Origin of the sequence: Microcoleus sp. LAD1_D5 (assembly GCF_036702115.1) — a bacterium.
GTDB lineage: Bacteria > Cyanobacteriota > Cyanobacteriia > Cyanobacteriales > Microcoleaceae > Microcoleus.
In genome coordinates, this window is sequence record NZ_JAUBSA010000020.1 from 1 (window position 1) to 57671 (window position 57671).

The 57671-nt window shown below is 46.3% G+C and carries 42 protein-coding genes and 1 pseudogene (1 of these 43 running past the window's edge); 18 read left to right on the forward strand and 25 right to left on the reverse strand.

Annotated features, from left to right (window positions below; genetic code table 11):
* Both QUA70_RS11095 and QUA70_RS11100 read right to left on the reverse strand, forming a co-directional pair.
* On the reverse strand, nucleotides 1-2501 hold a 2501-nt coding region (locus tag QUA70_RS11095), incomplete at its 3' end, for an nSTAND1 domain-containing NTPase (RefSeq protein WP_333410410.1).
* Between the two features lie 144 nt (nucleotides 2502-2645).
* Nucleotides 2646-3118 (reverse strand): annotated as a pseudogene (locus tag QUA70_RS11100) (DNA-methyltransferase).
* Nucleotides 3119-3287: 169 nt separating this feature from the next.
* Here QUA70_RS11100 and ribBA point away from each other — a divergent pair.
* The 5 genes from ribBA to QUA70_RS11125 all read left to right on the forward strand — a co-directional run bounded on the left by ribBA (nucleotide 3288) and on the right by QUA70_RS11125 (nucleotide 9040).
* Complete coding sequence (ribBA, locus tag QUA70_RS11105) at nucleotides 3288-5003, forward strand: bifunctional 3,4-dihydroxy-2-butanone-4-phosphate synthase/GTP cyclohydrolase II (protein ID WP_333349721.1); 1716 nt, start codon at nucleotides 3288-3290, stop codon at nucleotides 5001-5003.
* 264 nt (nucleotides 5004-5267) lie between these two features.
* A complete protein-coding gene (locus tag QUA70_RS11110; RefSeq protein WP_333349723.1) occupies nucleotides 5268-5438 on the forward strand; it encodes an HAD domain-containing protein in 171 nt (56 codons plus the stop codon).
* Nucleotides 5383-5724: an HAD domain-containing protein gene (locus QUA70_RS11115; RefSeq protein ID WP_333349725.1), complete on the forward strand. Its 342-nt coding sequence runs from the start codon at nucleotides 5383-5385 to the stop codon at nucleotides 5722-5724. The genes QUA70_RS11110 and QUA70_RS11115 overlap by 56 nt, the downstream gene beginning before the upstream one ends.
* Before the next feature lie 47 nt (nucleotides 5725-5771).
* A complete protein-coding gene (locus tag QUA70_RS11120) occupies nucleotides 5772-7211 on the forward strand; it encodes a pentapeptide repeat-containing protein (RefSeq protein WP_333349727.1) in 1440 nt (479 codons plus the stop codon).
* 98 nt (nucleotides 7212-7309) lie between these two features.
* On the forward strand, nucleotides 7310-9040 hold the full coding sequence (locus QUA70_RS11125; RefSeq protein WP_333349729.1) for an ATP-binding protein: 1731 nt from the start codon (nucleotides 7310-7312) through the stop codon (nucleotides 9038-9040).
* Between the two features lie 76 nt (nucleotides 9041-9116).
* Here the strand turns inward: QUA70_RS11125 and QUA70_RS11130 are convergent, their stop codons facing one another.
* Nucleotides 9117-9797: an OmpA family protein gene (locus tag QUA70_RS11130; RefSeq protein WP_333323959.1), complete on the reverse strand. Its 681-nt coding sequence runs from the start codon at nucleotides 9795-9797 to the stop codon at nucleotides 9117-9119.
* Nucleotides 9798-9804: 7 nt separating this feature from the next.
* The gene (locus QUA70_RS11135) at nucleotides 9805-10500 is read right to left on the reverse strand and encodes a hypothetical protein (RefSeq protein WP_333323957.1); all 696 of its coding nucleotides are present in this window, start codon (nucleotides 10498-10500) and stop codon (nucleotides 9805-9807) included.
* 881 nt (nucleotides 10501-11381) lie between these two features.
* Between QUA70_RS11135 and QUA70_RS11140 the strand changes: the two genes are divergently transcribed.
* Nucleotides 11382-12386, forward strand: a complete 1005-nt coding sequence (locus QUA70_RS11140) for an RNA polymerase sigma factor, RpoD/SigA family (RefSeq protein ID WP_333323955.1) — start codon at nucleotides 11382-11384, stop codon at nucleotides 12384-12386.
* On the opposite strand, the gene QUA70_RS11145 is transcribed toward QUA70_RS11140, so the two are convergent.
* Nucleotides 12383-12571, reverse strand: a complete 189-nt coding sequence (locus QUA70_RS11145; protein ID WP_333410412.1) for a hypothetical protein — start codon at nucleotides 12569-12571, stop codon at nucleotides 12383-12385. The genes QUA70_RS11140 and QUA70_RS11145 overlap by 4 nt on opposite strands.
* An 88-nt stretch (nucleotides 12572-12659) precedes the next feature.
* Here QUA70_RS11145 and QUA70_RS11150 point away from each other — a divergent pair, with 88 nt between their 5' ends.
* Together QUA70_RS11150 and QUA70_RS11155 are read left to right on the forward strand one after the other, a co-directional pair.
* Entirely contained in the window at nucleotides 12660-13157 is a 498-nt protein-coding gene (locus tag QUA70_RS11150) for a hypothetical protein (protein ID WP_333323953.1), read from the forward strand.
* A gap of 45 nt (nucleotides 13158-13202) precedes the next feature.
* On the forward strand, nucleotides 13203-15869 hold the full coding sequence (locus tag QUA70_RS11155) for a CHASE4 domain-containing protein (RefSeq protein ID WP_333349731.1): 2667 nt from the start codon (nucleotides 13203-13205) through the stop codon (nucleotides 15867-15869).
* Nucleotides 15870-15918: 49 nt separating this feature from the next.
* Here the strand turns inward: QUA70_RS11155 and cobO are convergent, their stop codons facing one another.
* The 3 genes from cobO to QUA70_RS11170 all read right to left on the reverse strand — a co-directional run bounded on the left by cobO (nucleotide 15919) and on the right by QUA70_RS11170 (nucleotide 17978).
* Nucleotides 15919-16554: a cob(I)yrinic acid a,c-diamide adenosyltransferase gene (gene cobO / locus QUA70_RS11160; RefSeq protein ID WP_333349733.1), complete on the reverse strand. Its 636-nt coding sequence runs from the start codon at nucleotides 16552-16554 to the stop codon at nucleotides 15919-15921.
* A 59-nt stretch (nucleotides 16555-16613) separates the two neighbouring features.
* Nucleotides 16614-17192 (reverse strand): Uma2 family endonuclease, encoded by a 579-nt coding sequence (locus tag QUA70_RS11165; protein WP_333349735.1) that lies wholly within the window; start codon nucleotides 17190-17192, stop codon nucleotides 16614-16616.
* A 159-nt stretch (nucleotides 17193-17351) separates the two neighbouring features.
* Entirely contained in the window at nucleotides 17352-17978 is a 627-nt protein-coding gene (locus QUA70_RS11170; RefSeq protein ID WP_333323945.1) for a hypothetical protein, read from the reverse strand.
* A gap of 117 nt (nucleotides 17979-18095) precedes the next feature.
* Between QUA70_RS11170 and QUA70_RS11175 the strand changes: the two genes are divergently transcribed.
* The 3 genes from QUA70_RS11175 to rimM all read left to right on the forward strand — a co-directional run bounded on the left by QUA70_RS11175 (nucleotide 18096) and on the right by rimM (nucleotide 21028).
* Nucleotides 18096-19370, forward strand: a complete 1275-nt coding sequence (locus QUA70_RS11175) for a molybdopterin-binding protein (RefSeq protein WP_333323943.1) — start codon at nucleotides 18096-18098, stop codon at nucleotides 19368-19370.
* Nucleotides 19371-19515: 145 nt separating this feature from the next.
* Entirely contained in the window at nucleotides 19516-20148 is a 633-nt protein-coding gene (locus QUA70_RS11180) for a response regulator (RefSeq protein ID WP_006632834.1), read from the forward strand.
* Nucleotides 20149-20386: 238 nt separating this feature from the next.
* Complete coding sequence (gene rimM, locus QUA70_RS11185; RefSeq protein ID WP_333323941.1) at nucleotides 20387-21028, forward strand: ribosome maturation factor RimM; 642 nt, start codon at nucleotides 20387-20389, stop codon at nucleotides 21026-21028.
* A gap of 69 nt (nucleotides 21029-21097) precedes the next feature.
* Here the strand turns inward: rimM and QUA70_RS11190 are convergent, their stop codons facing one another.
* The 9 genes from QUA70_RS11190 to QUA70_RS11235 all read right to left on the reverse strand — a co-directional run bounded on the left by QUA70_RS11190 (nucleotide 21098) and on the right by QUA70_RS11235 (nucleotide 33639).
* On the reverse strand, nucleotides 21098-21556 hold the full coding sequence (locus QUA70_RS11190; RefSeq protein WP_333323939.1) for a phosphate-starvation-inducible PsiE family protein: 459 nt from the start codon (nucleotides 21554-21556) through the stop codon (nucleotides 21098-21100).
* Nucleotides 21557-21916: 360 nt separating this feature from the next.
* Nucleotides 21917-22228, reverse strand: a complete 312-nt coding sequence (locus QUA70_RS11195) for an RNA recognition motif domain-containing protein (protein WP_332948676.1) — start codon at nucleotides 22226-22228, stop codon at nucleotides 21917-21919.
* Between the two features lie 16 nt (nucleotides 22229-22244).
* Nucleotides 22245-22520, reverse strand: a complete 276-nt coding sequence (locus QUA70_RS11200; protein WP_333323937.1) for a hypothetical protein — start codon at nucleotides 22518-22520, stop codon at nucleotides 22245-22247.
* A gap of 322 nt (nucleotides 22521-22842) precedes the next feature.
* Complete coding sequence (locus QUA70_RS11205) at nucleotides 22843-25050, reverse strand: nitrate reductase (RefSeq protein ID WP_333323935.1); 2208 nt, start codon at nucleotides 25048-25050, stop codon at nucleotides 22843-22845.
* A gap of 374 nt (nucleotides 25051-25424) precedes the next feature.
* Nucleotides 25425-27029, reverse strand: a complete 1605-nt coding sequence (locus QUA70_RS11210) for a nitrate ABC transporter ATP-binding protein (protein ID WP_333323933.1) — start codon at nucleotides 27027-27029, stop codon at nucleotides 25425-25427.
* 104 nt (nucleotides 27030-27133) lie between these two features.
* Nucleotides 27134-29158, reverse strand: a complete 2025-nt coding sequence (locus QUA70_RS11215) for a nitrate ABC transporter ATP-binding protein (protein WP_333323931.1) — start codon at nucleotides 29156-29158, stop codon at nucleotides 27134-27136.
* Nucleotides 29159-29306: 148 nt separating this feature from the next.
* Nucleotides 29307-30176: a nitrate ABC transporter permease gene (gene ntrB, locus QUA70_RS11220; protein WP_006632842.1), complete on the reverse strand. Its 870-nt coding sequence runs from the start codon at nucleotides 30174-30176 to the stop codon at nucleotides 29307-29309.
* Between the two features lie 153 nt (nucleotides 30177-30329).
* On the reverse strand, nucleotides 30330-31664 hold the full coding sequence (locus tag QUA70_RS11225; protein ID WP_333349737.1) for a CmpA/NrtA family ABC transporter substrate-binding protein: 1335 nt from the start codon (nucleotides 31662-31664) through the stop codon (nucleotides 30330-30332).
* Between the two features lie 91 nt (nucleotides 31665-31755).
* On the reverse strand, nucleotides 31756-33639 hold the full coding sequence (locus QUA70_RS11235; RefSeq protein ID WP_445251664.1) for a ferredoxin--nitrite reductase: 1884 nt from the start codon (nucleotides 33637-33639) through the stop codon (nucleotides 31756-31758).
* A 611-nt stretch (nucleotides 33640-34250) separates the two neighbouring features.
* On the opposite strand from QUA70_RS11235, the gene QUA70_RS11240 reads away from it, so the two are divergent.
* Nucleotides 34251-34466 (forward strand): hypothetical protein, encoded by a 216-nt coding sequence (locus QUA70_RS11240; protein ID WP_333323927.1) that lies wholly within the window; start codon nucleotides 34251-34253, stop codon nucleotides 34464-34466.
* A gap of 205 nt (nucleotides 34467-34671) precedes the next feature.
* On the opposite strand, the gene QUA70_RS11245 is transcribed toward QUA70_RS11240, so the two are convergent.
* On the reverse strand, nucleotides 34672-34794 hold the full coding sequence (locus QUA70_RS11245; protein ID WP_333323925.1) for a hypothetical protein: 123 nt from the start codon (nucleotides 34792-34794) through the stop codon (nucleotides 34672-34674).
* Between the two features lie 336 nt (nucleotides 34795-35130).
* Between QUA70_RS11245 and QUA70_RS11250 the strand changes: the two genes are divergently transcribed.
* Complete coding sequence (locus tag QUA70_RS11250; protein WP_333349739.1) at nucleotides 35131-36033, forward strand: XDD3 family exosortase-dependent surface protein; 903 nt, start codon at nucleotides 35131-35133, stop codon at nucleotides 36031-36033.
* A gap of 64 nt (nucleotides 36034-36097) precedes the next feature.
* Here the strand turns inward: QUA70_RS11250 and QUA70_RS11255 are convergent, their stop codons facing one another.
* The 4 genes from QUA70_RS11255 to QUA70_RS11270 form a co-directional block, all read right to left on the reverse strand.
* Nucleotides 36098-40654, reverse strand: coding sequence for a DUF4347 domain-containing protein (locus QUA70_RS11255; protein ID WP_333410414.1), 4557 nt, complete (start codon nucleotides 40652-40654; stop codon nucleotides 36098-36100).
* Nucleotides 40655-41237: 583 nt separating this feature from the next.
* The gene (locus QUA70_RS11260) at nucleotides 41238-43892 is read right to left on the reverse strand and encodes a C39 family peptidase (RefSeq protein WP_333323918.1); all 2655 of its coding nucleotides are present in this window, start codon (nucleotides 43890-43892) and stop codon (nucleotides 41238-41240) included.
* Between the two features lie 452 nt (nucleotides 43893-44344).
* A complete protein-coding gene (locus tag QUA70_RS11265; protein WP_333323916.1) occupies nucleotides 44345-44785 on the reverse strand; it encodes a peroxiredoxin in 441 nt (146 codons plus the stop codon).
* A gap of 230 nt (nucleotides 44786-45015) precedes the next feature.
* Nucleotides 45016-46506, reverse strand: coding sequence for a catalase (locus QUA70_RS11270; RefSeq protein WP_333349356.1), 1491 nt, complete (start codon nucleotides 46504-46506; stop codon nucleotides 45016-45018).
* Nucleotides 46507-46660: 154 nt separating this feature from the next.
* Here QUA70_RS11270 and QUA70_RS11275 point away from each other — a divergent pair, with 154 nt between their 5' ends.
* From QUA70_RS11275 to ileS, 4 genes are all read left to right on the forward strand, one after another.
* A complete protein-coding gene (locus tag QUA70_RS11275; protein ID WP_333349358.1) occupies nucleotides 46661-47860 on the forward strand; it encodes an AAA family ATPase in 1200 nt (399 codons plus the stop codon).
* A gap of 3 nt (nucleotides 47861-47863) precedes the next feature.
* On the forward strand, nucleotides 47864-48574 hold the full coding sequence (locus QUA70_RS11280) for a hypothetical protein (protein WP_333323910.1): 711 nt from the start codon (nucleotides 47864-47866) through the stop codon (nucleotides 48572-48574).
* A 72-nt stretch (nucleotides 48575-48646) separates the two neighbouring features.
* Complete coding sequence (locus tag QUA70_RS11285) at nucleotides 48647-49057, forward strand: Npun_F0494 family protein (protein ID WP_333349360.1); 411 nt, start codon at nucleotides 48647-48649, stop codon at nucleotides 49055-49057.
* 458 nt (nucleotides 49058-49515) lie between these two features.
* The gene (gene ileS, locus QUA70_RS11290) at nucleotides 49516-53106 is read left to right on the forward strand and encodes an isoleucine--tRNA ligase (RefSeq protein ID WP_333349362.1); all 3591 of its coding nucleotides are present in this window, start codon (nucleotides 49516-49518) and stop codon (nucleotides 53104-53106) included.
* 83 nt (nucleotides 53107-53189) lie between these two features.
* Here ileS and QUA70_RS11295 read toward each other — a convergent pair whose 3' ends face one another.
* The 3 genes from QUA70_RS11295 to QUA70_RS11305 form a co-directional block, all read right to left on the reverse strand.
* Nucleotides 53190-53486 (reverse strand): hypothetical protein, encoded by a 297-nt coding sequence (locus QUA70_RS11295; RefSeq protein WP_333349364.1) that lies wholly within the window; start codon nucleotides 53484-53486, stop codon nucleotides 53190-53192.
* 84 nt (nucleotides 53487-53570) lie between these two features.
* Nucleotides 53571-54083, reverse strand: a complete 513-nt coding sequence (locus tag QUA70_RS11300) for a dihydrofolate reductase family protein (protein ID WP_333349365.1) — start codon at nucleotides 54081-54083, stop codon at nucleotides 53571-53573.
* A gap of 66 nt (nucleotides 54084-54149) precedes the next feature.
* Entirely contained in the window at nucleotides 54150-57233 is a 3084-nt protein-coding gene (locus tag QUA70_RS11305; RefSeq protein WP_333349366.1) for a leucine-rich repeat domain-containing protein, read from the reverse strand.
* A gap of 193 nt (nucleotides 57234-57426) precedes the next feature.
* Here QUA70_RS11305 and QUA70_RS11310 point away from each other — a divergent pair, with 193 nt between their 5' ends.
* Nucleotides 57427-57671 carry the 5' portion of a type II toxin-antitoxin system VapB family antitoxin gene (locus tag QUA70_RS11310; RefSeq protein WP_333349368.1) on the forward strand. 25 nt of this gene lie beyond the right edge of the window, so only the first 245 of its 270 coding nucleotides appear in the window; it begins with the start codon at nucleotides 57427-57429; its stop codon lies off the right edge, out of view.

Consider the following 57671-nt stretch of genomic DNA (forward strand, 5'->3'; position numbering starts at 1 on the left):
ACGCTAATGACCCCTTCGCTATGGCCGGCAAGGGTGGCAATCGGTTTTTGGCTTTGCAAATTCCACAGTTTGATGGTGCCGTCATAGCTGGCGGAAGCCAAAGTCTTGCCATCTGGACTAAATGCGACGCTAATGACCCAATCGCTATGGCCGGGAAGGGTGGCAATCGGTTTTTGGCTTTGCAAGTTCCACACTTTGATGGTCTTGTCACGGCTGGCGGAAGCCAAAGTCTTGCCATCTGGACTAAATGCGACGCTAAAGACCGAATTGCTATGGCCTTCTAAACGGTGTTCGTTCACTCCATAAACTGCTTGTCGCAAAGCAGTCAAAACTTGCATTGAAGGTTGAGCTTTTGTGCGTTTAATTGGTATGGCTGCTCCTAAACTTGCTATAAGTGCATCGAACTTTTGATTTTTATTAAAAAGTTCGATTGAATACTGACTGAGAGCATCACTTTGACCTAACTGAACTCTTTGTACTTGCCACCACTGCCAATTAGCAAAAATAGCCAAACTAGAAACAACGATAAAAGCACCAGACACTCCAAAAGTAGTTAATTGCCGCCTACGTTTTTGCATCCGAACGCTAACCTGAATAAAATCTCGTTCTTCCTGCGTCATTTCACCGGCGCGTTTACGCAACCACTCTGCTGCCACATTTAACGGTACACCTCGCAACAACGCCCCAGAGTCATGATTGTTATTTTTCCACTCCCGCAGGGCCACTTTCAGCCGTTCTTGCCAAGTCCGAAAATCACGGTTGGCATTGATCCACTCACGCAGTGTTCCCCATTCCCGAATCAGTGCTTCATGCACCACTTCTACCGTATCTTGCGGTTCTTGCCGGCCTGTGACTACCAAACGCGCTCGATATCCCGCTAAATAACTAACCAAATTCCAGTTATCTTCCCCCACTTCCGCACGAGTAGCAATGCGCCTGGTATCCTCCGTTCCTTCCCCCGGACGCACTAATTGCACAAATATTCGCTGTGCCTGCTTTTTCTCTGTTTCGCTTAGTTTTTGATAAATTTGCTCGGCATGATTAGCAATTGCTTTTTTTACCCCACCAATTTCTTCATAAGCTTGGTGAGTTAACTCTCGGTTGATTTGCTTTTCCCACAAACGAGTCAGGGCAAATTCTAATAAAGGTAAGTTCCCCGGTTCTTCCCCCACATCATCAAGAATGCGTTGAGTTAATTGAGCCTCTAACTGTACTGCCAATTTTTGAGCCGGCAATTCAATGGCTTGTTGTAATTCCTCCCGTTTCATGGAACTAAGCAATTGTGGTGTAAATTCCTGCAAAGCATCCCGAAACGGACGATAGGAAAGCACATAACCGTAAAAGTCAGCACGTAACGTCAAAACTAATGTAATATTTTGTTGAGTAATCGCCGTTAGCAACTCATTAACAAAACGTTCCTGTTCTTCCTTCACCTGACAAAGGGTGTACAGTTCCTCAAATTGGTCGGCAACTAACAACAACCTTTTACCTGGGTTACGATCTAAAATGCGAGATACAACTTGCTGTAAAGTGATTCTCCCATTTTGTAAATCGCCGGCTAATCCTACCGCTTCCCGCAATTTTTGAGTTTCACCCGCTTCTGGTTCTAATTGCCGCACTAAGGCAGAAGCCAAAGGCAAAAACGGTTCTTTTCCGGGACGAAATGATTCAATTAACCAATGTCCTTCTTTTCGCAATTTGGGAATTAACCCCGCATACACCACAGAAGATTTACCACTTCCACTTGGCCCAACGACAGCTACTAAGGGTTGTGTCTGAGTGACTTCTACTAACTTATTTACAAAATTTTCTTGTCCAAAAAAGAAATTTGCATCTTCTTCACTAAATGCAGACAATCCTTGGTAAGGGTTAGGCGGGATAACATCTTCAAAATTAATTAAAATCTCATCAAGCCCAGCATCAGTTAACTTTTTTCTTTTAAAAAAAACCGGAGTTTCATGCTCTAGGAAACTCCTCATCTGCGAACGAGCTAAATCATAGGCTTCTTCAACTTCACATCCTGCAAAAATCCCATCATAAAAGGCCAGCGCAAAGGCAACTGCTGCTCTATCTCCCACGGCTCTATTCATGCCAACTACATACTTAACGTATTGGCTAATTGCATCAGCTTGTACTTCCGAATAACAAGCATTGAGGATTACGCACTCTACCCCTTTTTTGGCAAATATTTTAAACATACTAGCGAGGGCATTTGTCGGCACCAGCGCCATTTTTCCAGTATCATCTTCTAGAACAATTCCATCTTCTCCCGCACCATGCCCGCAAAAGTGAACAATGTGCGGTTGATAATCTAAGATAGCCCGGTAAAAGTCACGGGAACGCACCGCCCATTTTTGTTCTAATTTATACTGTTCTCGTTTGTTTGCCCTTCGCAATCCTTCGTCAATCTCCCGGATTTCTTGATCCAACCGCAAGTGAGCAGTGTTTTTGGGATTAGCTGCCAGAATCAGAATTGTTTGGACGCGGGCGGTATTACTCATAAGACAAACGAATGATAGGATTATTTTTTAATAGCCTATACGGTTATCCCGAGTTTTAGGTGATCATAAAAACAAAGCTTCCCGTGATACAGGCCGGAAAGCCTGCGTGAGCGAGACGCTCACACTACCGTTTCCACCACAAATCTAGAATAGCCCTTCATCCAAATTAAATGTATACTTGTATTGATTTTTTACATACCAGAGAAACTTTTCATTGCGGGGTGAAAAGAACTTGCTGCCCGCAACTCCCGCGCCGTAGTTCCAGACAACTTCTTGAATCAGATAAAAAGGCACTTTGTTCCAAAGCAGATAGGAAATCGGAATTGCTTTTGCCCGATCGCGAATTGACAAATAACCTAAATTCAGCCAAAACGCTCCTCGATCGTTACTCGGTAAACCTCCGCTATCCACTGCTCGCACCAGTTTAAATACTCATCTAACACCAAGGATTTTTCGTACTCTTTGCCAATGTTATAAGGCGGGCTGGTAACGGTTAAATCTACAAATTGATCGGGCAGCAACTTCATTGCCTCCAAACAATCCAGGTTATAAATTAGGCAATTAGGAGCTTGGAAGTACGGTTTACCTAAAATATTCGCGATCTCAGTCAAGCTCATGAAATATTGGGGAGAAATTTTGTTGACAAGATGCAATAATTATAGTAAGTGAGTTGAGAAAGAGTGTCAAACTCATCTGGACTGGGAATCGCCCTGTCGGAAACAAAAGGTTACAATCACAAATACATTCTATTTCCATAACATTACTGTTTATAGCTTGAACTCCTCAGTGACAAATAACAACACCTCAACTCAATCCTTTCAATTTGACTCGATCGACAGCGCCCTCGCAGACCTCAAAGCAGGTCGCATGGTGGTAGTAGTCGATGACGAAAATCGCGAAAACGAAGGCGATGTGATTTGTGCCGCCCAATTCGCCACCCCCGACAACATCAATTTTATGGCCGTGAACGCGCGGGGTTTGATTTGTCTGGCATTGAGTGGCGAAAGGCTCGATCGCCTGGAATTGCCCCTGATGGTCAGCAAAAACACTGACAACAACCAAACTGCCTTCACTGTCAGCATCGATGCAGTCAACGGCGTCAGTACCGGTATCTCGGCCGAAGACCGCGCCCGCACCATCCAAGTAGCCATCCACCCGGACACCAAACCTCAAGACTTGCGCCGTCCCGGTCATATTTTCCCCCTGCGGGCGATCGACGGTGGCGTCCTCAAACGCGCCGGTCACACCGAGGCCTCGGTTGACCTCGCCAGACTCGCCGGCCTGTATCCCAGCGGCGTGATCTGCGAAATTCAAAACCCCGACGGTTCGATGGCGAGGTTGCCGGAATTAATCGAGTACGCCAAAACCCACAACCTTAAAATAATCAGTATTGCTGACTTAATTAGCTACCGACTCAAGCACGATCGATTCGTCCGCCGCGAAACCGTCGCCCAATTGCCCACTCAATTCGGCGAGTTTATGATTTACGCCTACCGGGACACCCAAGACAATTCAGAACACGTTGCTATTGTCAAGGGCGACCCGGCAGAATTTAAAGACAAACCCGTGATGGTGCGGGTGCATTCCGAATGCCTGACCGGCGATGCTTTGGGTTCCCTGCGCTGCGACTGCCGGATGCAACTGCAAGCGGCACTGAAAATGATCGATAATGTCGGTTCTGGCGTCATAGTTTACTTGCGCCAAGAAGGTCGGGGCATTGGATTGGTAAATAAACTAAAAGCTTACTCGCTGCAAGATATGGGATTCGATACCGTAGAAGCCAACGAGCGGTTGGGATTTCCCGCCGACTTGCGGAACTACGGCGTCGGAGCGCAAATGCTCAACGATTTGGGAGTTAAAAAAATTCGGTTGATTACCAACAACCCCCGCAAAATTGCAGGTTTGAAAGGTTATGGAATTGAAGTAGCCGATCGCGTCCCCTTACTGATTGAAGCCACAGATTACAACTCGATCTATCTGGCAACAAAAGCCGAAAAACTCGGTCATATGCTGCTGCAAACTTATTTAGTAACCGTGGCGATGCAGTGGAACGAAACGAAGGAAGAAGCCAGAAGCCAGAAAGCAGAAGGAAAAGAGGAAGATTCTGCAATCCAAAATCGCTACCAACACCTGGAGAAACTGCGGCATTTGGCGGCTAGCCAGCACTTGCTGCTGCAAGAAGAAGCGCGGCCGGTGGGAATAGCCCTTTTCGGAGAAGGCTCCCTCATCGTTCACCTTGGCTTCGATCAAGTCGGACTCTGTGCCCCCGACTGGTACTCTGAGGTAAACCATCCTTACGTCAAGGCGATCCGCCACATTCTGGGCGACCTCAGCACCGAGCCGAATTTGCAAACATTAGAATTGATGGTTTCCTCCGGTGCAGATCCGCTCAAAACCCTGCAAGTCCAGCTCGATCGCGAGACATTCCCTTTGTCGGAATTAGTCGGAATTTGCGATCGGCTCGAACCTCAAAAAATCTACAGTTTTGCCCCTATTCCCTGAAGGCAGAATGTAGAAGCCTTCCCCCCTATCCCAGCAGGGGGGAAGGCCGGGGCCCAGAAAAACAGTGAATTTCAGAACAATACTTGTTGATACCAACATCTTCCTTTCGTCAGAAAGCAGCAGCCAAGAAAAACAGTGAATAACAATGTTGATTGCAGTCTAACCAGTCGAGGCAGCGAACACTTGAGAGAGTATCGTAGATGCACATTTATCTTCTTAACAAGTATTAATACTCATTAAATCATTCAAGAGGAATTTTACTTAATGTTAATTTTCTTAGATATTGATGGTGTACTTATTCCTGACAGAAGAAATGAAAGAGATAGCTCCCTAGCAGATATAATGAAATTTAATTCAGCTTGCCTCAATCACTTTGAAAATGTCCTTCGTTCCTATCTATCATGCGCGAGTAGTAATTTCATCCTCTTGGCGTGAAATATTTCCCTTCGAGGTAATCCCTCCATTGTTTTCACCAGATATCGCTAGCCGTATTATCGGATTCACCCCTTTCCTCAATCCCAAAAATATTCACCAACACAAATATCTACGACACCAGGAAGTTCTTGAGTATCTTCGACAAAATCAAGCAGAAAATTCACCGTGGGTAGCCATTGACGATATTCCCGAACACTATCCGCCAGATTCGCCAGTTGTGGCTATTGATGATTACAATGGTTTTGACCAGAACTCAGCAAAGGTACTTTCAGAATATCTAACTTGATTTCAAATGTTAGGAAAAAAGTATCGGAATAGAGAGGGCGAATTGATATGGAAATGAACGCTGGTGACTTACTGCAGCGGCTCGACCTCAGGGGACAAGCGCTTAAAGGCGCCAACCTCGGAGGTGCGGAACTCCGGGGAGCCAACCTCAGAGGCACAGACCTCCGAGAAACCAACCTCAGCAACGCTCTTCTCAGGTATGCAGACCTGATAGACGCCGACCTCACCGGCGCCAATCTCAGCGGGGCGGATTTAGCTGAATCATTTCTCAATTTAGCTAACCTCACTAGAGCCGATTTGACCAGTGCTGTCCTCCGAGAAGCTACTCTCGTAGGAGCCGAACTCGTGGGCGCCAACCTCAAAGGCGCAAGTTTGATCAAGGCTAATTTAGTTGGAGCAAATCTCCACGAAGCCAACTTAACCAGAGCCAACCTCAGCGGAGCCGATTTCCGCGGTTCTCAGTTGAGCAGCGCCATTTTAGACAAGGCCGTATACAACAACCGGACTATCTTTCCCGAGGATATTGACCCGGGTGCAATGGGAGCATTTTTGCTAGCTCCCAATGCTTCGCTCGTCGGCTTAAATCTGGCTATGGTAGATTTGACCGAAGCCGATTTAAAAGGAGCCGATTTGCGGCGGACAAATTTATACAAAGCTATTTTATTTGGCGCCAAACTCGATCGGGCAAACTTAGCAGGAGCCAACCTCAGCGGAGCGGACTTGAGGGAAGCCAGTTTGAACGCCACGATTTTAGAAAAATCTGTTTATAGCAACAAGACTTTGTTTTCAGCAGGTATCGACCCCAGTCTGGGCGGAGCTTATTTGATTGCTCCCAATGTATCGCTGCAAGGGGTAAACTTAACCGGAGCCGACTTAAACGGGTCAGATTTAAGTGGAGCTAATTTGAGCGGTTCTAAATTAAGTTCGGTCAATCTCAAAAATGTAGACCTCAGCAGAGCTAGCTTAAAAAAAGCTGACCTCAAAGGTGCAAACTTGGAGGGAACAGATTTGAGAGGAGCCGATTTAAGCGGCGCAATTTTAAACGAAGTAAACTTGAGTTCGGCTGACCTCCGGGGTGTAGACTTAACAAGGGCAGACCTCAGTGGCGCTAATTTAAGCGATGCCGATTTGAGGGAGACAGATTTCACCGGAGCTACTTTGCTGTTCGCTAACTTGAGCGGGGCAGACTTAAGAGGTGTAGACTTGACAAAAGCTGACCTCAGCGGCGCGAAGTTAAACGAAGCTGACCTTAGAAAAGCAGATTTGATGAGAGTAAATTTGGAGGGAGCAGATTTAACTGAGGTAGACTTGAGCGATGCTAATTTATTCCGGGTTAATCTCAGAGGTGCTAACCTCAAAGGTGCTAACCTCAAAGGCGCAAGTTTAAAAGGGATATTTTTGACCGACGCTTATTTGAGCGAAACGGATTTGACCGATATAGAGCTGAGCCCGAGTTTTTTTGAAGAGTCAGTTGAATCGGAATGGTAATTCGTTGACTGTTAACAATCGAAAATCACCAATCAAAAGTCGCCCAGCGACAATTGCTCGATTATTAACAATCGAAAATCACAAATCACAAATCACAAATGGATCGACCGTTAGGCTCTGTTATTCAAGGTTCCCTCAGCAAGGGATTAGAAGTGCGACTGCACGCCGATGTTTCGGTGGAAGATATGAGGGTGGGGAAATTTCTAGTAGTGCGAGGGGTGCGATCGCACTTTTTCTGTATGCTCACCGACGTGTCTCTCGGAACTTCTAGCGCTCGCATTTTATCGAATCCTCCCAATCCCAACGACGATTTTCTTCTAGCAGTGCTAGCCGGTAGCAGCACCTACGGCACGATAGAACTCTCGCCGATGTTGATGTTGAGTGCAGAACGAGAAAAACAGCAGGCAATTTTTGACCCCCTAGGCGGCCCAGTCCGCGAGAACAAGTTGGCGTTAGGAAATTTGGCTTCTTTTGAGTCACAAACGGGTGCGGATATTGAGTTGCTGCCGGTCAAAACTATTCCCAGCCACTTTTCCCAGGTGTTTGATGCCAAAGAAACCGATTTTCGGGCAGTTTTTGGCTGGGAAGATGACCCGTACCGCCGCAATTTTGCGATCGGCAAACCGATTGACATGGACGTTGCTGTGTGCTTGGATTTAGACAGGTTTGTGGAACGCAGCAACGGAGTTTTTGGCAAGTCGGGAACGGGAAAATCTTTTCTGACTCGCTTGCTTCTATCGGGAATTATTCGCAAGCAAGCTGCTGTTAATTTAATTTTCGATATGCACTCGGAGTACGGGTGGGAAGCTGTTTCGGAAGGGAAACAGTTCAGCACTGTTAAAGGTTTGCGGCAGTTGTTTCCCGATAAAATTCAGATTTATACCCTCGATCCAGAATCGACCAAACGCCGGGGAGTCCGCGACGCTCAAGAGTTGTTTTTGAGTTTCGATCAAATTGAAGTGGAAGACATCGCCCTAGTGCAGCGCGAGTTGAATTTGTCGGAAGCTAGTATCGAAAATGCGATTATTTTGCGAAATGAGTTGGGAAGTGGTTGGATCAACAAGTTGCTGGAAATGACCAACGAAGATATCCAAATGTTTTGCGAAGAAAAGCGGGGAAATAAGTCTTCGATTATGGCTTTGCAGCGCAAATTAGAGCGACTGAATGATTTGAAATACATTCGGAAACGCTGTCCGAAAAATTATGTAACTGAAGTTTTGCAGTGTTTAGATGGTGGAAAAAATGTAGTAATTGAGTTCGGTTCGCACTCGGATTTGCTGTCCTATATGTTGGCGGCAAACGTGATTACTCGCCGCATTCACCAAGCTTACGTGCGGAAAGCAGAGAAGTTTTTGCAGAGTAAAAATCCGTGCGATCGCCCGCAGCCGTTGGTGATTACCATAGAGGAAGCTCACCGCTTTCTCGATCCGGCGATCGTCCGATCGACTATTTTCGGTACAATTGCCAGAGAAATGCGAAAATACTTTGTCACCCTGCTGATTGTAGACCAGCGCCCCTCCGGCATCGATGCTGAAGTCATGTCGCAAGTAGGCACCCGGATCACAGCTTTGCTAAACGATGATAAAGACATCGATGCTATTTTTACCGGCGTTTCGGGAGGGCAGAGTTTGCGTTCAGTTTTGGCAAAACTCGACTCCAAACAGCAAGCATTAGTTTTGGGGCACGCCGTACCGATGCCCGTAGTCGTGCAAACTCGCCCCTATGACGAGCAATTCTACAGAGAAATTGGGGATATTGACTGGCAAGAAATGCCGGATGAACAAGTATTTGCCGAGGCAGAATCTGCTAAAATGGATTTGGGGTTTTAACAACAGATTAAACCCTTATAAAATCCCTTTTTATCAGCGTTCATCTGCGTGCATCTGCCGTCAAATAATCTAATTCCTATGTTTTAATAATTAATTCAACGCGGCGGTTTTTCTCTCTCCCCACCGGGTTGTCTGAGCCGTCTAAATTATTATTAGGAGAAATCGGTTTAGTTTTGCCGTACCCTTTGGTTTGCATTCGGGTATTCTGCACCTTGAAAACGTTGATAAAATAATATTTTACCGCTGCGGCTCGCTTCTGGGAAAGTTCTAGATTATAGGCATTTTCTCCTTTGTTGTCGGTGTGTCCGTTGATGAATATTTGGGCGTTTTTGTAATGTCTCAGCAGCAGATTTATCTTGGTGAGAGTGGGTTTAGCTTGGGCGCGGACGTTATATTTATCAAAATCAAATAAAATAGTTTCTGGCACATTAATTCTGATGCCTTCAGGTACTTTTTCGGCGTTCAACTCTGTTTCAATGTTTTTGACAGTCTCGGTTGTTATTTGAGTTGGTAGCTGCTCCTCTGTCGCAGTTTGATTAGCGGTGATATTCTCAATTTTTACTGTAGTCTGAGCAATAATTTCAACTTTTACTGTAGTAGGAGTAATTGGTATTACTTCTAAGGTTGTAACTGCTGTTGATTCTGATTCAACAGTATCGACTTTTGCGGATTTACTGGCAGCCAACTGAGAGGATGAGGTCGCGAAAAGCAATAATGAGATTATGGTAGTATTAATCAGTCTAAGTAGCTTTGTCATTTCTCAATTACCTCTTAATTGGAATATTGTTGAATAGGGTAATAGAGCTACCCTCATATATAGTGGAATATAGATCCAAAGAATCGGCTTTCGGTTGTAACCAACCTACGAATACAAACTGCCCTTTGAGCGTAGTGCCTGGTTTAATCATAATTTGGGTATTATTGGAGGGAGGTAATAAATTATATCGTTGCCCATAGTTGTCGTAGAGATACATACCATCTTTACCATTAAGCATTACAACTTCCTTGCTACCATTTGTAATCGCCATAGTCACTATAATGCTATCTTCACCAAAGGTAATTTTTGTCAGCCGTCTCCATAGTTGTTGATTGATAACGCGCAGGTCGTAAGTTTGTGCAGGTGGCAGAGAGTTTGTAGGTTTTTGGGCAACCTCTAAACTCGTTTGAGTCGGAATTGGTGGGGAAATTTGAGTTTTTTGTCCTATTGGTGTTTGAGTAGGCGGTGAAATAGGTGGAGTCTGAATTGGCGTAGGAGTTAGGGTATTGGGTGCGGGCGATGCGGCGGGTTCTTGTGCTATTGGTGTTTGAGAAGGAGGTGAAATGGATGGAGTTTGAATTGGCGTAGGAGTTGAGGTATTGGGTGCGGGCGACGCGGCGGGTGCTTGTGCCAATGGGTTCTGCACACAGGCGACACACACCAGCGATAGTAATGCTAATTGTGGGAAATTTTTAGCTTTCATTGCAGCACCCGATCGAGCTTTTGTGCTAATCTTAATATAGAGTGGTAGCTTTTGTTGCGGCTTTAATCTAGCCTTGAGAATTAGATGAGCTACAAAGTGCGATCGCCCTTAAAATCTCTTTAACTAGAAATTGCGATCGAACGTCCAAAAAATTAGGCCCCAACTTTCAGTCAGAAGCTTTTCCCCTTTCACCCCCTCACCCCTCATCCCTAACTGCCCAAAATTTGCATAAGCTTAAAGATGATGGAGATGATGGAGCCTAGTGACACAATGAAAGTCAAACAGGGCAACAGCCAGCCTTTATACACCTTGTCGTTACTCGCAGCAGAATTGGCTTAGCATATTTAAATAAAAATGTCAATAAATATTTTAAACAGTTACTCGCATCTAATACGGCGATCGAGTTCGGTTATCTCGCATCCCACCATCTAGGCAGCGAGAAAATTTCAAGCGATGATAGAACAGAGAGCAAAACAAAGCCCTCGAATTGCATGAGTCTGTTTGCATGAGTATTGTGAAGTTGAGTTGCAGTTAAAACTAACAGGGAATTCAAAACCTTAAGGAAAAATGTAGAATCTTGACCTTAAGACAGAGGTTTTTAGCCTTTACGATCCTCAAAATTGGGAATAGTATTGAGAAAACTAAACTCTTGCTTCACTTCGCCTTAAACTAGCCGTTAAAGCTAGCGAGCTACCGAAAATCGACGGCGATTACTGGAAATCAAGCACAAAAGTAATCCCAAACAAAAAGCTTCTACCGATCGTCACCGATAAACAATAGGGGAAACATCCCCTTTGTCGCAGTCTTTATCCCACTTGCAAAAGTGGGACAGGGTATCACCAACTTTTTATCTGTTGTTACAAGGAGTGCAATACTCACCCATGTCCACCACAACCCCCAAAAACAAAACAGTGAAAGCCGATCGCATGGGCAGCCGGCCATACTCCTCAACGGATACGGTTCGTACCTATCTGCACGAGATCGGTCGCGTACCCCTGCTAACCCGAGAAGAAGAAATTGTTTTCGGGAAGCAGGTGCAGCAAATGATGAAATTAATCGAAGCAAAACAAGCACTTGCTAAAGAATGGCAGCGGGATCTGACGGATCAAGAGTGGGCTGCCGAAATGGAGTTGACCGAACCTGAACTTAGCCGCATCTTACACATAGGGCGGCGGGCAAAGCAAAAAATGATTGAAGCCAATTTGCGGCTAGTAGTGGCGATCGCCAAAAAATACCAGAAACGCAATATGGAATTCTTGGATTTAATTCAAGAAGGCACCCTCGGTTTAGAACGAGGAGTCGAAAAATTTGACCCGATGCGGGGATACAAATTTTCCACATACGCCTACTGGTGGATTCGGCAAGCAATTACCCGCGCGATCGCCCAACACGCCCGCACAATTCGATTGCCAATTCACATCACCGAAAAACTCAACAAAATCAAAAAAGTGCAGCGGGAACTCACGCAGCAGTTGGGCCGGTCTCCCTCCCCCGGAGAAATTGCCGCCGCTTTGGAACTGCACCCTTCCCAAATTCGGGAATACCTGCTGATGGCAAGACATCCAGTTTCTTTGGACTTGCGGGTAGGAGACAACCAAGATACCGAACTGCAAGAACTCTTAGAAGACGAAACGGCATCTCCAGACAACTACATTACCTCGGAATTACTGCGGCAAGACCTCAATACTTTGATATCAGAACTTACCCCCCAGCAGCGAGATGTAATAATTCTGCGCTTCGGTTTGGAAGACGGCACAGAAATGTCTCTGGCGAAAGTCGGAGAACGGTTAAATCTCAGCCGGGAACGGGTGCGGCAGCTAGAACATCAAGCCCTGGCCCACCTGCGGCGCCGTCAATCTCAAGTCCGAGAATACTTGGCTAGTTAGTCACTAAAAAAGTTGAGATTTCCCAAAATCTCAACTTTTTTTTGTGTTGCCGCTGCTGGGAAGGATACTTTTATTTGAGTGGTCGATCGCGCGATCGGAGGCGACGCAAAATTTGTCAAAACTAATCTTATATTTAAGTTCAGGAACCAGGCGGGCGATCGTTCATTCAAGTTAATAGCCAACATTAAGCCAAATACCCGGTTTCTCTGCGATCTTTTTGAAACTGGTACAAGAGGCGCTGGGAAACAGCTATTTTAAATTTTGGGGTCTGGAGTGGTTTTGACTTATTTGATATTGACAGGAAGTTTAGAAGCGATCGCGATCGTGCTTGCTCTGTGGCCCGGTAACTTCAGCATCGCATTCCCCGCACACCGATCACACGACTCGGACATCAAATCCGGCGTTTTAAGCTCGCAATCCCCGCCAAATCCTGGGCCAGATACAGCTAGCACAGGTTTAGGAGATGGCATTTATCTCTACGGTCAGTCGAGCCAGCCAGACGAACTTAAACAAGAATATTTTGTATTTGAAATGCGACAGAGTAAGGTAGTAGGCGCTTTTTACCTGCCTCGGTCTGCTTTTTACTGTTTTTACGGCACAAGCGATCGAACTCAGTTAAATTTAACAGTAGTGGACAGTTACGACGGCAGTCGCTCTCCCTACTCGGTAAACCTGGAACAGTATTACCCAATTCCCACCATCAGCGAGAACGATCGGCGCATCTTGGGTATTTGCAAAGAATCTCACAAACAGCAGGTGTGGGAAAAGTAGGAAACACGCGCTGCGCCACCAGTCAATCGATTTTAGATTTTAGAATTGAACAAAGCAACCCCACTGATACATCGGGGACCCCCAGATCAAATTGCTTTCGGTCAGGGTTCAGGAAACAGTAGTAAAATTGCTCCTGAGTTGAGAATTTTGGACGGACACTACACACATGGCAAGATGAAACTGCGTCGGAAAACACTATCGATCATTGGCATTACCATCGCTGGATTGACTGGCATTCTGTATGTCGCCTCCTCAAGCATCCTCTTGGGCAGCCTGATCAAAGCAGAGGAACAAGAAGCCACACAGGTTGTCAAGGGAGTGCTCAGTGTGTTTGGGCAAACCGCAGATGACTTCAACTCGCGCTTTGCCGACTGGTCGTCCTGGGACGACACCTACACTTTCATCCAAAACCGCAACTCAGAATTCATTGCCTCCAATTTAATTCCAGAAGGACTCGCTAATATAAGAGTTAATATAGCCATTTTTGTCAATACTTCTGGCAAAATAGTTTACGGTACGGGTTTAGACAGCGAAAAGCTGAAACTAACGCCTGTTCCAGAAGCATTAAAAGGGCGCATTTCTCTCAGCGACCCGCTGTTGCAGCACCCCAACGCCAAAAGCAGCCTCGCTGGTATCCTGCTGCTACCGTCAGGGCCAATACTGATTACTTCCCGGCCAATTCTCACGACTAAAAGCACCGGCCCGATCCGGGGTACGCTGGTATTCGGGCGCAATTTGGATGCTGCGAGCATTGCGAAGGTTTCTAAAATTACTCGCTTGCCATTAATAGTACACAGCGTTAATGAGGCTCAGTTGCCTGCAGACTTCGAGAAAGCGCGGGAGAAACTGTCGGAAAAAAAACCGATTTTTGTGCGTCCTTTAAGCGAAGAGTCGATCGCGGGTTACACTTTGATCCGGGATATTTACAACAAACCTGCGCTGCTATTGCGGGTGGATATCCCCAGAGAAATATACCGGCAAGGTCAAATTAGTTTGCTGTACCTGCTGGGGTCTGTAGCGTTAGCGGGAGTTGGGTTGGTCGGCTGCACTCTGCTGCTACTAGAGCATCTGGTGCTATCTCGGTTGAGCGGTTTGGCGAAAGCAGTGAACCACGTCAGCAGCAGCCAAGACCTCTCGGTGCGACTACCGGTGACGGGCGAAGATGAGTTGTCCGACCTTGCCCATACTATCAACGGAATGTTGAGTGCGATCGCGATCGCCGAAAGCGAACAACTTGAGGAAAAAGCCCGCTACCGAGCCGTAGTCGAGCAAGCTACAGATTGTATTTTCCTGTGGGACGCTCAAACCAAACGCCTTTTGGAAGCCAATACAGCGTTTAGAGACCTGCTCGATTACAGTCTTGATGCGATTTCGCAACTGACTATTTACGATATCATCGCTTACTCTAAAGACCTAATTGACAACAATATCGAGTTGCTGCTGACGGACAAACAATTCAGAATTGGCGAAGTTCTCTACCGCCGCCGAAACGGTTCTTGCGTGGATGTAGAAGTGAGCGGGAGCGTGATTTCCTACGGCGGCCGCGAGATTATTTGCACTGTTGTCCGCGACATTACTGAGCGCAAGCAAGCCGAAGCCGAACTGCGAGCCTCGGAAGAACGCTACAGACTTTTGTTCAAAAATAACCCCCATCCGATGTGGGTTTACGATTTAGAAACTCTGGAATTTATAGCCGTCAATCATGCTGCTGTCCAACACTACGGCTACACTCGTGACGAATTTCTCAACATGACCATTACGGACATTCGTCCCCCTCAAGAGCTGCCGAGATTGTTAGAAAATAAATCCCAAGTAGATGTCGGGATTGAGTTTGCAGGTGTGTGGCAGCACCAGAAAAAAGACGGAACAATTATTGATGTAGAAATTACTTCTTATGCCCTGCTATTTGATAGCAGAAATGCTGAATTAGTGCTAGCTCACGACGTGACCGACCGCTTGCAAGCCGAGGCAGAACTCTACAAGGCAAAGGAAGCCGCAGAAGCAGCTAGTTTGGCTAAAAGTCAGTTTTTGGCTAACATGAGCCACGAACTGCGAACCCCTCTGAATGCGATTATCGGTTACAGCGAGATTCTGCAAGAAGAAGCTTTAGACTTGGGCGAAGAAAATTTTGTGTCGGATTTGGAGAGAATTCACCATTCAGGCCAGCTTTTACTTTCCTTAATTAATGATATTCTGGACTTGTCAAAGATTGAAGCCGGTCACGCGGAACTTGAATTAGAAACTTTTGACGTGTCGGAGGCAGTTCAAGATGTAGCCAGAACTGTTGAACCGCTATTTTTGCGAAACACAAATCGCCTGAATGTGGAGTGTCCTAATAATATTGGCGAATTGTATTCCGATCAAATTAAGCTTACTCAAATTTTGTTTAATTTGCTCAGCAATGCAGCTAAGTTTACTCATCAAGGGACAATTACACTCAGCGTTGAAAGAATTAAACATGAGGAGAATAGTGGGGATTCTGAACAGTTAATTTTTAATTGTACTGATACGGGCATTGGGATGACTCCTGAACAGCTACAAAAGTTATTTCAACCTTTTACGCAAGCTGATGCTTCGACTACCCGCAAGTACGGAGGTACGGGTTTGGGTTTGGCAATAGCGCAGAAATACTCTCAGATGCTGGGGGGAGAAATTAGTGTGAGTAGCGAGTTTGGCAAGGGGTCAACTTTTACTCTGATGTTACCAGCATAGCTCTCTTTTAAATTTTATATCGGGGAAAAAGTCTTGACGACAAACAACATTAATACTCAATACCTGGTTGAGCTTTAATGCCTTGTTCTCGGAATGGATGCTTAACTAAAGTCATTTCTGTCACCAAGTCTGCGCGTTCGATTAGCGCTGGCGGGGCCCCTCTGCCTGTTAAAATAATGTGGGTTTGTTCTGGCTTTTGGTCTAACCCGGAAAGAACTTGCTCTACTTGCAAATAACCAAGTTTTAATGCTATATTGACTTCATCTAGAAGAACTAATTTAAATTCGGGATTGTAGATAAAAGTTAGGGATTTTTCCCAGGCTTTTTGAGCTGTTTCGATATCTCGATCGCGGTCTTGTGTGTCCCAGGTAAAGCCTTCTCCCATTGCATGAAATTCTAGCTGTTTTTCCCACAGTTGAAAAACGGCTTTCTCTGCGGGTTCCCACGCGCCCTTGATAAATTGTACTATAGCGACGCGGTAGCCGTGACCGAGCGATCGCACAACCATTCCCAAGGCAGCCGTGGTTTTGCCTTTACCGTTACCCGTATTGACTATAATTAAACCTTTTTCTTTGGAGGAGTTAGCGATTCGTTGTGATTGCACTTCTTGGCGGCGCTGCATTTTCTGCTGGTGTTGTTCCGCTGTTAAGCCAGTGGTTACAGTGGTTTCTGTATTGCTTTCCATAATTTTTTTTTTAACCGCCGATAAACGCAAATAAACGCTGATAGATGGAAGATGTCTAGTTATTGCCACAGTGTTTTCAAGTTTAGCACGAAACCGGGCAAAACATCTTCTCCTGACAGTTCTGTTGGACCTTCCAAAACTTCTATTTCCTGTCCTTGACGATAGATTTCGACTCGGCGGGTTTTGCGGTTGATTAACCACCCTAGTTTTACTTGGTTATTCATGTATTCTTGCATTTTGTCTTGAGTGTCTTTTAAACTATCGGTTGGCGACATTAACTCTAAGACAAAATCCGGGGCAATGGGAGGAAATTTTTGTTTTTGTTCGGGAGTAAGTCCATCCCATCTTGATTTTTCAATCCAAGAGACATCGGGAGAACGATTGGCACCGCTGGGCAGTTTAAAGCAAGTTGAAGAATCGAAACAAACTCCTAGTTTACTTTGTCTGTTCCAAATCACAAAATCCGCATTAATTTCTGAATTGTAATTTCCGGTTTCTCCTCCTGTGGGTGACATAACGATTATTTCTCCTTGGGCGTTGCGTTCAAATTTGACATCGGGGTTTTCGCGGCACAGTTGATAAAATTGGTCGTCGGTTATTTTGGCGATCGAGTTGAAGTTGATGGTAACTGCTATCATGGTATTTTATCAGGATGCGTTGGAATTTTTAAACCACATAATGTATATGAATGCGGATAAATGCCGCTCGATGCAGATGCTGTAAATATTATTGATGGAGGAAGGACGATTTGAATTGTATTTTTTGGGCGTAACTTGTGATATCATTATATCACCTACTTATAATAACGAGCTATCAATAGTTTTATAAAAAGCTTTGTGCAGTAAACACTTACAGACATACCAATAATAAAATGCAATGTTGATTTCGCTAAACAGTTTAGGTACTCCCTCTAGTAAACTGGAGAATATCTTGTTTTTTAAATGCAGGGAATCCACGCCGATAGCCAAAAACAACAAGCCCAAACCAGTTAACAATATTTGGTAGGGAGTTAACTGTAGTTCTCGCCTAAAAAACCATCCGTAGGAGAACAAAACAATGGCGTACAAAAGACTTACTCCTAGCTTGGGAATTCCTACTGCTATCATATATATATGAATTCTGTAAATTTGATTCAGCAGAAATCCCCCTGTTAAAAGAGCGGAAAATAAAATAAATCTATTTTCTACATGGCGCGGTTGAAGAGTTTTAGCTAATCCATAGGTGAAAGTACAAACAATGACGGGTACAGAACATAAAATTTGGAAAGTTCGAGTTAACAAGGCGACATTGGGATTGGGGGAAAAATAAGGTTGAAAGAATAAATCGCTGACTTTTAAGCCGGAAAGTTGAGTTGAAATTATCAGCAGCGCCACCAAGAAGAAAGATAAACAATTGAGTCGAACAACAGAGCGACAAATAGTCATAAGCAATTAATACCAAAAAGTAGGTTTACTGCCCCAATACAAAAAAATTATATCACCAATATCTCTGGATACTTTGCTAAACTTAATCAGGAGTGTTATCAAAACAAGGAGACAGTGATGCTGTCAGTGAAAGAAGCAGAATCGATCGTTCTAAATTTGGCGCAACCCCTCGACAGTCAGTGGGATGTAGAAACTGTAGACTTGCTGGCAGCATCGGGGCGCATTTTGGCTGCACCCGTCATTGGTTCCCTGGATTTTCCTTATTGGGACAATTCGGCAATGGATGGGTACGCGGTGCGGTTTGCGGATGTCGAAAACTGTAACGCCGAAAAACCGATCGCACTTGATATCGTTGAAGAAATTCCAGCCGGATATCAGCCTCAAAATACCGTCCAATCCGGGCAAGCAGCGCGAATTTTTACGGGTGGGGTGATGCCTGCCGGTGCTGATACGGTGGTAATGCAGGAAGAAACGAGGCGAGAGGGCGATCGTATTTTTATCTTAGTTTCTCCTGAAAAACCGCAAGCATTTGTCAGGCACAAAGGCGCTTTTTATCAAGCAGGAACAACTTTGCTAACTCCCGGTACAGTTATCAATGCCGCAGAAATGGCGGTGTTAGCAACAGCCCAGTGCATTCAAGTTCCCGTTTATCGGCGGCTGCGGGTGGCAATTTTTTCTACTGGTGACGAATTGGTATCGCCAAACGAACCTTTGGCGCCGGGGAAACTGGTAGACTCGAATCAGTATGCTTTGACAGTTTTGTTGTCCCAAATGGGATTTGAACCGATTCGATTGGGGATTGTTCCTGATAATGAAGATGCCTTAAATAAGGCGATATCCGGGGCTGTTGCGACTGCGGATGTGGTGCTTTCTACGGGGGGCGTCTCGGTAGGAGACTACGATTATGTAGAGAAAATTGTGGCAGATTTAGGAGGAAAAATTCACATTAGTTCTGTGGCGATTAAGCCGGGGAAACCTTTAACGGTTGCTGCGTTTAAACGAGGTGAAAAAAATCAGGATTCGCCGAGTTTGAGTTCGGATTGTCTCTATTTTGGTTTGCCGGGGAATCCGGTTTCGGCTTTAGTCTGCTGTTGGCGGTTTGTTGTGCCTGCTTTGAGAAAAATTTCTGGGCTTGGCGCGGATGCTTGGGGGCCGGAGTTTGTCAAAGCTAGGTGTAATGATGAATTGCGATCGCCTGGTCGGCGCGAAACTTATGTTTGGGGTAAACTACATTTAGTGGCGGGAGTGTGGGAATTTGAACCTGCTAGCGGCAGCCAAAATTCAGCGAATTTAATTAACCTCGCCAATACGACTGGTTTAGCAGTTTTGCCCGCATCGGAAACCTGGATTGGGCCGGGCGAATTCGTGGAAGTTTTAAAAGTTAGTCATTAGTTACTTGTTATGGGTTATTTGTTATTGGTTCGGTATAACTTCATGTAAAATATTAACAACAAAGGAATCTTCCTTCTTCCGACTTCCATCGGACTGACATCCGTTACATCCGTTACACAATCCGTTGCCGAACTTCCTTCGTATTATGAGAATTTTAATTGTTGAAGATGACCCGATGATGCAACTGGGATTAGAGCAAGTTTTAGCCGATTCCCCAGAAATAGAAATAGTAGGACAAGCAGAAGACGGCTATTTAGGCGTAGCAGCCGCACTGAAACTAAAACCTGATATTATTGTGATGGATATCGGTTTGCCACGGCTGGACGGCATAGCAGCGACGCAGCAAATTAAAGCACAACTGCCAGAAGTTCGAGTAGTAATGTTAACTTCTCACACTGCAGAAACTGAAATTATTGCTGCCCTTTCTAGTGGTGCTGATGCTTATTGTATTAAAGGTGCTTCCGTAGACAGGCTGTTAGCAGCGATTGCAGCCGCAGCAGAGGGGGCTACATATCTTGACCCTCAAATTGCCCGGACTGTTATCGAACACCTCAAACCCCCGATACCTGCCTCTACAACTACTTTTGGTCAGTTGTCGCAGCGGGAATTGGAGGTGTTAAAATTAATGGTGGAAGGTAACAGCAATCCCGAAATTGCAGCGGCGCTTTACTTGAGTCCAAATACTATTAAAACTCATGTTCGCGGTATTATGAATAAGTTGGCAGTGGATGACCGCGTGCAAGCAGCAGTTGTAGCGCTGAGAACTGGATTGGTGTAAAGAAGGAAGTTCGGCAACGGATTGTTTAACGGATTTAACGGATGTACCGGATGGATGTTTATTTAAGAGGGAGGTTTGGTAACGGATTGTTTAATTTTTTAAGGGATTTAACGGAGGTTAAGAAGAGGTTCCAGGGAATAATTCTTAGTTACCAATTCCTAGTTACCAATTACCAATTAGCAATTCCCACTTGCCAATTACCAATTATCAATTACTAGCAATTAGAGTGATATAATCTATGTCTGAGTGGATAGAAATCGGTAAAATTGTAGCAGCTCAAGGTTTGGACGGGGAAGTGCGAGTCTATCCCGATTCGGATTTCCCAGAAAGATTTATCGAACCGGGGAAGCGGTGGATTTTGCGCCCTAACAAAAGTGAACCGGAACCGATCGAGTTTTTGGGCGGTCGCTACATTCCGGGCAAAGGACTGTATGCTGTAGAGGTAGAGGGTGTGGAAGACCGCGATAGTGCTGAGGCGCTGCGGGGCTGTAAGTTGTTTGTTGAAAAGACCGATCGACCTTACCTTGAATCGGATGAGTTTTACGTCCAAGATTTGATCGGTATGGAAGTTTTTAACCAGTTAACCGGGGAAATTTTAGGCAAGGTAAGTGATATTATTCCCGCAGGTAACGACCTTTTAGAGGTAGAAACGAACTGGGATCAGCCGGAAACAGTCGTCGCAGAATTAGAAAAGCCAAAACAGCCTGAAACTCCCCAAGCCAACGCTGACCCTAGAAATACCCGCAAACCACGGAAAATTCGTGTTAAAGAGCCTAAATCAACAAAAATATTGATTCCTTTTGTGGAAGAGATTGTACCAGTTGTTGACTTAGAACAAGGCAGAATTGAAATTGTGCCTCCTCCTGGTTTATTGGAATAATATCATTTCGGGTCGCTCGACCGGATATGATATTAGTTATTAACAATTCGCCATCCCCAATTCCCAATATTAATCCTTTCCTCTATTTGTGACTCGCACTATCAAGTAACTGATGGAAAGCGCGAAAATTGCAGTCGCCAAACCAATCAAGTCGGCTGCGGTTTTTTTTTCCAGGTCAAGAATGATGATTTTTCGAGATACTGCTATCAAAGAAGTTACAATAACTAGCTCTACTTGAATTACGTGCTTTTTCAGATAAGCTGTAATATTTTCCAAGATTTCCAGAGCAATTAAAACATTTAAAAATAACCCAAATATGACAAACAACGTGTCTTTTAACAAATTATCACTGTGGTTTACCAATTCTTTTGCTAAAAAAATCAGCAAATCGCAAACGCTGAGGAGAATTACCCAAATCATCGCCAGTGATAAAATTTTCGATATTATTACCTCTACACTTTCTGTAAAATGCAGAAAATTTTCCTCATTCCCTAACTTAGAAATTTGCCTAAATATTTTTTTCAGCATACCAGTGATTTAGTCATCTTTCTTGATGATTCTGTCATTGTTCGGTACACTTTGCAAGCGCCCAACTCTGGGATTTCCTGGTTTCGCGGCGCCACCCTGGCGCTGGACAAGGGTCTTTTCTCTACCTGTTATATTTTATAGTTTTTCGTGTCAACTAGGAATCGATCGCACGCGATCGAACTCCTGATTAATAATTTTTGCCATAAAAAAGCCTCAAACTATTGCCTAGCAATATTTTGAGGATTTTAAGGCGCGGTACAACCACTGAACTAACTATCTATTCTCAACAAAGAATGATTGTTGACTCCCAGCTTGCTCCGACGCAATATACAAGATAGCTAAAAATTTAGCTTGGGTGGTTTAGTAGCGACGAGAATTGCCACCGCGATCGTTGTTGCCCCAGTTACCGCTGTTAGAAGAACCACGTTCTTCACGGGGTTTTGCCTTATTGACCTTGAGGTCGCGACCCATCCACTCAGCACCGTCAAGAGCCTCAATGGCTGCGGCTTCTTCGGCTTCAGTAGACATTTCTACAAAAGCGAAGCCCCGCATCCGACCTGTTTCCCGGTCAGCAGGCAACTGAACGCGCTTTACTGTTCCGTACTCTCCAAAAGTTTGGTTGAGGTGCTCCTGCGTTACTTCGTAGGATAAATTGCCGACATAGATTGACATTGAACATTCTCCAGAATCAGAGGGTGTAGAGATTTAAATCCGGAGGAACGCCGATCGAACGAACTGCACTGCCGAAAATAAAGCCTTGTAAAACGATTATAGCACCTTGAGGTGCAAACGGCAATTGTCTGACTCGATTAATTAAAAAGAAAGCAGAAGCCTTTTGCCATAAGGCATTCAGCCGAAGCAAAAACCCCCAATCAAGAAGGAAAAACTCAGAATAAATAAATTTAATTTTCCTTGTTTCCGGGCTCTGCCGGGGAAACGCAGCTTGTAGGGTGCGTAAGGGCATAACGATTTTAGGTTTTAGATTTGGGCTGGGGGAGTTGAGATTTATGTGTAGGCTGCGTCTGGACTCAAAATTGCTTGATCGAAAAAGGTTGTTACCCGAAAAACGGATACAAGCCCCCGACACTCGTCGTGGAGAGATCAAAATTTTAGACTCTTGTTCAAAATCCCAGATTCATCTGTGGAGTAAATCTCAAATCCTTCGACTGCTGGCGCTCGCCGAGCGTCTTGAGCCGAACGTCAACCGCGTTCATCCTGATGTCGATCGCCCGGGGCTTCCCGCTCGTTCTTCGGCGAGTTGTAACATCCCATAGTTGGACGGCAGTTCAAGAAGTGACGGCGAGGGTGGATTTTACCCAATTAAATTCCCCAACTTCTGCGGCAACTTCTGCTGCAACTTCTGCGACAACTTCCGCCGCAGTTTCTGCCCCAACCAGCACCAACTGCACCGCACAAGCTTTTAACTCAGGCTGTTTGGAATCTGGACAGCGTGCAGCATGAGTCATGGCATTGGCTTCAGCACCTTCGGCCCACAGAGCACCCCAGTGCATGGGTACAAATAGCGTACCTGGGGCGATCGCCTTTGTGACTTTTGCTGGAAACTGCCCCTTGCCGCGGCGCGATCGAACTTCCAGCAAATCACCCTCCTTAATCTGCAATTTGGCAGCATCGCGGGGGTGAATTTCCAAAAACGGATCGGGGTGCAATTGATTAATTTTTTCTGTTCTACCCGTCCGCGTCATCGTGTGCCAGTGTCCGTAAACTCTCCCTGTCGTCAACACAAACGGATAATTCGGATCGGGAGGTTCTGCCAGTCCCCGGGAGTGATAGGCCGAAAATCTCGCCCGCCCATCAGGAGTGTGAAAACGCCTGTCAGTATACAGCCGTTTCGCTTCGTTCGCTGGATGCACAGGCTCGTTTTCCCGGCAAGGCCACTGCTGCGGCCCTTCTTGGCGGATGTATTCGTGGCTGAGGCCGGTCATGTCGCAAGGCTGGCCCCGCGTCAACTGCGCGTACTCTGTAAAAACCTCCGCACTGTTCTCGAAAGCAAAGTGTTCGGCAAAACCCAACCGCCGTCCCACCTCGGCGAAAATGCTCCAGTCGTCGCGGGCTTCCCCGGAGGGAGTGTCGAAACCGGGACAAAAGGTAACGCGGCGTTCGGAATTCGTCATTACTCCGGTTTTTTCGCTCCACTGCGTTGCCGGCAGCAGGATGTGAGCGTAGGCGGAGGTTTCAGTTGGATAGTAAGCTTCTTGATAAATAGTAAAGGGCGATCGCAGCAAAGCGGCTTTAGTGCGTTCCAAGTCCGGCATACTCACCACCGGATTAGTAGCTGCAATCCACAGCAACTCGACATCGCCAGTTTCCAAACCGGTGATCATATCCCAAGCTGTGCGGCCCGGATTCGGGGAAATACTTCCCGGTGCGATTCCCCAAAACTCCTCGACTTGGGTTCTGTGTTCAGCATTTTTCACAAAACGGTAGCCTGGGAGCAAATGAGACAGTCCTCCAGCTTCCCGCCCTCCCATGGCGTTTGGCTGGCCGGTGAGGGAAAACGGGCCACTTCCCGGTTTGCCGATTTGACCTGTCATCAAGTGCAAATTAATCAGCGATCGCACCTTTGCGGTGCCTTCCGACGACTGATTCATTCCCATCGACCACAGAGACAAAACGCGCTGCGACTGTTCCCAGTAGTTTGCCGCCGTTTCTAACTCGCTGACAGTAATGCCGCAGCGCGAGGCTACAAACTCCGGCGTGTAGCTGCTAATAACCTCAGCAAAAGCTGAAAAATTCTCCGTGCATTCTTGAATAAACTCAGAATCTATTGCTTGCCTGCGTAACAGCAAATAGGCAATTCCGTTAAGCAAATCTATATCCGTACCTGGTTTAATTGCTAAGTGCAAATCCGCCGCTTCAGCAGTCGGAGTTCGCCTTGGATCTACCACAATCATCTTGACATTGGGATGCTTTTTGTGGTATTTTGCTAATCGATTAAATACGATCGGATGGCATTCCGCTGTATTGCTGCCAATAATAAAAGCGCAATCTGTTAATTCTAAATCGTCGTAACAGCAAGGCGGCCCGTCCGAGCCAAAGCTTTGAACGTATCCAGAGACTGCTGAAGACATACACAAGCGAGAATTAGCATCAAAATTATTAGTACCCAGACAACCTTTCATTAGTTTCTGGGCAATATAATAATCTTCTGTTGCGAATTGACCCGAACCGTAAACGCACAAAGCATCTGGGCCGCTGGTGCTGCGAATTGTTTGGATGCGATTAACAATTGCATCGAGAGCTTCGTCCCAGCTAGCGCGGCGGAACGGTTGGTCGAGAGTATCTCGCATCATCGGATACAGTAGCCGATCGCTCCGAATAGACTCTGCTACGGTTGCTCCCTTAATACAAACCATGCCCTGACTTGATGGGTGATTGCGATCGCCCCGGACTTTCCAACTTTGTTTTTTGTCGGGAACAACTTCTAGACCGCAACCTACACCGCAGTATGGGCAAAGAGTTTTTATAGTTTCCATCTGGTGATTTTAGATGCTAATTTTTGAAAGCTAATGGGTAATTGGTAATTCATCATTATAGTCGGAACTGAGGGTTCCTGCAAATAACGTTTTAATAATTACTAAATTACCGCAAAAATGCTTCACAGCAACGGACAATACCCTCACTTCAAATTAACCGCTCTCTTACTACAACTCGCGAGCCATCTGGTTTGTAGTCAGTGGATCGCTGCTCCTAAATCCCTCTCAAACAGAGGTACTCCAGCCCTAAATCTTGTCACCCCCACTATGGGGAGCGAGGAAGAATTCTTGCATGACTCAAATAGCGCCCAGGTACTACTTTTGACCTGGTTGTTAATACCAATCCGAGATTTAGTGCGGGAGTATTATGTCGCCTACTTCTCTGTTTTAACTTGAAACACACCGCCGTTGGTGGGGCTAAAAGTTACTTGAAATTCAGCAGTTTTTTCAGTACCTGCGCTGGCATCTGCAGGAGTTTGCAAAACTGGCAGAGGAGTTTCTTTGACGAAATCTTTAGCTGCTTTATTTGTGGGATCGAACTGGAGGATATCGCCGTTTTGTTTGACTTTGACCCGATAAGTCAAACTTTCGGTAAATGTCGGAGTTGTACGCCACTTTTCGTCGATTTGTGCATACAACTTCTGTCCGATCGCATCGAGTTCGGCTTGGTCAGAAATCTCTGATGTGGCAGTGGTGGCTGCAATGGGCGCGACGGCGCTGTTAGCAGCAGCAATGGGTGCAGGGCTTGCAGCAGCAGCGATGGGTGCAGGACTAGCATTCGGTGCGATCGAACTTACTGGGATTTGCGGGCTGGGGGGAGAACTCACAACCGCCGCCGCAGTCGCCGCCTGCGGTGCAGTTTCTTCTACTTTCGCTTGCTTTAGCTGGCTGGAAACAACCGACATATTGACGGCAGCTAAAGTAACCATTGCTACGAACCACGAGGCTGCCAGGATGCCGCGTTTGATCGACGAGGCTTCTGGGGCTTCGGCAGTATGATGCACAAAAGGTGCAGGTGCGATCGACCTGTCAGCAACCCCAGGCTTTTTGCTAGCAGGTAATGGCATCGGTAGCGCGACAGCTTCTGTCTCCGAGTCCGTGGCTTCACCTTCTTCGTGGTGCGCGTAGCGAGAAAACAGGAACTCTAAAGCAAAGTTACGCAGTTCGTAGTATTTCGGGTCTTCCATAATCCGCGCCCGGTTGCGGGGACGGCTGAACGGAATGTGCATATCTTCGCCGATGGAAGCAGCAGGCCCGTTGGTCATCATCACGATGCGATCAGCCAAAAACAAAGCCTCATCAATATCGTGAGTAATCATAATGACGGTAATTTTTTCCTTCCGCCAAATTTTCAGCAATTCTTCCTGCAACTCTTCTCGGGTAATCGGGTCTAGAGCTCCGAAAGGTTCGTCCAAAATCAACAGTTTAGGGCGAGTTGCCAGAGCTCTGGCGATCGCCACCCGCTGTTTCATCCCCCCGGACAATTGGCCCGGTCTTTTGTTACAAGCTTCGGTGAGTCCCACTAATTCCAAGTGTTCCTTGACGATGGTATTGTGTTCGTCTGCGGACTTTTCCGGGTAAACATTTTCCACGCCGAGGTGAATATTTTCTGTAGCAGTCAGCCACGGTAGCAGCGAGTAGTTTTGAAACACCACCATGCGATCGGGGCCTGGTTCAGTAATCTGCGAACCTTCCAGGGCTACTTCTCCGTTTGTCGGCCCGTTGAATCCCGCGATCATATTCAGCAAAGTTGATTTGCCGCAGCCAGAGTGACCGATCAAACAAATAAATTCGCCTTCATTAATAGTCAGGTTTACACCGTCGAGAACGACGTAAGGGCCTTTAGGAGTTTCGTAGACTTTCGATACGTCTTTAATAGTAAGAAAGTCTTGCTTGGGCGTTTGAACTGTGGTTGTTTGCGGGGTTTTTAGAGTTTGCATATTTTCAGGATTTGGATTTTGGGTTGAGGAATTAGACATGACAACTTTGGATTGAGAATTTGAAATTAGGGACTTAGGAAGCGGAAAATGTGGAGTCTTGTTTCCTGATTTCTTGCTCCTCATTCCCTCTTCCTATTTGCTGGCTAAGCTGGCAGTTTGATGGAACACTGACTGCCTATTTGTTCAATTAAGATTTCTTCAATGCGGACGGCGCGTTTGATTTTGACATTGTGAAGATAGTCGATCGGGTCGTCGAGATTAAACACAGTGCCGTCAAATAGCTCGATCGTCCGGCGATCTCTGGCAATATCCGGCAAGCCCAATTCACGCACGGCTTGACCGAAAACATCGGGCCGCAAAACTCGATCGACCACTTCCACCCAGTTTTTCGGGAACGGGATGAGTCCCCACCGAGCCATCTGCGCCATCACCCACACCATTTCTAGGCGGTCTGGAAAATTGGTTTTGTCAACAGAGAACTGGTTGAAATTGTAGAGCATTTCTGGTTCTGCCTCCGTACCGGAGTTGTACGGATCGATGAACCCTGGACGGATGTCTTTCGGATCGGCGCCGATGTATTGTTCTTGGCTAATCAATGCTAGGACTTCTTCGCGGTTGCGGCGGTCGTCGCAGTAGTCGCAGGCTTCCAAAAGCGCTTTGACGAGGGCGAGGTGGGTTTGAGGATATTTCTGAGCCCAATCTTCACTAACACCGAGAACTTTTTCGATGTGTCCGGGCAGAATATCGAGGGAACGGGCCATGACAAAACCCGTACCACTGTTGACTGCGTGGGAGTTCCATGGGTCGCCTGAGCAGTAGCCGTCAATGTTGCCTGCTTTTAAATTCGATACCATCTGCGGGGGCGGAATCACGGTCAAGCCCACGTCGAGGTCAGGGTCGATGCCGCCGGCGGCCAGCCAGTAGCGGAACAGCAGATTGTGCATGGAGGCCGAGTGTACCATGCCCAAGGTGTGAACTTTATCGGGACTCTTGGCGATCGCAGCTTTGAAATCCTCTAATGTCCGAATGCCTTGTTTGTAAAGGTCTTTGCTGAAAACAATTGAATTGCCGTTGCGGGACAGCGTGAGGGCGCTACAGACGGGTACAGGGGCTTGACCGTCCATGCCCAATAGCATGGCGATCGGCATTCCTGCGACCATTTGCGCCGCGTCCAGCCGTCCTTCGGCGACTCCTTGGGCGATCGCTTTCCAGCCTGGTTCGCGGCTGAGGGTGACTTCTTCCAAGCCGTGGGCTTGGAAGAATCCTTTTTCTTTGGCTACCACTAAGGGGGCGCAGTCGGTGAGGGGAATAAAGCCGATGTCGAGGTTGATTTTTTCCAGGCCGTTGCGGGCGATCACAGGCGGTTGTTGTTTGGCCCGGCGCTGTTTTACCCGCTTTTGCTGGTTGAGGAAGTAAACCATTTCGTTACGCAGCGCGTAGTAACTCGGATGGTTGACAACTTCCATGCGCTTGCGGGGGCGGGGGATGTTCACTTCGAGGATTTGCCCGATTTGCGCTTCCGGGCCGTTGGTGAGCATCACAATGCGATCGCTCAGTAATAAAGCCTCATCTACGTCGTGAGTTACCATCACGCTGGTGACTTTACTTTCTTCGCAAATTTTCATCAACTGGTCTTGCAAACCGCCGCGAGTTAAAGCATCGAGAGCTCCGAAGGGTTCGTCTAGCAGCAGCAATTTCGGGCGAATCGCCAGGGCGCGGGCGATCGCAACTCTTTGTTTCATCCCCCCAGAAATTTCGCCTGGGCGTTTGTCGGCGGCGTGCCCGAGTCCGACCAATTTAATGTGGTGTTCGATCACCAACTCGCGATCTTCTTGAGAGTTACCGCTGTAAATTTCATTTACTGCTAGGGCAATATTTTCGCGCACCGTCAGCCAAGGTAGCAGCGAATAATTTTGAAACACCACCATTCTGTCCGGGCCTGGATCGCGGACTTCGCGTCCTTCTAAAGTAATCCCGCCCTGACTTGCTTTGTCGAGACCGGCGATGATATTTAGCAGCGTAGATTTGCCGCAGCCAGAGTGTCCGATTAAGGTGATGAATTCTCCCTTTTTAATTTTCAGTTCGATATTTTTAAGAGCGATGTATTGCTCTCCATTGGGCAAGTTAAATACGCGGTCAACGTGGTCTACTTCAACAAATACTGACATGGCTATTTTAGGTTAGTTACTAATTTCTAGATGCTAATTATTAATGGGGAATTGGGCATTAGGCATTGGGCATTGGGCATATATAATTATTCCCGCTTCCTAATAACTAATCACCCATTCCCCATTCCCCATTCCCCATTCCCAAATCCTATTTCTGTTCTTCGGGAACAACTTTGGAAGCAATGAAACCAACGATTCTGTCTAAAATCAAACCGACGATTCCTACATAAAGCACTGCTAGAATCACTGCACTGAGTCGAGAACTGTTGTAAGCGTCCCAGATGAAGAAGCCGATGCCGACGCCGCCGACTAACATTTCCGCAGCTACGATCGCCAGCCAAGACAAACCGATACCAATTCTCAAGCCAGTGAAGATGTAAGGAACTGAAGAAGGCAGCAGGATTTTCCAGAAGTATTTTTGGTTGGGAAGGCGCAAGACGCGGGCGACGTTTCTGTAGTCTTGGGGTATTTGTTGAACGCCTACTGTGGTGTTAATTAGAATCGGCCAAATGGCGGTAATTAAGATTACGAAAAGTGCTGAAACTTCGTTAGCTTTCACCCCCATGCCTTCAAAGGGATTGAACTGTTGAAATACGGCCAGGGCGATCGGCAGCCAAGCCAGGGGCGGGATAGTTCTGAATACTTGAAACAGCGGGTCTAAAGCATCGAACATTAGGGAGTTTGTGCCGATCAGGATTCCTAAACTGATGCCGAGAACTGCTGCCAAAGTAAAGCCGATCGCCACCCGCTGCAAGCTAGCCAAAATTTGCCAGAACAAGCCTTTGTCTGTACCGCCGTTGTCGAAGAAAGGATTAATAATCAGATTCCAGCTTTCTTGGACGGCTTTGATTGGCCCCGGCAAGCTGGACTCTGGACTGTTGCAGAGGATTTGCCAGATTATGAGCAGAACTGTAATTGCTACCAGCGGGCGGATGATTTTGCGGCGGTTTTTTTGAACCTGATCCAGAACGAAATTTACTGGATTTTTGCTTTTAGTAACAGCGAGGTTTGTTGCCATTTTTCTTTTTGCAGTATTGTGAATAATCGATTATTTGTAGATACTTTGAAGTGTTCACCGTGTCTGGGGTGGGTTGAGTTAGAAAACCCAACTCCACTCAATTTAAAAATTGGTCAACTCTCAACAGTCAACTGTCAACACTCAACCCACTAATTATGCTTTTTTGATTGCCAGAGTCTTCAGATATTCTTCTGGTTTTTCTGGGTCAAACTTCACACCGTCAAAGAAGGTTTCGACACCGCGAGAAGTGGTAGTAGGAATTTGGGCGGCGGGGACGCCAAGTGTTGTCGCTGCTGCTTTCCAAATATCTTCGCGGTTAACTTTATCAACGGTTGCTTTGATGTCGGTAGTGGCCGGGATATAACCCCACCGAATATTTTCAGCTAAGAACCAAGCATCGTGACTCTTGTAGGGATAAGAAGCATTATCAGCCCAGAATTTCATCGCCACAGGGCTGGCAGCTTCAATGCGGCCGGTACCGTAGTCAATTTGAGCTTTAGAGCGACCGATAATATCTGCTACTGGAACTTTTAACCACTTATCTTGAGAGATGATTTGGCACATTTCATCGTGATTTTCGGGCTTGTCGCACCACTGCTGGGCTTCCAGTACGGCCATTGTAATTGCTTTTGCAGCTTTGGGGTTTTTGTCAACCCAATCTCCTCTTAAACCTAAAGCTTTTTCAGGATGATCTTTCCACATTTCTCCAGTTACTAAGGCGGTGTATCCTACCTTTTGAGTAACTAGCTGAGCATTCCAAGGTTCGCCTACGCAAAAGGCTTCCATGCTGCCAGATTTCATGTTCGCTACCATTTGGGGCGGCGGAATGGGAATCACGGAAACATCTGTATCTGGATTAATACCGCCGGCTGCTAGCCAGTAGCGTATCCACAAGTCGTGGGTGCCGCCGGGAAAGGTCATAGCAATAGGAACATTTTGATTACCAAAAGCTGCTTTCAGAGGTGCGCTGTCTGTACCTACTTTTAAATCTAGGTATTTTTTGCTCAGGGAAATTGCCTGACCGTTAGTATTTAACCGGGCGACAATGTACATCGGCACTGGCTGATTGCCTTTGGTAATAGTGCCTAATGTCATTTGGTAAGGCATCGGGGATAAGATGTGGGCACCGTCAATGCCGCCTTTTTCGGAACCGAGTTCTAAGTTGTCGCGAGTAACTGGCCAAGATGCTTGTTTGGTAACTTGTACGTCTTTCATGCCGTACTTGGCAAATAACCCTTTTTCTTGGGCGATGATTAAGGGTGCTGCGTCGGTGAGGGCGATGAATCCGAGTTTGGCTGCGGTAACTTCTGGGGCGTCGGCGGGGTTGATGTTGACTGCTGGGGCGGCGGTGGGTGATGCGCCGCCGGCTGCGGGGGTGGCACCTCCGTTAGATGTGGTGGAACTGGAACTGCAACCGTGGGCTAGGAGGGTGCCGGCTGCTGTTGCTCCAGCGGTGATGATGAATTTTCTTCTAGAAAGGTTGCTCATTTGTCTTGAATTGTTGTTGTACTTTGAGATGGTGGAAATGTGAGATGTGAGATTGATTCGCGACCTTCGCATCGCATCTCACATTATTAGATTAGGCGTCGATCGACACTTTGCCGATCGCCCGCGCGCTGCAAGCTAAAATGAACCCTGGTTCTAAGTCTGCGGCAGCGTCTGGTTTGCTGTCGTAGACTGTTTGGCCTTCTAGGAGTTTCTGCTGGCAAGTGCCACAGCTTCCCGACCGGCAATTGCTGTCAAGTTCGACCCCGGCCCGTTCGGCAACATCGAGAATGAACTCATCTTCGCTGCAAGCAACTTCTTTGCCCGATCGAGCGAAAATGACAGTAGATGTCTGAGGTTTGGCTGCCGAGACTGCCGTTTCGCCCTCCTCAACCGTCAATTGCAGTTGCCGGTTCAGCAAAGCTACATCCCCTGTAATTTCTTTGGGAACTGCCCCAAACTGCTCGACTAACAGTTGATGCAGCAGCGGTTTGAGGTCTTCGCAAGGGATGCCTTTTTGGACGCAAGCACCCAAATGAGCGTCTTTGCCAACTGTGCCTCCCATGTAAATGTCTACACCTTCTAGGGTTTTGCCGTTCTTGCGAACTTTTGTTCCCATCAAACCAATGTCTGCTACCTGGGGTTGACCGCAGGAATTGGGGCAACCCGTCCAGTGAATTCTGACCGGTTTGGGAAGTGACAGTTCGACATCGAGTTCCTCAATCATTGCCACGGATCGGCTTTTGGTTTCGATGAGGGCGAAGTTGCAAAACTTGGCGCCAGTGCAGGAAACCAAGGCTCGCGTCAGCGGTGCGGGTTCGATGGAAAAACGCTGCAACAGCGGTTCTTTGACCAGCGATTCCATCCGCGAGTCGGGAACGTTGGGAATAATCACGTTTTCTTCGACAGTGAGCCTGAGCTCGCCGCTGCCGTAAACCTCGGCAATTCTGGCCAAATCGAACAAATCGGATGCCTGCAGCCGTCCGACTGGAACGTGCAGCCCTACATAGTTGAGCCCTGATTGCTTTTGGGGGTAGATGCCGATGTGGTCGCGTTTTTCCCAGACGATTTCATCTTTAGGCGCGGCGGCGGGCAAAGTGCGACCTAATTCTTGTTCGACTGCGGTTCGGAATTGTTCGATTCCGAGTTCGTCAATCAGCCACATCAGCCGCGATTTTTGGCGGTTTGCTCTTGGGCCTTGATCGCGAAACACAGTTAAAATTGCTTTGCACAAATCTACAACGTCGCTGGGACTTGCCCATGCGTTGAGAGGAATTGCAGCTTCGCAGCGTTTGGCGGAGAAGAAACCGCCGACTAAAACGTTAAAACCGATGTTGCCGTCTTTGTAAGCGGGTACGAAGGCGATGTCGTTGATTTCTGCGTGGACTGAGTTGTCGCGGCAGCCTGCGATCGCAATATTAAACTTTCTCGGCAAATTTGAAAACGCGGGGTTGCCTTCGCCGCTGTTCGTAATCATGTCTTGGACTTGGTTCGCCAGTTCCCGCGTATCTATCAGTTCGTCGGCGTCCAGGCCCGCGACTGGGGAACCGGTGATGTTGCGTACGTTGTCCATGCCAGACTGGATGCTGGTCATGCCCGCTTCTTTGAGGCGGCGGAAGATGTCGGGTACATCTTCGATGCGAATTCCGCGCAATTGCAGGTTTTGTCTGGTGGTGATGTCGGCGCTGCCTTCGTCACCGTAGCGTTGGACGATTTCTGCTAGCGTTCTGGTTTGATTGCTAGTAATGATGCCGTTGGGCAAGCGCAGGCGCATCATGAATTTGCCGGGGGTTACTGGCCGAAAGAAGATGCCGAGCCATTTGAGGCGGTGCTCGCGATCTGTTTCGTTCATTGCTTCCCAGCCGATGGCGGCGAAGTGGTCGAGTTCGCCTTTTAATGCTAAGCCATCTTTTTCGGCTTTGAGTTTTTCAAACTTGTTCAGGCTCGCTTGGGCTTTGGGTTCTACTGTTTGGGTCATCGGTTTACCCTCGCTGCTGGCTGGTGTGGGGAGGTATTGACTTGGAGCATAAAGTGTGTGTTTCCTGCTAACCTTAGTGACTGTATGGATTTAAAACTGTATATTTAGTTACTAGATGGAATTTCTTTTAAGCATGGTTGGTCTTCTGTACATTTGAGCTTGACTGGGCGCTGGCTCGAACGTCGCCAAACTATTTATGGTTATAGTTGCTACCGATGATTCGGTCGATCGCTGCGTTTCGATGCACCTTTGTTATGAGCTAATGTAAAGCCCACGATTGTAAATATTCGTAGCTATTTTTACAAAAGATTGAGTTTTATGAATATTTCGCATAGGCCCGATGCGTTTTATACATGGGAAATGGGTAAAGACGCCCACAAAACCGAAAAATCTCTCTAAATCTTTAGATTTAGGAGGGAAGAGGGGGTATTGGAATATCTAAGATTAATTTTGTGACTGCGATCGCAGACTTAAAACGAGATCGTCACAACATTAGAGCGGTCGCTGTCACACAGTTTGCCTCAAAACATCACATTATGTGCTATGCCAGCATCACTATTAATTTTCGGAGAACGAGAGATGATATAAGCATCGAATTCAGGGAACGTCTCATGTTTTTAGTTCAACTTATCCCCGGCGCTATTTCCGAAATGCTTGCCTCTGTTACGGATACGGGTTGTTTGACTTTAGCCGATCGCTACGGCTTGATGGCCGCTGTTTTGGACGACTCTCTCGACGATGAATATAGACATTCGATCAACCGCCTGCTGCGTTCTGTGATTAAGGGAAGAGTCAAGATTGTCAACGAACTGTCGGCGATATATTAACAGCATTTAAAAATTTGATTGATTTCTGCAGCGCATAAGAGTGCAGAAACCACCGGCCGAGTTAGAAGGAACCCACGATGCCTGCAGCGGATGTAGGGCAGGAAGTTGATTGGATGTTTTAAAAACGTGCGATCGCTATTGCCGTATGATTTTTTTTGATTCTCCAATTCTCGCTTTGGGCGGCACTTACAGAAAAAGTGCTGATTCATGAGAGTTTGTTGGGTGGAACGCTGATGGTAATATTAGTAAAGTTGTTGTGCGCGATCGGCATTTGAGGAGTTTGAGGCATGAAGTCATCCCAACCAACGTAATTATAATTATTAGACATCTCAAGCAAAGCCTGTCTTGAAAAGGCAGGATGCCTGTTCCACAATAATTATTGGAGAGGTAGATTGAACAGGGCTGGCGATGAAAGACAATTTATGAAAATTATTTTTACCTATACAGGACTGACCCAGGCACACTATATACTCTGCATAAGTCCTATATTTAGTTACTGGCATTGGTTGGGTGTTTTAAGCAATCTATTTAACATGATGCAATTGCCCGACCCAACTTTAGCAATATTTTAATATATTCAGCCGCAATATATGATTTACTCAAAATTAAGAATAGTCGATCGATCAGACTGGACAATTTAACAATGATTCCCAGGGAGCATTTTATGAAATCCATTGCTAAAAACCGCATCCACTGGACTTACTCAGTGGCTATTTTCTGTACCCTTTTCGCAATACCGCAACAAAAAGCTACAGCAGCCACCCTATCTAACGGGTGGAATTATGCGATCGATTCCTTCAACGACGGCGTGACAGGACCCCAAATCGGCGGCGGGGAATTTGAATTTTATGGCATCGCCATCAAAGAAACATCAGATACAGCTTTTATCGCCATCAATTCTAATCTAAGTTTAGCAGGATATGCCGACCCACTAGCTCAAAGAGGCAACATCAACTACGGCGATTTATTCTTCAATTTTTCCGGTCAAAACTTCAATACAGCTAACGCAAACGGCAGCTTGTTTGGTATCCGCTTTGCCGAAGGAAATGACTCCGGCGTGGCGACAACAGGCGTTTACACGAATGTTACCGCTAAAAGCGTCACTCAAACTAACTCTGGCTTTAGCAATTTAAATCAATTCAATACGGTAGTTGCATCTCAAGGCGGAACCCCATCAATGGGCGATTTAGCTGCTACAGACCCCTATTTTCAACAAACAGGAAACTGGACTGTTCTCAACTCAATAGCTACTGGTACAAAAGTAGGAGAAATCAATTTTTTAACGCCAGCAACTTTGAGCGTCTTCGGTCTTAATTTTGCTCAGTTTTATGCAGTAGGTTCTCAAACAATCGGATTCAGTTTCAATAAATCCTCAATGCCTTCGGGGAACTATATTGCTAACTTTTTTGCCGAGTGCGCTAACGATGCGATCGCTATTCAAGGCTCTTTTGAAAAAGAATCTGCTGAAGCCGTACCGGAACCTTCTACTATCTTCGGTACTTTAGCCGGATTTTGCATTCTAGGTATTGGTGCAGCGAAACGCAAAATTCAGCACAAGAGTAACTGAAATGGATTTTAGATCGATCCCGTAGGGACACGGCAATGCCGTGTCCTGCACTTCATAAACTCCTCTAAGCTAGATTGAAATTGGCAGCATTAATCAGGCTGGCAGACACCCCATTCAGAGAGACTAAAATTTCACCTGTTGCTGACAAACGGATGAAAGTTGAACTGTTTTCTTGAGTAATTGACAGTTGGGAGAAAGTGAGATTGTTGGCGAGTATTAGCAAATCTTGGCCATCCTCAAAATCCAAGATAGTATCGATGCCAGAATTAGCAGATAGCAAGAATTTATCATTGCCATCACCTCCCGTCAAAATATCACTTCCCAAACCGCCAATCAGCAAATCATCACCCTTACCTCCCTGCAGAATATCATTACCATCGCCACCATTCAAAACGTCAGCACCGCGGCTGCCAAACAAGGCATCATCACCGCTACCTCCCAGCATAATATCATTACCTTTGCCGCCGAAAAGAGAGTCATTTCCCAGGCTACCGTCGAGGTAATCATTGCCCCTCATGCCCATCAAAGCATCATTGGCGCTCCCGCCAGTCAGGATATCGTCGCCGTTTGTACCGAGAATGCGATCGGGGGAATTGCTGCCCAAATCCGCATCGCCGGTGACAACAGGAGTCGCAATCCCACCAGGTAATGTCACAGCTTGAATTTTGGTGTCTAAAGCAGCACCCGTATTCTCAGTAACTACCAGGGAAATTGTCTTAGTTCCCGCAGTTACTTCCTTTAAGTCTTGAGTAGTTGCGCCCAAAGCTACTTGTTGGACGCGGGCGACTGCTTCAGGAATTGATGTTGTTGTACTGGAGACAGCGGCATCAATACGTTGATTGGCTGTTGCCATTACAGTCGCAGCTTGCGAGGTAGTTTGAGTGAATTTTTGACTGTTGAAACTGGGGTCAATTTGCTTGATTTTAGCGGCAGATTGCTGAATAATTGGTTCTAAATCTGTTGCATTGCTGAGGTTTAAAGCTGTACCGGATTGAACTCGACTCGTAATTGAACTGACAACAGCCTTGACAATATCCTTAGTTGCTGCACTGGAAGCACCGTCAATCAAAGCAGCAGTTTGAGTGATGAAGTTTTGGACTTTCACCATTGCGGATAAAGTTGCGATACCGCCCGGTTGGTTGTTGTTGGTGGCGTCGATCGGGTCTAAGCTAGTCAGGTCAATATTACTGGGGATGGAAAGGGCAGTTTTGACTAAAAATTGTGCTTCGGCTGGTGTAACTCCTTTGTCGATTAAGTCGGCAACTAATGTGGTTAAGAGGGTAACAACAGTAGCATCTGGTGGTGCGGTGACTGGTGTTTCTAGGGGTAAACCTGTGGCGGTGTCAGTGCCTCCTGTGGCAACTAAATTGCCTTCTTCTGAATCAATTTCCCCGTTTTGATTTTTGTCGAAAATGTCCGAGGCGAGATTCAGATCGAATTCACCATTAGGGCCAGTGATGGCAGACGGTTCATTAGGATCGAGTATGCCGTTTTTGTTCGCATCTAAGAAGATAGTAGAACCAGCAATGTAAGAGTCAATTACAAAACCGCCGAAATTATAACTCTTGAACCGGACGATTTCGCTAACACTAGCACCTGATGAATCCGTTCCCGTTACCTTCAGCCAGTAGTTAAAATTCTTCGGGCGAGTTTCGCCTATCTTAATAGTGCGAGTTTCGGGATTGAAAGTTAACCATGAGGGGAGAGGAATTTCAGGAAAACTTGACTTATCGATTAGTTTCCGATAGCTGCGGCCGTTGAGATCGCTTTCCCAACGGTACGCAGACGAATTCACAGCATTGAAATCTGCCAGACAGATCGTATAGTTAATGCGATCGCCCGGATCGGGGTCAGTATCGGTATTTGCAGCGAAGGTCAACTCATTGGCAGTTTTAGAACTTCCTTGCGACAAGACAGAACTATTTACAACTGGCGGGCGGTTGCTATCCGTTGGCGGCGGCGTTGGCGTCGGCGTTGGTGGTGTGGGCGTTGGTGGTATGGGCGTTGGTGGTATGGGCGTTGGTGGTATGGGCGTTGGTGGTATGGGCGTCGGGGGTGGCGTCGGTGTCGGAGTTGGGGGTGCCGGCGGTGTCGGAGTCGGGGGTGGCGTCGGTGTCGGAGTTGGGGGTGCCGGCGGTGTCGGAGTCGGGGGTGGCGTCGGCGTCGGAGTCGGGGGTGCCGGCGGTGTCGGAGTCGGGGGTGGCGGCGGTGTCGGCGTCGGGGGTACCGGCGGAGTCGGTGTTGGTGGCGGCGGTGTCGGAGTCGGGGGTGGCGGCGGTGTCGGTGCAGTGGAGTTAATAATAGTTGTGGTAGCGGTATCAGCCGTAATTATTGGTGTTACCCCTGGGACACCTGTGGGATTTGACAGGGTGAGGGTAATAGTTTCATCGGGTTCAACCGTAGTGTCGCCTAACACCTCCAGAGTGATGGTTTTTGATGTTTCACCCGTCACAAAATTAATCGTGCCAGTAGCAGTTTTTGCCCCAGAAGTGCCGCCGATATTGTTATAATCGCTGCCGTTGGTAGCTGTTCCTGCTATTGCATATTTGACGCTACTTGCCCCGCTAGTGTCGTTGCTGCGAGTAACAGTGAAAGTTAGAGGTTTTTTGCCGCTATTGCCTTCGTCAATGCTGGCAGTACCGGCGGCAATGGCATAAGCAACAGAAACCTGGTCTGAAATAGTTAGAGTTGTTGTTTTTGTGAAACCCGCAATGCCATTGGTAATTGTGCCCAAGTTGAAAATTGCGGTTTCGGGGTTTTCAGAGATACTGTCAGGTTTGATAGTAACTGCAATATTTTTGGTGAGTGCAGCACCTGTTGAACCAGCAGGGAAGGTAATCGAAGTAGGGGAAAAGGTGTAGTCTGAATTTTGGGTGGCTGTGCTAGTGGGGTCGAGGATAATTGGCACAACTACATCGTTTAAGGGAGTGCCACCGGTGATGGTGACGGGAATATTAACTACTGTGTCTGTTGTTCCTTCCACGCCGTTGTAAGTGGCCGCACCGAAATTAACTGTATTCGATGTATTCAGCAGAACCGAGACATCATTAGTAACTTTGTTTGTCGTAGCTAAATCCAACTTGCCGTCAGCATTAAAATCTGCCGCAGCCATACCAGTCGGAGCTCCCCCGATAGTCTCTATCTTACTAAAGTTGCTGAGATTACCAAATTTACCCGTACCATCTCCTAACAAGATTGAAACTTCGCTGGAACCGGTAGATGTGGCTAAATCGAGTTTGCCGTCGCCGTTCAAGTCGCCTGCAACCACAGAAAAGGCACGATTTCCGATAGCAAAGTTGCTAGCATTACCAAAATTACCCGTACCATCTCCCAAAAAGACTGAGACATTCTCAGAAAAGTCGTTACTTGCGGCGAGATCGAGTTTGCCATCGCCATTAAAGTCGCCTGTGACGACAAAGTGATTCTCTCTCCCAACAAGATTACCCGCGCTAAGGTTAACGGGGGAGTTAAAGCTGCCATTACCATCTCCTAAGAAAACGGAGATGTTGTCAGTTACTTCATTGTTCGACGTGACTAAATCGAGTTTGCCGTCGCCGTTCAAGTCGGCTGTGGCAACAGTAAACTTTGGTTTGTTTGTATTAATTGGAACGGCAGTGCCAAAGCTACCAGTACCGTCTCCGAAAAGTATTGAAATTGTTGAAAAGTTGTTGCCAAACCTCGGGGCTGTGGCTAAATCTAACTTGCCATCTCCGTTGAAGTCGCCGGCTGCGATCGAGCTATGATACACGTTTAAAGCGAAGTTGGTAGGATTACCAAAACTGCCAGTACCTGTGCCCAGCCGGATGGAAACGTAACCGGGGTCAGAACCACCAGGATTACTCCCTACAGCTAAATCGAGTTTGCCGTCTCCATTAAAGTCCCGCACTGCAATGGCGTTGGGATTCTCGTTACCTGGGTCAAATAAGGTGGTAGCAGTACCAAAGCTGCCCGTAGTACCCGTCCCCAACAATATGGAAATATTCTTGGAGCCCTGGTTGACCACGGCTAAGTCTAGGAAACCGTCGCCGTTCAAGTCGCCCGTACCCATGTCAACAGGATTGTTGCCGACATTATAGTTCCTAGCTTCACTGAAGGTGGAGAGGACGTGGCTGTATGCTGCTAGAACTTCAGGCCGGAATGCTAAAGAGGCTGCTATTTTCCCGGTTGTGACTTCTAGTTCCCAGTCGCCGCCTTTTGCTGCACTTCCGGTGAGGTTTTTGGAGGCGGCAACGTTGGTATTTGTGAGTTTGGCGATGCGCTGGATGAAGGTGAAGGATGTCAATGCGACATTGCAACCGTAAATCAGAATGTCCGCACCCAGATTTAAAGCGCTTCCCCACTGCTGAAATTGTTTGGAATAAGTTTCCAGATTTTCAGAACACAATCTAGTTTTGCCCAGTTGCAAGCTACCCGGAGCACCGTGAGAAATGATGTGAATGCTGTCTATATTGGTGTGAAGAGCTAAAATTTCAGTAATTTGGTCGATCGCATCCCTGTTCCCATCCAAAACCACTACTTCCGTACCCGATGTTACTCCGGCAATCAAACTTTGATAATCTTCAACTTGAGAATCGATAAAGGCGATCGCACTTCTTGAAACTTGACAATTAAAATTTGGCATCACACCACCTAATTCCTGGTTTAAAAAAGACTGAAAATTTGTTGTATCAACCATAAGGCTTGATTGCATAAAACTCTGTAAAGATTTGATAAAGATGTATTGATAAATAGTCCCTCGATCGACCTTGGGAGTGCCAAGGGTGCCTCCCCACCCCCCACGAGGGCAACCGCGGGGGGATTGCCCCTACAAAAACTGGGGGGATATCCAAATCGGGTCGATCGGACTTTCTACCGTATTGCTATTAAATCAGGTGGCTATTTGAGAACTTGAGTGAGTTCTCATCGACTTGTCATCGACTTTTGATTAGATCGTGTAAAATTTGTACCAAACCTAACATTTTTTTCAGAAATCTATGTAAATTTTTACCCATGAAAATAGCTCAAATTATTAAGTAATATTGATTGCCGGCGATCGAGACTGCGATACCAACGATATATCTAATAGAGGTAGGGACACGGCAATGCCGTGTCCCTACGGGGATATTGATAGTACCTATAAACCTGCAATCTGCTGTAAATTGACACAAATGCACTGCCAACCCTAGCCGGAGCGACAGTCGCAATCTCGATCGCACCTCAAAAGATTATTTAGAGATAAAATGCGCCCAAACATTCCCATCTGGCCCAGCAACTTGATTGACATAACTGTAGGGATACATCAACTTTCTCCCCTCAGTATCGCTGTAACCGGTGAGGGCATTTCCCCAAGGATCTTGCACGATATAACCCTGAGAATTGTAGCCAATTAAAGTCAGAATGTGACCGGCCGCAGTAAAATCTCCGGCTAAAACTACTGGCCGCCGATTCAGCAATTCCGATCGCACCTGGGCCCACGTGCGAGTCGTACTAAAACTCGTCTTAAACTCGTAGGCCTGAATCAGCGCCGAAAGCACACTGTGATCCGTTTGAGAACCCTGGCCGGCATAGTCGAAACACCACTGCAACAACTCATCCTCCAACTGTCCGCCCCACTGAGAACGAACGCCGTAGTAATAAAATACCATCGCGATCGAAGTTACGTTGCAAGTAGACCAGTCAAAACGCGGATTGTCCCGCTGCGAAAAATACGGCACGTTCAATTCCACATTGTTCGGAACCGGATCGAAAATTTTATCTCCCCGCTTGAACTGAACAAAACTAGGAAAAACATAACCTGTATTGCCAAAATTCGGCAGTTCTTCAGTCAGGGAAACTTTCAGGTGAGATCCTTCCGCACCGTAGCTGTTCACGCCGTAAACTCGACCTAAAGGCAGCGTAGTTTTCTCGCTACTACTCAGGCTAGCAGAATCTACCGGCCGTTTTTTAAACACAGTTGCTTGCAGGATTGTCATCGTCAAAGCATCGGGGTCAAAGGGAACTTCTTTGCCGTCTTTTTTAATTTTAACGTCCTGCCAATAAATAAATCCGATATTGCCGAAACCGGGAATAGATTCGGCTAGAGTTACTCGGAAATGCCCCAAAATGCAGGCATAACCAGTAATGGCATAGGTAGTGCCTAAAAGTAGGTCAGCCATTTGATCGGCAGGCAGTTTCGATGAATCTTCAGGTTTAGCTTTAATCTGAGTTGTTTGAGTTACTAACAGTTGAGCGCTGACGTTGCTATTCGGTACGTCAGCCAGGTTAAATTTTAGGATTTGAGTACCTTTGGCAAGCTGAACGTCGGGTTCATAAAAATAGCCAAAAGTGCCGATCGGCCAAATTGCTGAATCCAGAACCACCTTGAGATGCCCGTCCATAAATCCGTATTTGCTAACGGCCAACGTCTGGCCTGCTTTGACAAAAACTTTTTGCTGATTGTTGAGCCGGGAAGAATCAAGGGGAGCTACCTTAAATAAAGTGTCCGAAACTATCTTTAAGGTCAAACCTCGCCCGACAGTTAGCGGATCGGAAGTTACGGTAATGTAAATTATTTGGCTGCCAGTAACGTTGCCTTTGCTGTCAGTTGCCCGCAACCTCAGCCACCGACCTCCCGCTACGCTAAATCCTTTAGACAAATTAACTTGCCAAGTGCTGGTCTCTTGGTTTAGCGTGACGCTTAGGGGAAATGTATCCTCAGCTATCACGTCAATTTTTGCTGCTTGTTGCCGGTCAAAAGTACCCCGAAGGACGATCGGCTGATTTACCAAAACTTCTGACGGCCCTTGATAAGTTAAATTCACAGCGGGATTAAAAGATGTCCCACCGCGACTGAATTGCACAAAATCGGGATAAATGAAACCCGTATTGCCAAATTGCGGCAAATTCTCGGTCAGCGAGACTTTAATGTGGCTTTGTTCGATCGAGAATCCGGCAATTCCGTAAATCCTTCCCGCCGGCAAGGTAGTTTTTTCTTCGGGTGGCAGGCTAGCCGCATTTAGCGGGCGCTTTTTAAACACAGTCGTTTTGATGATTGTCATCGTAACTGCATTTCTATCATACTCAATTCCCCTGCCGTCTCGCAAAATTTGGACGTGCTGCCAGTACAGAAATCCCGAAGTTCCCAAGTTAGGAACTGCCCGAGCAAAAGCGACTCGAAAATGGTTTTCCACGCAAGCGTAGCCGAGAATATTGAAAGTTTCTCCCGGGTTAAATTGTAATTTCTGAGTTGATCCTAAAGTTCCAGAATCTGCGGGGGTAAACTTTAACCAGGTCTTTTTGATCACCCACAGTAACTGCATTCCAGGCGGCGGAACCGGCAAGTCGGCGCGATCGAATATGAGAATTTTTGCGCCTTTGGTTATAAGTACGTGTTTTTCGTAGAAAAAGCCAGAGGTTCCCACCGGAGGAATTGGATTGTTTAGTTGAACATTCAGGTGACCGTCTTCTAACTCGTAGTCCTTAATTTGATAAGTTTTACCTGCTGGTATATCCGCTTTTTGCAGGTTGTTGAGATTGCTTGCGGGCAATGTTCCGACTTTGAATTTGGTATCTGTGAGAGTAATTAAGGTGAAGAATTGAGCGGGTGACACAGAAGCAGGATTAACTTTGATGTTAATTGTTTGTTGGCCAATAACTTTGCCGGTTTTATCAGTTGCCCTCACCTGCACTGTGCGAGTTCCTGCGCTATCGAATCCTTTTTCTAAACTGATGTTCCAAAAGCCTCTAGAGAGATTGATCTCCACATTCAGCGCATTTGAGCCTTCTGCTGCTGAAATCGCTGCCACTAGATTTTTGTCAAAACTGCCAACTAAGACAGTGGCTCTATTGGCCTCTATTTCTCGCGGGCCTAAGTAACTCAAAATAATGTTGTTGGTTGTCATTATATATCCCTCTACCTACTTAGTTATTCAGCTAAAGCAAGGATAACTTCTGATTTTATCAAACACAATGACTCGAACCAGGACAAAATCGCCCCTAGATTCACCCTACGGGCGGTTAATGCCTTTTCCAGTATAAGTTTTTAATTATTGGTGGGAGTTGCGCCACAAATCTAACTTTAGGCGTACAATAAGCACCTTAACCGAATATATGCCTGGTTGAGCGGATTTGTGGTGCAAGTTTTGAGGGAAGGAATTTAGTTCGAGTAGGTTACTTCCCCCTGTACCCTTGACCCCTCATTTGCTGAGTCAGGACTTACGAAAAAAACCCGGTTTCTAGGAGAATATTGCTTATTGCTTATAGCAACGAGGCATCTAGTAAGAAACCGGGTTTTTAGCCGTTTGGTGCGTGCAGGAGTGTTAGTGCGATCGGCTAAATTTCGACTAAACTTCGGCTAAACTATGGTGACAAGAATATCTTGAGCGTGAGTGTCAACTTTCATGGTTTCCCCTTCATAAACCTGAATAATTTTGCCGGTGCCGTCGATGACGAAAGTGACGCGCTTGGCATAATCGCCTTTCTCGACATCGTAAGCTTTGGTAATTGTGCCATCAACATCTGCTAATAGCTGGAAAGGCAAACCATATTTTTCTGTGAACTTTTGGTGCGATTCTTCGTTGTCTCGGCTGACACCGAGAACTACTAAATCTTTGCCCTTGTATTCTTCATAAGCTGCTTTGAAGCTTTGGGCTTGTCTGGTGCAGCCAGGGGTGTCATCTTTGGGGTAGAAATACAAGATTACGGTTTTACCGGCGAATTCGGAGAGGGAGACGGTGTTGCCGTTGGTGTCTGTGGCGGTAAATTGAGGAGCGGCACAGCCAATTGGTAATGTCATAGTTTGGTTTCTCTTGTTTGGTTTTTATTGCAGTTCCTCAATTTATTTTACTTGGTTCTGTGCCTTTTCAAGAGACAATTGCTAAAAATCGCGATCGCCCCCAACTCCATGACGTTAAGCTGTACTGCATTTAATTTGCACCTAAGACGCGGGGTAAGAGTGCCTGTTACACGCATAGTTTCAATAGACATCTGCTAAAAAGCAGATGTCTAATTGAATGTTCGTAGGTTCTACACACCAACCGGTTGAGCGGCAGCGGGCATCATAGACGGATCGATCGCAATTCCTAAACCTTCTGCGACTTGGCGGCCGTAATTCGGATCTGCGCGGAAGAAATGGCACAGTTGGCGCATCTGAATCTCCGGTTTTGCTGCACCCAAACTTTCCACAATGTTAGCGACAAGCCGCTGCTGTGCGTCGGGTTTCATCAAGCGATAGAGGTCTCCTGCCTGGGTGTAATCGTCATTGCCCTTACGGTGATCGTAGCGATCGACTTTGACATTTCCTAAGTCCCAAGCTGGGTCAGCATAGACCGAGTTTTGCTTCGGGGCATCCTCGTGGCTGTTGGGTTCGTAGTTGGGCCCGCTACCACCGTTGTTACCCGGTGCCATTGCGCCATCCCGTTGATAGTGCATCACCGGACACTTTGGTTGATTGACGGGCAATTGCTGATAGTTTGCACCGAGACGGTAGCGTTGAGCATCTGGATAAGACATGATGCGAGATTGCAGCACTTTGTCTGGAGAGAAGCTAATACCTGGAACGACATTAGAAGGAGAAAATGCCGCCTGTTCCACTTCAGCAAAAAAGTTTTGTGGATTGCGATTGAGTTCAAGAATTCCCACGTCAATTAACGGAAACTCTGAATGCTTCCACACTTTTGTCAAGTCAAAGGGGCTTTCGCGATATTCTGCGGCCTGGGCCTCGGTCATTACTTGAATGCAAAACCGCCATTTGGGATAATTACCTTGGTCGATCGCCTCAAACAAATCGCGAGTCGAATGATCTGGGTCTTCGCCTTTGATCCGCGTCGCTTCTTCGGCGGTGAAATTATCAATACCTTGCATGGTTTTGAAGTGGAATTTGCACCAAACCCGTTCTCCTCGATCATTGATTAGGCTGAACGTATGGCTGCCAAAACCGTCCATGTGGCGGTGGTTTTTCGGCGTACCGCGATCGGAAAACAGAATAGTTATCTGATGCAAAGCTTCTGGACTCAGCGACCAGAAATCCCACTTTGCGTCAGCATCTTTGAGATGCGTTTGGGGATGGCGCTTTTGGGTGTGGATCAAATCAGGGAATTTGAGCGGATCGCGGATGAAGAAAACAGGCGTGTTATTGCCTACTAAATCCCAGTTTCCTTCTTCGGTGTAGAACTTAATCGAAAAACCTCTGGGGTCACGTTCGGCATCCGCTGAACCTTGTTCGCCGCCTACGGTAGAGAAACGCAGGAGAACCTGAGTTTGTTTGCCAACTTCTGAGAATATATGAGCTTTGGTGTAGCGAGTAATGTCATGGGTGACGGTGAACGTGCCAAATGCAGCGGCCCCTTTGGCATGGACAACGCGCTCAGGAATGCGTTCCCGGTTGAAGTGAGCCAGTTTTTCCATCAGGTGAAAATCCTGCATGAGGATTGGCCCGCGTTCACCTGCTGTCAAGGAATTCTGGTTATCTGCAACCGGAATTCCGCTAGCGGTTGTCAATGTTTTGTCTTCTGTCATAGTGGGTAAATTGATTGCTCTATTCTAAGTATTCTATACCTTTCTGGGGTCGAGGTGTTTCTGCGGTGGTAATTCTCAGATTGGCGATCGCGTGTTATATTATAAGTGTTTCATTTTAGTGTTATAAAAATTTTGTAATAAAGGTAACAAATTTATGAAGCTAGATATTTTTGACTATGTGTATAATAAAGGTCTGCCTGATGAATGGCGAGTCGAAAAATGGCAATTAAGCAAAACAAATTTAATTGTAGGTAAAAATGCTAGTGGTAAATCAAAAATTGTGAGGGCCATATATACTCTGTCAGAGTTACTATCAAATAGTAGGTCTCTTCTTCCACAATCCAAAAGCTATGAATGGCGTTTGTTGTTTGATATTGAGCGGTCTGAAGAAAAAACAGAATATATATTGAAAATAGAGAAAGGTCTTGTAATTAAAGAAAAATTGATTATAGGCAGTAAAAGCGATCGGCAACTTTTAAATAGGGATGAATCAGGCAAAGGTACTATATTGGCTAAAGAACTTAACCGAAAAATTAACTTTCAAACTGACCAAACAGAACTCGCAGTCGTTAAGCGTAGAGACTCTATTCAGCATCCATTTTTAGAGAAATTATATCAATGGTCTAACTCCCTAAGATTTTATGAGTTTGGAACAGAACTAGGTAAGAATTTTATATGGGCTCCTCCCTTTCCCCGATACCGAGAATTATCAAAAAATGAGATAAAGGTCAAAGATGCTAGGTCGGTTGTCGGTATATTTGTGCTGGGAAAACAGGAATTTAGGGAGCGGTTTACAGAAGCAATTATCTCTGATATGACGAAAATTGGTTATCAGTTATCAGAAGTTGGAATAAAAGTGCCATCTTCCATCAATTCCGATATTTCTGCTGCTGATAGTTCAGAGGACTTACCACAATCTCTATACATTAAGGAAGCAGATTTAACTTCCGTGACAGAACAAGCCGAAATTTCACAAGGAATGTTTCGAGCTTTATCATTGTTTATTCAAATTAACTACTCTTTACTAGCGAGTAAACCTAGTTGTATTGTGATTGATGATATTGGAGAAGGGTTAGATTATCAACGATCTTCCTCTATAATTAAAATTCTAATAAAAAAAGCTGAAACAGGATTAATTCAACTTATTATGACTACCAATGATGAGTTTATTATGAATGGTGTTCCGTTAAAATATTGGTCATTGATTGAACGAACTCCTGGGAGTGCCAAATTACATAATATTTATAATTCACGCGAGAAGATTGAGGAGTTTAAGTTTATTGGACTTAATAACTTTGATTTGTTCACCAGTGAGTTTCTGTTACAAAAAGAAGGTGATGAAGAGGCAGAATAAATTATGACACCAAAGAAAATTGCTTGTTTTGTTGAAGGACAAACAGAACAGATATTTGTTGAAAGGTTATTTCAGGAAATTGCGGGATACAAAGAAATAGATATTGAAACTTATAAATTTCAAGGTGGCAAAGCTAGTCGTATAATTCAACCCCTTAAATTAAGTACCATAAAAAATGCTCCTTTTTTTGTTCTTTTATATGATTGCGGTTGTGATGCTCATGTAGTTTCTGATATCAGAAAACAGCATGAAAGTCTAACGAATAGTGGCTATGAAAAAATTTTAGGCTTGAGAGATTTATACCCAAAATCTTTAAGTGAAAAGGGACAAGTAGAAGGAGGAATTAAAGGATGGTTGAAGCTGGTGCAGCCAATGGGAATTCCAATTTATATAACTTTAGCTGTTATGGAAATAGAAGCATGGTTTTTAGCAGAATGGCATTATTTTTATAAATTAGATAGCCGTTTAATCCCAGATTTTATTTTGCAACAATTAGGTTTAGATTTAATAAATATTGATATTGAACAAAGGCCACATCCCAGTCAAGATTTAAAGGATATTTATCGATTAGTAAGTAGAAATTATGATAAAAGTGAAATAACTTCGCAAGAGATTATAAATAATCTTGATTATGAATTTTTGTATTTGGACTTGGTTAAGAGAGTTAACCAACTCAAAAGGTTTATTGATGAGATAGATAGTTTCTTGGTTTAGTAAATCAACCGCCAAACTTACCATATAATCGGTAACAATTAAAAATATACAACCTATTCAGAGGTTCTCTCAATGACTTTTATCCCATCCGAAGCGTTTAAATCTATTAGTTATCCCGATCGCACCGTCAAAAGAGCCGATCGCGCCGTCCGCTGTTCCCCTTTTCTATTACACTTCTTTCAGACCATCCGCGATAACAGTGTTTTCCTAACTGCGATCGCCTCAAATTCCGGTGTTGAAAGCGGCTACACCCGATCGCCCGTATCCGAACTCGTAGCTGAAAACTCCCTACTCTGGCTGATCCAAGTCGGCGTGTTGCGGCGGGAAGTAGACGGACAAGGGATTACCGACAGTTTTCGCCTCACGCCCCTGGGCCGCCAACTCGTGGAAAAATGGGAACAGGAAGGACAGGGAGTGCCCGTCGCGTCATTGTGCGATCGTATTGGTAATGCTTTTAGCCGCGGGTTGGGACTGTTCCTCTGAGGGGTTTTCACTCGCCCGAGTCCGACATTCCGACATTCCGACATTCCGACATTCCGACAGGGAATGAATTCCCTGTCTCATAGCGAAAGTCGGTTTTAACCGACTGCAAGTGTCAATTGCTGAATCCTTCAATCTCACCGTCGGTGAAATGTTCAGTTGGCTAACGGAATAGCCCAAGGTCGATTTGTGATATCGTTTATGGTTCGACCGGAATGATTTAACCGCAGAGGGCGCAGAGGGCGCAGAGTTCGAGAAGAGAGAGATCTCTACGGATTTGGTTCGATCAAATGTGCGGTCGATCGCTTATACTAGAATATCTGGTTGTCAGCTCTTCAAGGACGAGAGAGGACTTGCGGTCTTCACTACAAACTTAATTATGATTATTTAACTGGACTTGATATCATCTCTCAAATAACCGCTAACTACTAACAACTAACTACATAAAAAGTTTGTCAAAAATGGAAGCTAAATCTTACAAAGACACGGTAAATCTGCCCAAAACCAAGTTTGATATGCGCGCCAACGCCACCAAACGGGAACCAGAATTGCAACAATTTTGGGCCGATCAAGAAATCTACGATCGCCTATCCGAAAATAACCCAGGCGACTTGTTCATCCTGCACGACGGGCCACCCTACGCCAACGGACAACTCCACATCGGCCACGCCCTCAACAAAATCCTCAAAGACTTTATCAACCGCTACCAAATGCTGCGCGGCAAAAAAGTCCGCTACGTGCCCGGTTGGGATTGTCACGGATTGCCGATCGAACTTAAAGTATTGCAGAACATGAAATCGGAGGAGCGGCTAAATCTTACCCCGATCGAACTCCGCCGCAAAGCCTCCGCCTTCGCGCAGCAAACAATGGAACAGCAGCGCGAATCCTTCCAGCGCTACGGCGTTTGGGGCGACTGGGAACACCCGTATTTAACCCTAAAACCCGAATACGAAGCCGCTCAAATTGGCGTTTTCGGTCAAATGGTGCTCAAAGGCTACATCTACCGCGGCTTCAAACCTGTTCACTGGAGTCCGAGCTCGAAAACAGCCCTCGCCGAAGCGGAATTGGAATATCCCGAAGGTCACACGTCGCGCAGCATCTACGTCGGCTTTCATGTGAAAAAATTGTCAAAATCCCTGCAAACGAAGCTCAAGCGCTATATGCCGAGCCTCTGGGCGGCGATTTGGACGACTACTCCCTGGACAATTCCGGCAAACTTGGCGATCGCCGTCAATCCCGAACTGACTTATGCGGTGGTGGAACCGCCGGCAAATTCCCACATCGCACAACAATTTATGTTAGTAGCTGTCGATGCGGTCGATCGGCTGTCGGCAACTTTTAACACTCAATTAAAAATACTTGCCACCTTCAAAGGCAAAGAATTAGAAGGTTGCAGTTACAAACACCCGTTGTTCGATCGCGAAAGTCCAATTGTTGCCGGCGGTGACTACATTACCGCCGATTCCGGGACGGGATTGGTGCACACCGCACCGGGGCACGGACAAGAAGACTTTATCGTAGGAAAACGCTGCGGTTTGCCAGTTTTAACCCCCGTAGACGAGAACGGAAATTTCACCGCAGAAGCAGGACAGTTCGCAGGTTTAAATGTCCTCGGAAATGGCAATGCCGCAGTGATTGATGCCCTTGCCGAAGCAAATTGTTTGATTAAAGAGGAAAGTTACGCTCACTCTTATCCTTACGATTGGCGCACGAAAAAGCCGACCATTTTTCGGGCGACGGAACAGTGGTTTGCCTCCGTTGAAGGGTTCCGAGATGAAGCCTTAAAAGCGATCGGCGAGGTGAATTGGATTCCCGCCCAAGGGGAAAATAGAATCACGGCAATGGTAAGCGATCGATCGGATTGGTGTATTTCTCGCCAGCGGACTTGGGGCGTTCCCATTCCCGTATTCTACGACGAAGAAAACAACGAACCGTTGTTAAATGAAGAAACGATCGCCCATGTGCAAGCCCTTTTTGCCGAGAAAGGTTCCGATGCTTGGTGGGAATTGTCGATCGATGAATTGCTGCCGGAATCTTACCGCAATAACGGTCGCACTTACCGCAAGGGAACCGACACGATGGATGTGTGGTTTGACTCTGGTTCTTCCTGGGCCGCAGTTGCCAAAGGTCGATCGGAATTAAACTATCCTGCTGATATCTATTTGGAAGGTTCAGACCAGCATCGCGGCTGGTTTCAATCCAGCTTGCTGACCAGTGTAGCAACTAACGGCGTTGCTCCTTACAAAACAGTTTTGACTCACGGTTTTGTGCTCGATGAAAAAGGCCGGAAGATGAGCAAATCTGAAGGAAATGTCGTCGATCCGGCGGTCGTAATTAAGGAATATGGAGCCGATGTTTTGCGGTTGTGGGTGTCTTCGGTAGACTATTCCGCTGATGTGCCTTTGGGCAAAAACATTCTCAAACAGCAGTCGGATGTTTACCGCAAAATTCGCAATACAGCTAAGTTTTTGCTGGGCAATTTGCACGACTTTGACCCGGCAAAAGATGCCGTTGCTTACGAGGAATTGCCGGAACTCGATCGCTATATGCTGCACAGAATGGGTGAAGTTTTTGCGGAAGTCCAAGATGCTTTTGAAAGCTTCCAATTTTCCCGATTTTTCCAAACAGTGCAGAATTTCTGCACGGTGGATTTGTCGAATTTTTACTTGGATATTGCCAAAGACAGACTTTACATCAGTGCGACAGATACCCTTCGCCGCCGCAGTTGTCAGACGGTGATTGCAATTGCTGTGGAGAATTTAGCAAGGGCGATCGCACCTGTGTTGTGTCACATGGCTGAGGATATTTGGCAGTACCTTCCCTATCCGACTCCTTACAAGTCCGTGTTTGAAGCCGGCTGGGTGCAAATTGATGCTTCATGGCACAATCCAGAATTGGCTACTCGCTGGCAGTATTTGCGCCAAGTGCGCGGCGAAGTTAACAAGGTTTTGGAAAAAGCCAGGATTGAAAAGGCGATCGGTTCTTCTTTGGAAGCTAAGGTTTTATTGTACGTTCCCGATGTTGAGAAAAGAGAGCAATTGCAAGCTTTGAATCCCAGCAGCGAAGAATTGGTGGATTATGTGCGATCGCAAAATTCCGTCATCGAGTTAGCGGCAGAGGAGAAAGCAAAAGCAGCACAGGATAAACAGGAAGAACAAGCGGCAAAAGTTGCCAAAGTCTTGACAGAAAACAAAATTTATGTTGAGGCGGAAACGCTCGCAGAAAAGGGCGATCGAGCTTCTCAGATCGTACAGTATTCTGCCCCGGAAACCTCGGCTTTAGATTTGCAGCAAATCTTAGATCGAAGCGCCGAGTTTGTGGCTAACTTGCCTGAATACGCGGGCAACTTTGTCACAGAATACCAAAAAGCGCTGGTAACAGTTGGACTGTTAGCCTCTGTGTTAATAACGGGCCGAGTAACCCTGGCGATTTTGGATACGATAAATCAGATTCCGCTTTTGGGAGGCTTATTGGAAGTCATCGGCATCTTATTTACAATCTGGTTTGCTTTCCGTCACTTGCTGTTTGCCGCCAACCGTCAAGAAATTGCCGAACAAATTGATTCGCTGACAGCAGATGTGGTGGGCCGGAGTACAGCGCTTGTACTTGCAGAAACACAGGCGATCGTCCTCGCACCCCCACTAGAGACAGCGCTTGTGCTTGTAGAAACACAGGCGATCGTACAAACAGCCCCAGCCGAAAAAGTGTTTGTAGAAACACCCCAAATCCCGCAAGCAGAATTAGTGGCGATCGAACCCAAACTAGAAATTCCTGCTGAAATAGCTGTAACGCACGATTCTACAATGACCGGCAAGGGTGTAGACGAATTGCGCTATTTGTTCATTACTTCGGAAGTGGAACTGGTTGAATCGAATGCAATCCTGCAAGAATTGCCGTACAGTTATCAGTCTCCCGAGTTGGCGATTGGTGTAGTCAAAGCGGACGGGGAAAAGTGCGATCGTTGCTGGAATTACTCGACTCATGTCGGAGAGTCGATCGAACATCCGCTAATTTGCGAACGCTGCGTTTCAGCAGTAGACGACAAATTCTAACGTAGGGTGCGCTTCGGGAAAAATTCTTGAGTTGGTGGTTGCCACATTCAGCCCGAAGCGCACCCTACAATAACTTCCTTTGCTTATTTCTGATTAAAAAAACGGCAGACGATTTCACCAGGGTTGTTTTGTCCAAACGCCAAAACAGTTCCATCTTTCTTAACTGTAGTGCGATCGCGGCAATTGTAGACTTCCAGAGGCTGTTTAACTCCATCAACACTCAGAATTACCCTGTATTCCCAATAGTTTTTCGCACTGCGTTTGATATCGACAATGCAAATCTCGCTTCCTTGATAATTGCGGCATACAGAGGCATCAGCAGGAGGCGCGACCCAGAAAAAAGATGTTAATAACAAGAAGTAGCAAACACATTTCATCATCCGCCAACTTACTAAGTCCTATCTTACCTTTTTTGATAACCAACGGACAGCATTTTGCAAGCGACTTAGCAATTGGGCGCGCCCTCAAGTCGCGACATCATAAGATAGCTGAACCATACCAGAACTGTATGTCTGACATCCACTTAACTGCAAAGCTGTAGTATTTATGGGATTAGTAAATAAAGGAATTCCCTCGCCCAAAATAATCGGGTGCACCGATAGAATCACTTCGTTAACAAAATTTTGATTCAGGAAATCGCGAATCAGCAGAGAACCTCCCACCAACCAAATATTCTTGCCCTCAAGCAAGCGCAAATCCTTGACAAAACTCTCTAAATCTGTTACCAGTTCGACATCAGAAGTGGCTTGAAAATCTGGATTTTTCGTAAAAACATAACTCTTTTTTTCCTGGTAGGGATACTCGCCAAAAGTTAGAACTTGTTCGTAAGTTTTTCGACCCATGAGAACCGTATCGATGCTATCTAAGAATTTACTATAACCGTAATTTTGGTCTGTAAACAGCCAGTCAATATCGCCGTTCGATCGCGCAATATAACCGTCCAAGCTAGATGCAATGTATAGTACAATTTTTCGCATGGCAACACCGAGGTTTTTGGGGCTATTGGGGCGATGATAGCCCCAGTCACCTTAATTTTAAATGATTTAGCGTCCTGACGGTAACTTGAGTTCGATACCCAGCTTTTGACCGACATCGATCGCATTATTAGCAATATCAATCGCGCCTCCCACACCAGTACCGAGAATACCAGCCAACGCGACAAGAGCTGTTAAGCTTTTCTTTAACCTGGCTTTATTCCATTCGTTCTCCGGTTTCTCGACTTCCGTTTCGACATCTTCAATATCGATAATTACGCCCTCGCGGATGTCTTCGGGTAACTGGGCGGCGGTTTCGCGCATCGATGAAATCAGTTGTAGAATTTCAGCGGTATTCGCGTTATTGTTTTGAAGGCCGCCAGAGGCTGTTTGTTGGGCATTGTCTTTTACTTCGTTAGCAATAGCAGCGTTGGCTATTTGTGCGCCTTGAAAATTATTGTTGTTTTGGGGAGAATCTTGAGTCATTTTGTTATTACCTAAGTGAACGTTGTACACAATTTGCTGAGAATTAGAAGCATTTACACCATCGTTATATTCTCTTCCGTATTTTTCCATTTCTCGATCGCCCATTTGCTTTCTGCGCCGAAGTTCGATCGACTCATACCCATCCAGCAACTGCCGCAAATCGAGTTTGAGTTTGAGTTTGCCGACACGCACTGTATTCTCGCCCATATCCTCCAGCCCTAGCAATTCATCATAATCCAGCGGATCGGCATCGGGATAACCGGGAACCGGCACCCATTGACTGATTTCCAGATTGGCAAAAGAATTGTGGATTTTGGTAAACGTATCGCGAATCATGCTGAGGAAAGAACGTCGCGTCGATTCCCGCCCGCTAACGGCAATAAAGATTTTCTTATCTTCCGGGTCAGATTTGATCAGGGCGATGTTGTACACCTCAGCGCCTTCCCTGTACTCCAGCATAACCCCCGTGCGCCAGTGGGTGCAGTTGTGGATTTTCTCGTGGTTGAGGACGATGAAGCGCGAGAGGATGCTGTCGGGGAGGATGCGGTAGTGATATTGAAATTCCAGGGTTTCGCCTTGGAGTTTGGTGTTTTGCGGTTCCTCTTTGGGCAAGATGCCGGGGATGAGGAAAGTCCGCGCGGGACAATGGCTGACGGGGAAGCAGAGTTCAAATTCCTCCATCAACTCGGTGAGGCAGTGGTAACGGTGGCTGGGATATTTAGTTGAGTCGAGGATGCGGCTGAGGTCGGCGTAGGTGAGAATGCCTTTGGTTTTGACTTTGAGTGCGTCGTCGCTGAGGAGGGCATAGATGCCTTCAGTCACCCAGTGGGGATTGAGGATGTTGGTGGATTGCAGGATCGGGTGTTCGCGGAAGTTGAGGACAATGCCCAGGTTGTGCAGCAGTCCGATGAGTTGGGTTTGGTCGGTTTCTTCAAAGATGTTTTCTTTGGCGCAGATGGTGGCGTATTCGCTGATGCTGATGATGTCTTTGTCGAGGTTTTCCAAGCGCTGCTTGACTTGGAACCAGCTTAGCGGCAAAAGATCGTAGACTTCTTTGAGTTCGGAGATTTCGGTGTGGATGGCGCTGCGGAGTTCGTCGATGCCGGTTCCGCTTTGGCAAGAGGTTTCGATAATCGCTTTGATGTTGGGATATTTGTCGCGCAAGGCTTTGCGGTTGAGATCCAGGGGTTGTTCGTCGCACTTGTTGCCCACGAGGATGACGGGGGATGCGTCGCCGAAGCTTTCGATCAGTTTCAGCCAGTATTCGAGGCGGTTTTCGTCTTCGCTGGTGCGGCAGTTGCACACGAGGAGGTAGAGGCTGCGTTTGGTAAGGAAAAATTGGTGGGTGGCGTGGTAGATTTCTTGTCCGCCGAAGTCCCAGACGTTGAGTTTGACTGGTTTGGTGTTGACTATAATTTTCCAGTCTGTGATGTTGAGTCCGTCGGTTTGGGGCTCGTTGGGGTTGTATTTGTTGTCGATGAGGCGGTTGATCAGGGAGGTTTTGCCGACGCTGCCTTGCCCGACGAGGAGGACTTTGGTTTCGTTGAGGGGGAGGACTTTTCCGCTGCGGAGTTGGCGCAGGTAGTTGAAGATGGCGGCGGGAGTACCGGGATCTTCCTCCAGGTTAGCGGGCCCTAGAACTTCTGGAGAAATGGGCAGGGGATTGCGGCGGAGGTCGAGTTTTTCAAGTTTTGGCAGTGTTTCTAAGCATTCGGGAATCTTTTCAATCTGATTACTTCTGAGGTTAAGTTCTGTCAGATTTGAGAGTTGGCCGAGTACCCCTGGAATTTGAGTAATCTGATTGTTCCAAAGGGCAAGCACTGTCAGATTGGACAGTTGACCGATCGCCTCTGGAATTTGAGTAATCTGATTGTTCCAAAGGTAAAGCACTGTCAGATTTGAGAGTTGACCGATCGCTTCTGGGATGAAGGTAATCTGATTGTTCTGGAGAGTAAGCAGTTTCAGATTCGACAGTTGCCCGATCGCGTCTGGGATGAAGGTAATCTGATTGTGACGGAGGTAAAGCCCTGTCAGATTGCACAGTTGGTCAATCGCCTCTGGGATGAAGGTAATCTGATTGTTATGAAGGAAAATCTTTGTTAGATTGGACAGTTGGCAGATCGCCTCTGGGATGACCGTAATCTGATTGTAACTGAGGCTAAGTTCTGTCAGATTTGAGAGTTGGGCGATCGCTTCTGGGATGACGGTAATCTGATTGTCACCGAGGTAAAGCTCTGTCAGATTCGAGAATTGGGCGATCGCCTCTGGGATGACCGTAATCTGATTGTAACTGAGGCCAAGCCGTGTCAAATTCGAGAGTTGGGTGATTGCCTCTGGGATGACCGTAATCTGATTGTTTCTGAGGTCAAGCTGTGTCAGATTCGAGAGTTGGGCGATCGCCTCTGGGATGACCGTAATCTGATTCCTACTGAGGTCAAGTATTTTTAAGTTAGTTAATTGCAGAACAACATCAGGAAACTCAGTTAACTTATTCCCAAGAAATTCTCCTTTCTCCTCATCCCGTTTCCCCAACACCAACGTCTCAAGCTGCGTGCACTTGCCAATCTCCGGCGGCAATTCCTCCAAGTCCAGCCCCGACAAATCCAGTTCCGTCAATTTTTCCTCGGCTGCTTGGTCAATTCGCCGCACTGCTTCCTCTCGCGTCATGCCCTTTGTCTCTCGGTAGGATTCATTTTATTGTGACAGGATTTTTTGCTTAGTGGGGAGTTTCCCGCGCACCGCAGCCAAAGAAACCGGGTTTTTTTTGTTTCTACACTGTCATGCGTCTTCTGGGCAAAAACCCGGTTTCTGAGCGAGGCATCACAACTATAATAAAATAACCGTTAAAAGAGGAAAGCCAATGGTGACGAGCCTGAATGTGGATACGGGACTGCTGCAAGATGCGATCGAACTTGAGGGAGAAATTGAGTTCGAGACTCTAGTTGCAATCGCTTTGCGCGAATACATTCAACGCCGCAAACAGCCACAGAATCTCGAACTTAGCTTTGGAGAATCTCTCACTGCATTTCGTGAAAAATATCAACTGCACGAACTGGGTTTAAATCCTGATGAAATTTGGGGAGAAGTTCGCGATCGAACTTTTGC

Coding starts and splice junctions, on each gene's coding strand:
- QUA70_RS11110 (WP_333349723.1), top strand. CDS start 5,268: ATGTTAATTTTCTTAGATATTGATGGTGTACTTATTCCTGACAGAAGA.
- QUA70_RS11115 (WP_333349725.1), top strand. CDS start 5,383: ATGTCCTTCGTTCCTATCTATCATGCGCGAGTAGTAATTTCATCCTCT.
- QUA70_RS11120 (WP_333349727.1), top strand. CDS start 5,772: ATGGAAATGAACGCTGGTGACTTACTGCAGCGGCTCGACCTCAGGGGA.
- QUA70_RS11125 (WP_333349729.1), top strand. CDS start 7,310: ATGGATCGACCGTTAGGCTCTGTTATTCAAGGTTCCCTCAGCAAGGGA.
- QUA70_RS11130 (WP_333323959.1), bottom strand. CDS start 9,797: ATGACAAAGCTACTTAGACTGATTAATACTACCATAATCTCATTATTG.
- QUA70_RS11135 (WP_333323957.1), bottom strand. CDS start 10,500: ATGAAAGCTAAAAATTTCCCACAATTAGCATTACTATCGCTGGTGTGT.
- QUA70_RS11140 (WP_333323955.1), top strand. CDS start 11,382: ATGTCCACCACAACCCCCAAAAACAAAACAGTGAAAGCCGATCGCATG.
- QUA70_RS11145 (WP_333410412.1), bottom strand. CDS start 12,571: ATGTTGGCTATTAACTTGAATGAACGATCGCCCGCCTGGTTCCTGAAC.
- cobO (WP_333349733.1), bottom strand. CDS start 16,554: ATGGAAAGCAATACAGAAACCACTGTAACCACTGGCTTAACAGCGGAA.
- QUA70_RS11165 (WP_333349735.1), bottom strand. CDS start 17,192: ATGATAGCAGTTACCATCAACTTCAACTCGATCGCCAAAATAACCGAC.
- QUA70_RS11170 (WP_333323945.1), bottom strand. CDS start 17,978: ATGACTATTTGTCGCTCTGTTGTTCGACTCAATTGTTTATCTTTCTTC.
- QUA70_RS11175 (WP_333323943.1), top strand. CDS start 18,096: ATGCTGTCAGTGAAAGAAGCAGAATCGATCGTTCTAAATTTGGCGCAA.
- QUA70_RS11180 (WP_006632834.1), top strand. CDS start 19,516: ATGAGAATTTTAATTGTTGAAGATGACCCGATGATGCAACTGGGATTA.
- rimM (WP_333323941.1), top strand. CDS start 20,387: ATGTCTGAGTGGATAGAAATCGGTAAAATTGTAGCAGCTCAAGGTTTG.
- QUA70_RS11190 (WP_333323939.1), bottom strand. CDS start 21,556: ATGCTGAAAAAAATATTTAGGCAAATTTCTAAGTTAGGGAATGAGGAA.
- QUA70_RS11195 (WP_332948676.1), bottom strand. CDS start 22,228: ATGTCAATCTATGTCGGCAATTTATCCTACGAAGTAACGCAGGAGCAC.
- QUA70_RS11200 (WP_333323937.1), bottom strand. CDS start 22,520: ATGCCCTTACGCACCCTACAAGCTGCGTTTCCCCGGCAGAGCCCGGAA.
- QUA70_RS11205 (WP_333323935.1), bottom strand. CDS start 25,050: ATGGAAACTATAAAAACTCTTTGCCCATACTGCGGTGTAGGTTGCGGT.
- QUA70_RS11210 (WP_333323933.1), bottom strand. CDS start 27,029: ATGTCTAATTCCTCAACCCAAAATCCAAATCCTGAAAATATGCAAACT.
- QUA70_RS11215 (WP_333323931.1), bottom strand. CDS start 29,158: ATGTCAGTATTTGTTGAAGTAGACCACGTTGACCGCGTATTTAACTTG.
- ntrB (WP_006632842.1), bottom strand. CDS start 30,176: ATGGCAACAAACCTCGCTGTTACTAAAAGCAAAAATCCAGTAAATTTC.
- QUA70_RS11225 (WP_333349737.1), bottom strand. CDS start 31,664: ATGAGCAACCTTTCTAGAAGAAAATTCATCATCACCGCTGGAGCAACA.
- QUA70_RS11235 (WP_445251664.1), bottom strand. CDS start 33,639: ATGACCCAAACAGTAGAACCCAAAGCCCAAGCGAGCCTGAACAAGTTT.
- QUA70_RS11240 (WP_333323927.1), top strand. CDS start 34,251: ATGTTTTTAGTTCAACTTATCCCCGGCGCTATTTCCGAAATGCTTGCC.
- QUA70_RS11245 (WP_333323925.1), bottom strand. CDS start 34,794: ATGTCTAATAATTATAATTACGTTGGTTGGGATGACTTCATGCCTCAA.
- QUA70_RS11250 (WP_333349739.1), top strand. CDS start 35,131: ATGAAATCCATTGCTAAAAACCGCATCCACTGGACTTACTCAGTGGCT.
- QUA70_RS11255 (WP_333410414.1), bottom strand. CDS start 40,654: ATGCCAAATTTTAATTGTCAAGTTTCAAGAAGTGCGATCGCCTTTATC.
- QUA70_RS11260 (WP_333323918.1), bottom strand. CDS start 43,892: ATGACAACCAACAACATTATTTTGAGTTACTTAGGCCCGCGAGAAATA.
- QUA70_RS11265 (WP_333323916.1), bottom strand. CDS start 44,785: ATGACATTACCAATTGGCTGTGCCGCTCCTCAATTTACCGCCACAGAC.
- QUA70_RS11270 (WP_333349356.1), bottom strand. CDS start 46,506: ATGACAGAAGACAAAACATTGACAACCGCTAGCGGAATTCCGGTTGCA.
- QUA70_RS11275 (WP_333349358.1), top strand. CDS start 46,661: ATGAAGCTAGATATTTTTGACTATGTGTATAATAAAGGTCTGCCTGAT.
- QUA70_RS11280 (WP_333323910.1), top strand. CDS start 47,864: ATGACACCAAAGAAAATTGCTTGTTTTGTTGAAGGACAAACAGAACAG.
- QUA70_RS11285 (WP_333349360.1), top strand. CDS start 48,647: ATGACTTTTATCCCATCCGAAGCGTTTAAATCTATTAGTTATCCCGAT.
- ileS (WP_333349362.1), top strand. CDS start 49,516: ATGGAAGCTAAATCTTACAAAGACACGGTAAATCTGCCCAAAACCAAG.
- QUA70_RS11295 (WP_333349364.1), bottom strand. CDS start 53,486: ATGATGAAATGTGTTTGCTACTTCTTGTTATTAACATCTTTTTTCTGG.
- QUA70_RS11300 (WP_333349365.1), bottom strand. CDS start 54,083: ATGCGAAAAATTGTACTATACATTGCATCTAGCTTGGACGGTTATATT.
- QUA70_RS11305 (WP_333349366.1), bottom strand. CDS start 57,233: ATGACGCGAGAGGAAGCAGTGCGGCGAATTGACCAAGCAGCCGAGGAA.